Origin of the sequence: Roseicella frigidaeris (assembly GCF_003258945.1) — a bacterium.
Lineage (GTDB): Bacteria > Pseudomonadota > Alphaproteobacteria > Acetobacterales > Acetobacteraceae > Paracraurococcus > Paracraurococcus frigidaeris.
In genome coordinates, this window is record NZ_QLIX01000001.1 from 1 (window position 1) to 53,808 (window position 53,808).

At 72.2% G+C, this 53,808-nt stretch carries 56 protein-coding genes and 1 tRNA gene (1 of these 57 only partly in view); 26 read left to right on the top strand and 31 right to left on the bottom strand.

All coding sequences use genetic code 11. The features are described 5' to 3' along the window. Window positions 1-55: 55 nt before the first annotated feature. Window positions 56-799, top strand: coding sequence for a tripartite tricarboxylate transporter substrate binding protein (locus tag DOO78_RS00005; RefSeq protein WP_111467694.1), 744 nt, complete (start codon window positions 56-58; stop codon window positions 797-799). A 58-nt stretch (window positions 800-857) separates the two neighbouring features. Then, window positions 858-1,202 (top strand): Hpt domain-containing protein, encoded by a 345-nt coding sequence (locus DOO78_RS00010; RefSeq protein ID WP_165838642.1) that lies wholly within the window; start codon window positions 858-860, stop codon window positions 1,200-1,202. Between the two features lie 49 nt (window positions 1,203-1,251). Here DOO78_RS00010 and DOO78_RS00015 read toward each other — a convergent pair whose 3' ends face one another. Together DOO78_RS00015 and DOO78_RS00020 are read right to left on the bottom strand one after the other, a co-directional pair. Continuing rightward, window positions 1,252-2,256 carry a hypothetical protein gene (locus DOO78_RS00015; RefSeq protein WP_111467696.1) on the bottom strand — a complete coding sequence of 335 codons (1,005 nt, stop codon included), beginning with the start codon at window positions 2,254-2,256 and terminating at the stop codon, window positions 1,252-1,254. A gap of 115 nt (window positions 2,257-2,371) precedes the next feature. Continuing rightward, window positions 2,372-2,908 (bottom strand): adenine phosphoribosyltransferase, encoded by a 537-nt coding sequence (locus tag DOO78_RS00020; RefSeq protein ID WP_111467697.1) that lies wholly within the window; start codon window positions 2,906-2,908, stop codon window positions 2,372-2,374. Window positions 2,909-3,148: 240 nt separating this feature from the next. Between DOO78_RS00020 and DOO78_RS00025 the strand changes: the two genes are divergently transcribed. After that, window positions 3,149-3,340, top strand: coding sequence for a DUF2842 domain-containing protein (locus DOO78_RS00025; RefSeq protein ID WP_111467698.1), 192 nt, complete (start codon window positions 3,149-3,151; stop codon window positions 3,338-3,340). 118 nt (window positions 3,341-3,458) lie between these two features. Here the strand turns inward: DOO78_RS00025 and DOO78_RS00030 are convergent. Together DOO78_RS00030 and DOO78_RS00035 are read right to left on the bottom strand one after the other, a co-directional pair. Continuing rightward, window positions 3,459-3,535 (bottom strand) — tRNA-Pro (locus tag DOO78_RS00030). Between the two features lie 136 nt (window positions 3,536-3,671). Further along, window positions 3,672-4,259, bottom strand: coding sequence for an LOG family protein (locus DOO78_RS00035; RefSeq protein WP_111467699.1), 588 nt, complete (start codon window positions 4,257-4,259; stop codon window positions 3,672-3,674). 469 nt (window positions 4,260-4,728) lie between these two features. Between DOO78_RS00035 and DOO78_RS00040 the strand changes: the two genes are divergently transcribed. Next, on the top strand, window positions 4,729-5,199 hold the full coding sequence (locus DOO78_RS00040; protein ID WP_165838643.1) for a c-type cytochrome: 471 nt from the start codon (window positions 4,729-4,731) through the stop codon (window positions 5,197-5,199). Between the two features lie 29 nt (window positions 5,200-5,228). Here the strand turns inward: DOO78_RS00040 and DOO78_RS00045 are convergent, their stop codons facing one another. Beyond that, window positions 5,229-5,906, bottom strand: a complete 678-nt coding sequence (locus DOO78_RS00045) for a cytochrome b/b6 domain-containing protein (protein ID WP_111467701.1) — start codon at window positions 5,904-5,906, stop codon at window positions 5,229-5,231. Between the two features lie 313 nt (window positions 5,907-6,219). On the opposite strand from DOO78_RS00045, the gene DOO78_RS00050 reads away from it, so the two are divergent. Further along, window positions 6,220-7,164 (top strand): LysM peptidoglycan-binding domain-containing protein, encoded by a 945-nt coding sequence (locus DOO78_RS00050; protein ID WP_128079973.1) that lies wholly within the window; start codon window positions 6,220-6,222, stop codon window positions 7,162-7,164. Between the two features lie 69 nt (window positions 7,165-7,233). Here DOO78_RS00050 and DOO78_RS00055 read toward each other — a convergent pair whose 3' ends face one another. Next, window positions 7,234-7,650 carry a hypothetical protein gene (locus DOO78_RS00055; protein WP_128079974.1) on the bottom strand — a complete coding sequence of 139 codons (417 nt, stop codon included), beginning with the start codon at window positions 7,648-7,650 and terminating at the stop codon, window positions 7,234-7,236. A gap of 49 nt (window positions 7,651-7,699) precedes the next feature. On the opposite strand from DOO78_RS00055, the gene DOO78_RS00060 reads away from it, so the two are divergent. Next, on the top strand, window positions 7,700-8,389 hold the full coding sequence (locus tag DOO78_RS00060; RefSeq protein ID WP_111467704.1) for a phosphatidylserine decarboxylase: 690 nt from the start codon (window positions 7,700-7,702) through the stop codon (window positions 8,387-8,389). Further along, the gene (locus DOO78_RS00065; RefSeq protein ID WP_111467705.1) at window positions 8,386-9,318 is read left to right on the top strand and encodes a CDP-alcohol phosphatidyltransferase family protein; all 933 of its coding nucleotides are present in this window, start codon (window positions 8,386-8,388) and stop codon (window positions 9,316-9,318) included. Before DOO78_RS00060 ends, DOO78_RS00065 begins: the two co-directional genes overlap by 4 nt. 15 nt (window positions 9,319-9,333) lie before the next feature. On the opposite strand, the gene DOO78_RS00070 is transcribed toward DOO78_RS00065, so the two are convergent. After that, on the bottom strand, window positions 9,334-9,813 hold the full coding sequence (locus DOO78_RS00070) for a hypothetical protein (protein WP_111467706.1): 480 nt from the start codon (window positions 9,811-9,813) through the stop codon (window positions 9,334-9,336). 174 nt (window positions 9,814-9,987) lie between these two features. Here DOO78_RS00070 and DOO78_RS00075 point away from each other — a divergent pair, with 174 nt between their 5' ends. Genes DOO78_RS00075 through DOO78_RS00090 form a run of 4 tightly spaced genes read left to right on the top strand, consistent with a single transcriptional unit; the run spans window position 9,988 to window position 13,779 of the window. Then, the gene (locus tag DOO78_RS00075; RefSeq protein WP_111467707.1) at window positions 9,988-11,259 is read left to right on the top strand and encodes an LLM class flavin-dependent oxidoreductase; all 1,272 of its coding nucleotides are present in this window, start codon (window positions 9,988-9,990) and stop codon (window positions 11,257-11,259) included. A gap of 13 nt (window positions 11,260-11,272) precedes the next feature. Then, complete coding sequence (locus DOO78_RS00080) at window positions 11,273-12,055, top strand: alpha/beta fold hydrolase (RefSeq protein WP_111467708.1); 783 nt, start codon at window positions 11,273-11,275, stop codon at window positions 12,053-12,055. A gap of 4 nt (window positions 12,056-12,059) precedes the next feature. Beyond that, window positions 12,060-13,007 (top strand): alpha/beta hydrolase, encoded by a 948-nt coding sequence (locus tag DOO78_RS00085; RefSeq protein ID WP_111467709.1) that lies wholly within the window; start codon window positions 12,060-12,062, stop codon window positions 13,005-13,007. A gap of 4 nt (window positions 13,008-13,011) precedes the next feature. Then, window positions 13,012-13,779, top strand: a complete 768-nt coding sequence (locus DOO78_RS00090; RefSeq protein ID WP_111467710.1) for a glucose 1-dehydrogenase — start codon at window positions 13,012-13,014, stop codon at window positions 13,777-13,779. Window positions 13,780-13,818: 39 nt separating this feature from the next. Here the strand turns inward: DOO78_RS00090 and DOO78_RS00095 are convergent, their stop codons facing one another. The 10 genes from DOO78_RS00095 to DOO78_RS00140 form a co-directional block, all read right to left on the bottom strand. Beyond that, entirely contained in the window at window positions 13,819-15,024 is a 1,206-nt protein-coding gene (locus DOO78_RS00095; RefSeq protein ID WP_111467711.1) for an ABC transporter substrate-binding protein, read from the bottom strand. A gap of 19 nt (window positions 15,025-15,043) precedes the next feature. Further along, entirely contained in the window at window positions 15,044-16,246 is a 1,203-nt protein-coding gene (locus DOO78_RS00100; RefSeq protein WP_111467712.1) for an ABC transporter substrate-binding protein, read from the bottom strand. A 35-nt stretch (window positions 16,247-16,281) separates the two neighbouring features. After that, entirely contained in the window at window positions 16,282-17,490 is a 1,209-nt protein-coding gene (locus DOO78_RS00105) for an ABC transporter substrate-binding protein (protein WP_111467713.1), read from the bottom strand. Between the two features lie 21 nt (window positions 17,491-17,511). Then, window positions 17,512-18,528 (bottom strand): branched-chain amino acid ABC transporter permease, encoded by a 1,017-nt coding sequence (locus DOO78_RS00110; RefSeq protein ID WP_111467714.1) that lies wholly within the window; start codon window positions 18,526-18,528, stop codon window positions 17,512-17,514. Between the two features lie 7 nt (window positions 18,529-18,535). Beyond that, window positions 18,536-19,408, bottom strand: coding sequence for a branched-chain amino acid ABC transporter permease (locus DOO78_RS00115; protein ID WP_111467715.1), 873 nt, complete (start codon window positions 19,406-19,408; stop codon window positions 18,536-18,538). 26 nt (window positions 19,409-19,434) lie between these two features. Further along, window positions 19,435-20,145 (bottom strand): ABC transporter ATP-binding protein, encoded by a 711-nt coding sequence (locus DOO78_RS00120; protein WP_111467716.1) that lies wholly within the window; start codon window positions 20,143-20,145, stop codon window positions 19,435-19,437. Continuing rightward, the gene (locus DOO78_RS00125; protein WP_111467717.1) at window positions 20,129-20,911 is read right to left on the bottom strand and encodes an ABC transporter ATP-binding protein; all 783 of its coding nucleotides are present in this window, start codon (window positions 20,909-20,911) and stop codon (window positions 20,129-20,131) included. Before DOO78_RS00125 ends, DOO78_RS00120 begins: the two co-directional genes overlap by 17 nt. 341 nt (window positions 20,912-21,252) lie before the next feature. Next, the gene (locus tag DOO78_RS00130; protein WP_111467718.1) at window positions 21,253-22,491 is read right to left on the bottom strand and encodes a CaiB/BaiF CoA transferase family protein; all 1,239 of its coding nucleotides are present in this window, start codon (window positions 22,489-22,491) and stop codon (window positions 21,253-21,255) included. After that, window positions 22,488-23,240, bottom strand: coding sequence for a CoA-transferase (locus DOO78_RS00135; protein WP_111467719.1), 753 nt, complete (start codon window positions 23,238-23,240; stop codon window positions 22,488-22,490). Before DOO78_RS00135 ends, DOO78_RS00130 begins: the two co-directional genes overlap by 4 nt. Continuing rightward, complete coding sequence (locus tag DOO78_RS00140; protein ID WP_111467720.1) at window positions 23,237-24,076, bottom strand: CoA transferase subunit A; 840 nt, start codon at window positions 24,074-24,076, stop codon at window positions 23,237-23,239. Before DOO78_RS00140 ends, DOO78_RS00135 begins: the two co-directional genes overlap by 4 nt. 251 nt (window positions 24,077-24,327) lie before the next feature. On the opposite strand from DOO78_RS00140, the gene DOO78_RS00145 reads away from it, so the two are divergent. The 6 genes from DOO78_RS00145 (at window position 24,328) to DOO78_RS27270 (ending at window position 31,934) form a co-directional block, all read left to right on the top strand. Continuing rightward, entirely contained in the window at window positions 24,328-24,888 is a 561-nt protein-coding gene (locus DOO78_RS00145; protein WP_243634284.1) for a GNAT family N-acetyltransferase, read from the top strand. Between the two features lie 65 nt (window positions 24,889-24,953). Further along, window positions 24,954-26,900, top strand: coding sequence for an alpha/beta hydrolase domain-containing protein (locus tag DOO78_RS00150; protein ID WP_111467722.1), 1,947 nt, complete (start codon window positions 24,954-24,956; stop codon window positions 26,898-26,900). A gap of 123 nt (window positions 26,901-27,023) precedes the next feature. Beyond that, on the top strand, window positions 27,024-28,241 hold the full coding sequence (locus DOO78_RS00155; RefSeq protein ID WP_111467723.1) for an acyl-CoA dehydrogenase family protein: 1,218 nt from the start codon (window positions 27,024-27,026) through the stop codon (window positions 28,239-28,241). Between the two features lie 403 nt (window positions 28,242-28,644). Next, window positions 28,645-30,096: an MFS transporter gene (locus DOO78_RS00160; protein WP_111467724.1), complete on the top strand. Its 1,452-nt coding sequence runs from the start codon at window positions 28,645-28,647 to the stop codon at window positions 30,094-30,096. A 63-nt stretch (window positions 30,097-30,159) separates the two neighbouring features. After that, window positions 30,160-30,666: a flavin reductase gene (locus DOO78_RS00165; RefSeq protein WP_111467725.1), complete on the top strand. Its 507-nt coding sequence runs from the start codon at window positions 30,160-30,162 to the stop codon at window positions 30,664-30,666. Window positions 30,667-30,884: 218 nt separating this feature from the next. Next, window positions 30,885-31,934, top strand: a complete 1,050-nt coding sequence (locus tag DOO78_RS27270) for a calcium-binding protein (RefSeq protein WP_207802729.1) — start codon at window positions 30,885-30,887, stop codon at window positions 31,932-31,934. A gap of 334 nt (window positions 31,935-32,268) precedes the next feature. On the opposite strand, the gene DOO78_RS00175 is transcribed toward DOO78_RS27270, so the two are convergent. The 5 genes from DOO78_RS00175 to DOO78_RS00195 form a co-directional block, all read right to left on the bottom strand. Beyond that, entirely contained in the window at window positions 32,269-33,393 is a 1,125-nt protein-coding gene (locus tag DOO78_RS00175) for a branched-chain amino acid ABC transporter substrate-binding protein (protein WP_111467726.1), read from the bottom strand. Between the two features lie 73 nt (window positions 33,394-33,466). Next, window positions 33,467-34,216 (bottom strand): ABC transporter ATP-binding protein, encoded by a 750-nt coding sequence (locus DOO78_RS00180; protein ID WP_111467727.1) that lies wholly within the window; start codon window positions 34,214-34,216, stop codon window positions 33,467-33,469. Further along, a complete protein-coding gene (locus tag DOO78_RS00185; RefSeq protein ID WP_456308889.1) occupies window positions 34,213-35,055 on the bottom strand; it encodes an ABC transporter ATP-binding protein in 843 nt (280 codons plus the stop codon). Before DOO78_RS00185 ends, DOO78_RS00180 begins: the two co-directional genes overlap by 4 nt. Further along, a complete protein-coding gene (gene livM / locus DOO78_RS00190; RefSeq protein WP_111467728.1) occupies window positions 35,052-36,359 on the bottom strand; it encodes a high-affinity branched-chain amino acid ABC transporter permease LivM in 1,308 nt (435 codons plus the stop codon). The genes DOO78_RS00185 and livM overlap by 4 nt, the downstream gene beginning before the upstream one ends. Continuing rightward, window positions 36,356-37,270, bottom strand: a complete 915-nt coding sequence (locus DOO78_RS00195; protein ID WP_111467729.1) for an ABC transporter permease subunit — start codon at window positions 37,268-37,270, stop codon at window positions 36,356-36,358. Before DOO78_RS00195 ends, livM begins: the two co-directional genes overlap by 4 nt. A 131-nt stretch (window positions 37,271-37,401) precedes the next feature. Between DOO78_RS00195 and DOO78_RS00200 the strand changes: the two genes are divergently transcribed. Then, on the top strand, window positions 37,402-37,995 hold the full coding sequence (locus DOO78_RS00200) for a carboxymuconolactone decarboxylase family protein (protein ID WP_207802730.1): 594 nt from the start codon (window positions 37,402-37,404) through the stop codon (window positions 37,993-37,995). A 49-nt stretch (window positions 37,996-38,044) separates the two neighbouring features. Here the strand turns inward: DOO78_RS00200 and DOO78_RS00205 are convergent, their stop codons facing one another. From DOO78_RS00205 to DOO78_RS00215, 3 genes are read right to left on the bottom strand one after another with little or no spacing between them, the layout of a single operon-like run. Further along, window positions 38,045-39,337, bottom strand: coding sequence for a hypothetical protein (locus DOO78_RS00205; protein WP_111467730.1), 1,293 nt, complete (start codon window positions 39,335-39,337; stop codon window positions 38,045-38,047). Then, window positions 39,319-40,590, bottom strand: a complete 1,272-nt coding sequence (locus DOO78_RS00210) for a hypothetical protein (protein WP_111467731.1) — start codon at window positions 40,588-40,590, stop codon at window positions 39,319-39,321. The genes DOO78_RS00205 and DOO78_RS00210 overlap by 19 nt, the downstream gene beginning before the upstream one ends. Further along, complete coding sequence (locus tag DOO78_RS00215) at window positions 40,587-41,399, bottom strand: hypothetical protein (protein WP_111467732.1); 813 nt, start codon at window positions 41,397-41,399, stop codon at window positions 40,587-40,589. Before DOO78_RS00215 ends, DOO78_RS00210 begins: the two co-directional genes overlap by 4 nt. Window positions 41,400-41,840: 441 nt before the next feature. Here DOO78_RS00215 and DOO78_RS00220 point away from each other — a divergent pair, with 441 nt between their 5' ends. After that, a complete protein-coding gene (locus tag DOO78_RS00220) occupies window positions 41,841-42,542 on the top strand; it encodes a dienelactone hydrolase family protein (RefSeq protein ID WP_111467733.1) in 702 nt (233 codons plus the stop codon). Window positions 42,543-42,730: 188 nt separating this feature from the next. Continuing rightward, the gene (locus tag DOO78_RS00225; RefSeq protein WP_111467734.1) at window positions 42,731-43,672 is read left to right on the top strand and encodes a dihydrodipicolinate synthase family protein; all 942 of its coding nucleotides are present in this window, start codon (window positions 42,731-42,733) and stop codon (window positions 43,670-43,672) included. Between the two features lie 3 nt (window positions 43,673-43,675). On the opposite strand, the gene DOO78_RS00230 is transcribed toward DOO78_RS00225, so the two are convergent. Continuing rightward, window positions 43,676-44,173 (bottom strand): YdcF family protein, encoded by a 498-nt coding sequence (locus DOO78_RS00230; RefSeq protein ID WP_111467735.1) that lies wholly within the window; start codon window positions 44,171-44,173, stop codon window positions 43,676-43,678. Between the two features lie 4 nt (window positions 44,174-44,177). Beyond that, complete coding sequence (locus DOO78_RS00235; RefSeq protein ID WP_111467736.1) at window positions 44,178-45,437, bottom strand: class I SAM-dependent methyltransferase; 1,260 nt, start codon at window positions 45,435-45,437, stop codon at window positions 44,178-44,180. A 187-nt stretch (window positions 45,438-45,624) separates the two neighbouring features. Between DOO78_RS00235 and DOO78_RS00240 the strand changes: the two genes are divergently transcribed. Both DOO78_RS00240 and rlmN read left to right on the top strand, forming a co-directional pair. Continuing rightward, window positions 45,625-46,182: an invasion associated locus B family protein gene (locus DOO78_RS00240; RefSeq protein WP_243634285.1), complete on the top strand. Its 558-nt coding sequence runs from the start codon at window positions 45,625-45,627 to the stop codon at window positions 46,180-46,182. Then, window positions 46,179-47,375, top strand: a complete 1,197-nt coding sequence (gene rlmN / locus DOO78_RS00245; RefSeq protein ID WP_111468211.1) for a 23S rRNA (adenine(2503)-C(2))-methyltransferase RlmN — start codon at window positions 46,179-46,181, stop codon at window positions 47,373-47,375. The genes DOO78_RS00240 and rlmN overlap by 4 nt, the downstream gene beginning before the upstream one ends. Window positions 47,376-47,457: 82 nt before the next feature. On the opposite strand, the gene DOO78_RS00250 is transcribed toward rlmN, so the two are convergent. Together DOO78_RS00250 and DOO78_RS00255 are read right to left on the bottom strand one after the other, a co-directional pair. Continuing rightward, complete coding sequence (locus DOO78_RS00250; RefSeq protein WP_111467737.1) at window positions 47,458-48,456, bottom strand: Bug family tripartite tricarboxylate transporter substrate binding protein; 999 nt, start codon at window positions 48,454-48,456, stop codon at window positions 47,458-47,460. Further along, complete coding sequence (locus DOO78_RS00255; RefSeq protein ID WP_207802733.1) at window positions 48,453-48,941, bottom strand: MaoC family dehydratase; 489 nt, start codon at window positions 48,939-48,941, stop codon at window positions 48,453-48,455. Before DOO78_RS00255 ends, DOO78_RS00250 begins: the two co-directional genes overlap by 4 nt. Before the next feature lie 103 nt (window positions 48,942-49,044). Between DOO78_RS00255 and DOO78_RS00260 the strand changes: the two genes are divergently transcribed. Then, entirely contained in the window at window positions 49,045-50,205 is a 1,161-nt protein-coding gene (locus DOO78_RS00260; RefSeq protein ID WP_165838646.1) for an MFS transporter, read from the top strand. Between the two features lie 27 nt (window positions 50,206-50,232). Continuing rightward, a complete protein-coding gene (locus DOO78_RS00265; RefSeq protein WP_111467740.1) occupies window positions 50,233-50,676 on the top strand; it encodes a MaoC family dehydratase in 444 nt (147 codons plus the stop codon). Here DOO78_RS00265 and DOO78_RS00270 read toward each other — a convergent pair. Beyond that, complete coding sequence (locus tag DOO78_RS00270; protein WP_243634286.1) at window positions 50,673-51,275, bottom strand: TlpA family protein disulfide reductase; 603 nt, start codon at window positions 51,273-51,275, stop codon at window positions 50,673-50,675. The genes DOO78_RS00265 and DOO78_RS00270 overlap by 4 nt on opposite strands. 1 nt (window position 51,276) lies before the next feature. Here DOO78_RS00270 and argH point away from each other — a divergent pair, with 1 nt between their 5' ends. Further along, window positions 51,277-52,719 (top strand): argininosuccinate lyase, encoded by a 1,443-nt coding sequence (argH, locus tag DOO78_RS00275; RefSeq protein WP_279387761.1) that lies wholly within the window; start codon window positions 51,277-51,279, stop codon window positions 52,717-52,719. Further along, the gene (locus DOO78_RS00280; RefSeq protein WP_165838647.1) at window positions 52,716-52,892 is read left to right on the top strand and encodes a lipoprotein; all 177 of its coding nucleotides are present in this window, start codon (window positions 52,716-52,718) and stop codon (window positions 52,890-52,892) included. Before argH ends, DOO78_RS00280 begins: the two co-directional genes overlap by 4 nt. Window positions 52,893-52,943: 51 nt before the next feature. On the opposite strand, the gene DOO78_RS00285 is transcribed toward DOO78_RS00280, so the two are convergent. Continuing rightward, window positions 52,944-53,808 carry the 3' portion of a cytochrome P450 gene (locus tag DOO78_RS00285; RefSeq protein ID WP_111467744.1) on the bottom strand. The gene runs 323 nt beyond the window's last position, so the window shows 865 of its 1,188 coding nt (coding positions 324-1,188); the start codon falls outside the window, past its right edge; its stop codon occupies window positions 52,944-52,946.

The following is a 53,808-nucleotide window of genomic DNA, read 5'->3' on the forward strand; positions in this document are numbered from 1 at the left end:
CGCGCGGCGTTCCGTCGAATAGGCCAACTCATCACTCCGTCCCGCCCCTCTGAAAATGAGAGATCATCTCAAGGCGCCGGACAACTTCCCTGCCACAGGGGGTACCCTCGGCACCACCAATTTCCCGAGCCTGATCACCATCCCGATCGAGCGGCCGGCGCAGTTCAAGCTCGACGACTTCGCGCCGCTCGGCAACCTGGTGCGGGATCCGAGCGCCATCACGGTGCGCGCCGACAGCCCCTATGCCACCCTGGCCGCGCTGCTGGAGGCGGCGCGCGCCAGGCCGGACCAGCTCACCTATGCCTCGCCCGGCGTCGGCACCGACGACCATCTGCAACTCGTGCTGTTGCAGGCGGCGACCGGCATCCGCATGACGCATGTGCCCTTCCAGGGCGATCCGCAGCTCCGCACCGCCGTGCTGGGCGGGCAGGTGGACAGCATGGGGCTCAACCTCGGCGCCGTGCTGCAGGTGCCGGACAATCTGCGCGTGCTCTCGCAGGCCGGCGCCGCGCGCAGCCGTTTCCGCCAGGACGTGCCGACGCTGAAGGAACTCGGCATCCCGGTCGAGATGGCCTCCGAGCGCGGCGTCGTCGCGCCCGCCGGCACGCCGCCCGCCATCCTCGCCCGGTTGCGCGAGGCGACGGAGGACATCGCGCGCGACCCGGAATTCGTGAAGCAGCTCGAGGACCGCTTCACCGAGCCGGCCTGGGAGAAGGGCGAGAGCTGGTTCGCCCGGCTGCGGGGGCAGGAGGTGGAGTACCGCGCCCTGTGGCAGCGCACCCCCTGGGCGCAGCGCTGAAGGACGGGTGATGACGGCGTGATTGACCGCTGCGATGCGGGATGCCACGCATGCAGGTGTGAGCGCACTCGATCCCAGCATCGCCGAGCAACTGGCCCGCGACCTGCCGGCGGAGGATTTCCGGCGCATCCTGGAAACCTTCGAGGAGGATCTGGACCGCCTCGCCGGCGAGCTGGAGCAGGCGGCGGCGGCCGGCAATGACGAGGCCTATCGCCGCGCCGCCCACAACCTGTCCGGCGCCGCCGCGGCGGTCGGCGCGGTGATGCTGGAGCGCGCCGTCCGCGGCGCCCTCGATCCGCGCACCGGCCTGCCGCCGCAGCAATTGGTGCCGGCGATCCGCGCCGAGGCGGCGGCGGCGCTACGCGAGCTCACCGCGCTCGCTGCCCGGCATGGCGGCGCGTGATACCCGGCGCACGACGTTCCGACCTGCGGCCCGCAGGGCCGCGCGCCTATCAGTCCGGCCGCCAGCCCAGCCGTTTCAGCAGCCATTCCCGATAGGCGAGCGTGGCGCCCGGGGGTGGGCTGAGGGCCGCGACCAGCGGCGCCGCATCCGCCCCGGCCAGGGCCCGCAGCCCCGGCGCCAGCCCCTGCCGCGTCTCGTCCTCCAGCCAGCGCTGCACCGCGCTGCGCCAGGCGGCCACGAGATTGGCCGGGGTGAGGGCCGGCAGCACCAGCGCCGCCTGCAGCCGGGCGCAGGCGGAGGCGGCGATCAGCGCCGCGCGCAACGGCGGCGGCCCGTCCAGCGCATAGTCGTGCACCGAAGGCAGGGTGGGGAAGTGCGGGTCGCGCTGGCCGGCGGGTTCCAGGGTGAACCAGGGCTGGCCGCCGGTGGCGGCGAGGCGCGCCGGCAGGTCGGGGCCGGTCAGCAGCACCGCCTCCGCCAGCCCCTGGGCGAGTGCGGCCTCGGCCGGCAGCCCGCCGAGGCCGACCACCGGGCTCGCATGCAGGCCCAGCAGGTCGAGCCCCAGCAGCGCCGCCGCCCCGGCCATGTCGGGGGCGGCAAGGCCAAGGCGCGGCGCCGGCCCGGTCGCGGTGAAGGCGGCGCGGCCGACCACCAGGGCCGGGCCCTGCACGGCGCAGACCGGCAGGCAGCCGGTGGCGTCGTAGCGGGCCCGCGGATCGCCGACCATGCGGGCCAGCGCCGCCGCGCCCGGCAGCAGCAGCAGCATGCGGCCATCCGGCGCCGCCTCGGTGGCGAAGCGGTTGGCGGCGGTGACGCCGTCCGGGCCGCCGAGCACCATCTCGTTCATCCGGAGCGCCGCCGAGGCGCCGCGCGCCAGGGCCCCGCCGAGGGGATGCGCGATGCGCGCCAGCGCCCCGTCCTCCGGCCCCGGGATGAGCAGCGTCGCGGCCGCCGGCAGCATCGCCGCGGCCGGTCCGCCGATCGCGCCGGCCGCGAGCAGGCCGAGGCCCGATCGCAGCCAGTCGCGCCGGGAGAGGTCTGGGCGAGCAGGCATGGCGGTCTCTCCTTCCCCGGCATGGCGGCCCGTCCCCGGCATCCTGCCGGGGCGTCTCGCGGATTGCGGCATCGTCACCCGGGCAGGAGGGAAGCTCCCCCGGCCGAGATCCGCGTCAGGCGTCGTATTGCAGCAGCACCTCGCAGGGCACGTCCAGCTTCTGCCGGCCCTTGAGGAAGGCGAGCTCGATCAGCGCCGCGACGGCCGGCACCTCGGCGCCGGCCTGGCGCAGCAGGCCAATCCCGGCCGCCATCGTGCCGCCGGTGGCGAGCAGGTCGTCGAGCAGCACCACGCGCTGGCCGGGCTGCACCGCATCGGCCTGCATCTCGATCCGGTCGGTGCCGTATTCGAGGGCATAGTCCAGCCCGACGGTCGCGCCCGGCAGCTTGCGCGGCTTGCGCAGCATGACGAAGCCGAGGCCGAGCTCGAGGGCGAGCGGGGCGGCGACGAGGAAGCCGCGGCTCTCGATGCCGGCGAGCAGGTCCGGCTTGTAGGGGCGGATCAGCCGCGCGAGGCGGGCCATGGCGGCGCGCCAGGCGGGGCCGTGCCGCAGCAGGGTGGAGATGTCGTAGAAGAGGATGCCGGGCTTCGGGAAGTCCGGGATGCCGCGGATATGGTCGCGGAGGTCGAGGTCGTCCTGGGTGTCGGTCATGGCCGGTCCTGCGATCTGGAGCAGATCCCGCTCCGGTGGCCTCACCGGATCGGGGGACGATGCCCCGAAAACAATGGTCTGGAGCGCCTCCCGTGAACCGGTGTCCGCGGGAGGGGCGCCAGCGGTGGCGGTGCCCGGACCGGCGGGCGGCGCTGCGGGCGGCGGAGACTAAAAGCATCCGCCGCGGGCGCCGGCAACCGGCTGCTTGCCAGCCCGGCCCGCCCGCGGCATTGGCGGGGCATGTCGCGCATCGCCATCGCCGTCCCGCTCGGCCTGCTGGGCTTCCTGCTCTATGTCGGGCTGGCGGTGACGCTCGCCGATGCGCTGGCTGGGACGCATTGGGCCCTGCAGGCGCTGTACTTCCTCCTCGCCGGCACGCTCTGGGCGCTGCCGGCGCGCTGGCTGATGTTCTGGGCGGCGGGCCAGAGATAGCCCGCGCGGCACCCGGCAGCTCGTCTCGGCCCTCGGACACGAAAGCCCCTAGGCACGAAAGCCCCGGGCACGAAAAACCCCGCCAGCGGCGCTGGCGGGGTTTCCGGTGTACCCGACTTGGTCGGAGCGAGAGGATTCGAACCTCCGGCCCCTGCGTCCCGAACACAGTGCTCTACCAGGCTGAGCTACGCTCCGTCGGTCGGGTGCCCCGCGGCGGCGGCGGCCTCGCGGGTGCGGCGATATAGACCCGGCGACGATGCGGGGCAATGGGGGTCGTGGCCGTCTTGTCGGATAGCGGCATTCTCCCGTCCCGGGACGCCGGCGCGGCGCGTCAGAGCCTCGCCGCGGGGGCCGCCGTCTCCGGCAGCGGCGCCGTCCGCAGCAGGTCGAGCGCCGCCGGCACGTCCGGCGCCACGGCATAGAGGCTGCGGTTGCTGGGATCGACGAAGCCCTGCGCGATGAGGCTCTCGACCAGGGCCAGGAAGGGCTGCGCCCAGCCATTGATGTCGAGGATGATCACCGGCTTGTCGTGCAAGCCGAGCTGCCGCCAGGTGATGATCTCGACCGTCTCGTCCAGCGTGCCGAGCCCGCCCGAGAGGGTGATGAAGGCGTCCGCCAGCTCGAACATCCGCGTCTTGCGGGTGTGCATGCTGCTGGTGACCTCGAACTGGGTCAGGTTGGCGCAGGGCCGCTCGACGCGGGTGAGGAATTCCGGGATCACGCCGTGCACCTGTCCGCCGGCCCGCAGCGTGCCCTGCGCGACCGCGCCCATCAGCCCGACGCCGCCGCCGCCATAGACCAGGGTCATGCCTGCGGCGGCGAGGCCGGCGCCGAGCTGGCTTGCGGCCTCGAGATGCGCGGGATTGGTGCCGGCACGGGTGCCGCAGAAGACGGCGACGGAACGGATATGCTGGGGCATGAGGCTCTCCGAAGGAGGGGGCATCCTGGCATGGATCGGGCCGGCCCGCAGGCGCTGGGGCGGAATCGCCCCGGGGCGGAGGTGACGGGGCGGAGGCGGCGAGGCGCGTGCATCACGCGATCGGGCACCGGCGCCGGACACGCGCCCTGACAGCAGGCGAACGAATCACGCATCGAATGAAGGACTGGACCATGGGCCGTGAACGCCGGGAAACAGGAGGCTGCGCTGTCCCGCTGCCGAAATCCTGCGCATCCCGGCAGCGGGGTGCCGGCCCTTTTCCATGGCCGGCCGGTGTGCCGCCTGCGTTGGGCAACCCCAGGCCGGCGGCGGGCCGGACACCCGGACAGTAGGAGCAAAGATCGCACCAGAGAATGAGCGGCCGCCGGCCGCGAGGCCGGACATGGCGAAAGCTTCGCTTGCCAGGCCAGGCGAATCCCCGAACATGGCCGTATCGAACCGGGGGGTCAGGATGATTCGCAGGACGACGATGCTGGCGGCGCTGGGCCTGCTGGCCCTCGCCGGGGTGGCCCTCGCCGAGGTGGCCTTCGCCCAGGGGGCCGCGACCGGCACGGCCGAGGTGATCGCGCAGCGCCGCGCCGGCCTCAAGCGCATGGGCCAGCACATGGAGGCGATGAAGCCGGTGGTCGAGGCCGGCGGCGAGGTGAAGTCGCTCGAGCCGCGGATCGACGATATGATCACCTGGTTCCGCGGCCTGCCGGCGCTCTTCCCGCCCGGCTCCGATGCCGGCGACACCAAGGCGCTGCCGGCCATCTGGCAGGATTTCGGGCGGTTCGAGTCCCTCGACCAGGCCCTGCTCGGGCAGCTCGCCCAGATGAAGCAGGCGGCGGCGGCGGACGACAAGACGGGCTTCGCCACGCTCTACAAATCGCTTGGGCCGCAATATTGCGGCACCTGCCATCGGCCCTTCCGCGCCCGCTGACGGCGGCGGGCCAGCCCGCCGCGGGCACCTCAGCCCAGCCGCGTGACGCCGTAGACGGCCAGCGCGGCCAGGGCGAGCAGGGTGGCGGCCAGCCAGGGGGAGCCGAAGCGGGGCGATTCGACGCCCGCCGGCAGCCATTTCCAGCCCCGCAGCATCGGCCGCAGCAGGTCGTGGCGCTTGACCAGCCGATAGGCGAGCACGGCCAGGACGTGCAGCCCGGCAGCCAGCAGGATCAGGTCGAAATTCGCGGCGTGCAGCCCGGTCAGCCAGGCGCAGGTCTCGGGCGAGACCAGGTCGGCGAGCGGGCCGCGGGCGCCGTAGCTGAACTCCGGCTCCTCGGCCGAGAACAGGCCGGTCAGCGGCTGCACCAGCAGCAGGGCGAGCAGGACCAGCACCATCCAGCCGCCCGCGGCGTTGTGGCCGATCGCGCGGTCCGGCTCCGGCCGCGGGAAATGCGCGAGATGCCGGAGCGCCGCCAGCGGCGAGCGCAGGAAATGCCGGAAGCGTGCCGTCTCCGAGCCGAGGAAGCCCCAGGCGATGCGGAACAGCACCAGCGTCAGCACGGTGCAGCCGGAGAGCGTGTGGATCTCGATCCAACCCATCTCAGCGCTCAGCCAGGAGAGGCCGAGGAGCAGGACGATCGCCCAGTGCACCAGGCGGACCCAGCCATCCCAGACCTTGACCTGGACCAGCGCCTGGTCGTCCATCGCCCCTGTTCCCATCGCGTCCGGCCCCATCGCCTCCGGTGGCGCAGCATAGCGGCACCGGCGGCGACCCTGCAGGGGGCGGCCGCGCTTCACTTGGCGGGCGCGCCGGTTGCGGTACCATGGTGCAGCGCGGCCCTGCCGTGGCCGTGCAATCGTCGCCGCGGGCGACGCGGGAGAGATGACGGAGGCGATGCGGCTCGGGCGGGTCGGCCTCGCCGGCCTGGCCGTGACTGCAACGGCCGGCATGGCCTGGCTGCTAATGGTGGAGGGTGTGCCACGCACTGGACCGGCCGAGGGCCGGATTCCCCAGCCCGTGCCGGTGACGTTCCTGACGGATGCCGCGACGGCGGAGAAAGCCCCTCCCGCAAAGGTTGAGGCGCCGCCGGCCCCGGCCGCCGTCGCGCCACGCTTCCATGTGGCGCGCATCGGCGCCCGCGGCATGCTCGTCACCGCCGGCAGCGCCGCGGCCGGGGCCGAGGTGCGGCTGCTGGATGGCGAGCGCGAGCTGGGCCAGGCCCGCGCCGATGCCCGCGGCGAGTGGGTGATCCTGCCGGGCGATCCGCTGCCGCCGGGGCCGAAGGAGCTCTCCCTCCTGGCCCGCAGCCCGGGCGGCGATCCGGTGCGCTCGCAGGACACGCTGCTGCTGCTGGTGCCGGAGCCGCGCCTGGCCGCCGCGCCGGCCGCGCGGCCCGTCAGCACCCTCGCGCCCGGGCCGGCGCCGGATACCAGCGGCGCCATGGCCATGCTGCTGCCGCCCGCCGCCGCGGCCGGGACCGCGCCGCGCCCCCTGCAGATGCCCGCCGAGGCGGCGCCCGGCCGGCAGCGGCTCGGCCTCGACGTGGTGGATTACGACGAGGCCGGGGCGATGCGCTTCTCCGGCACCGCCCCGCCCGGCGCCCGGCTGCGGGTCTATGTCGGGCCCGAGCATGCCGGCGACGCGGAGGCCGACCCGGCCGGCCGCTGGGCGCTGATCCCGGCCAGCCAGCCCGCCCATGGCCGGCACATGCTGCGGGTCGATCAGCTCGCCGGCGCCGGCACGGTGGCGGCGCGGATCGAGCTGCCCTTCCAGCGCGACCTGCTGGCGGAGACGGTGCCGGCCGATGGCAGGCTGGTGGTGCAGCCAGGCGCCAATCTGTGGCGGATCGCCCGCCGGACCTATGGGCAGGGCCTGCGCTACACGGTGATCTACGCCGCCAACCGCGAGCAGATCCGCGACCCGAACCGGATCTATCCCGGCCAGGTGTTCAGCCTGCCCTGAGGGCCGCGGCCCGGCTGGTCCTGCCTTGCGGGCCCCGCAGCCGCTCCGGCGCCGGCGTCCGGGGCATCGTCACCCGTCCTCGCGCTTCCGGGCAAACGGGGTCTGCTCCAGCCGGTCGAGGCAGGGATCGAGCGCCAGGGCGAAGCGCACCATGGCGGCGATGACCCCGGTCGCCGTCGGGACCGCCGCGGTCTCCTGCTCCACCTGGATGCGGTGATCGGGCAGCAGCCGCAGCCGCCAGCCCGCCGGCAGCAGGCCGGGCAGCGCCGCGACCGCCTGGAAGGCGAGGTCCCGGTCGGCGCCGCGCTCGGCCGTCGAGGGGACGCGGCCGGCGATGGCGGCCAGCCGCAACCCGTCCGCCCGCAGCGCGGCCTCGCAGCGGCGGCCCCGCCAGCGGAAGCGGAGCGCCGGCGGCGGCCCGGCCTCGCGGGGCCGGAAGGCGCCGTCGCGGGCGACGGCGAAGGGACCGAGGGGGAAGGTCTCCATGACGCCGACAGCTTGCCGCGCCAGGGTGAAGACACCATAAACCGCCTCCATGGCGATCGGACGCAGTCTGCGGCTGGTGCTGGCCCCGCCGCATCCGGCCGGCCGGCCCTTCATCTATGGTGGCCTCGCGGTCGCGGTGCTGGGCGGCTGGCTGCTCGGCGGCTGGCTGTTCTGGCTTGGCCTCCTCTTCACCCTCTTCTGCCTCTACTTCTTCCGCGACCCGCACCGGGTGCCGCCGGAGCGGGAACGGCTGGTGCTGGCGCCGGCCGATGGGCATGTCGTCAGCGTCGGGCCAGCGGTGCCGCCGGAGGAGCTTGGCCTCGGCCCGGCGGCGCGCTGGCGGGTGGCGATCTTCCTCTCGGTGCTCGACGTGCATGTGAACCGGGTGCCGGCGGAGGGGGTGGTGACGCGCATCGCCTACCGGCACGGCAAGTACCTCAACGCCTCGCTCGACAAGGCGAGCGTCGATAACGAGCGCAACGCCATCGCGCTCCGCCTGCCGGATGGCCGCGACATGGCGGTGGTGCAGATCGCCGGGCTGATCGCGCGGCGCATCCTCTGCAGCCTGCGCGAGGGCGATAGGGTGCAGGCCGGCGACCGTTTCGGCATCATCCGCTTCGGCAGCCGCACCGATCTCTACCTGCCCGAGGGCGTTCGCCCCCTGGTGGCGGAGGGCCAGACCATGATCGGTGGCGAGACGGTGATCGCGGACCTGACGCCGGAGCGGACGGCGCCATGAGCGGGACCGGCCCCGCTGCGGGCCGGCCCCCGGCGGGTCGTTCCCCCGGGTTGCGCGGCCGGCTGCGGCGGCTGCGGCCGCGGCCGCGGCCGCGTTACAAGGGGCCCTCCTTCAACCAATTGGTGCCGAACATCCTGACCATGCTCGGCCTCTGCGCCGGGCTTTCCGCCATCCGGGTGGCGCTGGACGCGCAATGGGAGAAGGCGGCGGCGCTGATCGTCGTCGCCGGTGCGATCGACGGGCTGGACGGGCGGCTGGCGCGGATGCTGAAGGGCACCAGCCGCTTCGGCGCGGAATTCGACAGCCTCTCCGATTTCCTCTGCTTCGGCGTGGCGCCGGCCCTCGTCCTCTACATGTGGACGCTGCACGAGGCGCGCGGCATCGGCTTCGCGCCCTGCCTGCTCTTCGCCGTCTGCTCGGCGCTGCGGCTGGCGCGCTTCAATGCCGCGCTGGTCGATCCGCCGGCCGCCGGGCCGCTGGCCGCGCCGGCGCCGAAGCCGACCTATGCGCAGAATTTCTTCACCGGCGTGCCGGCGCCGGCGGGGGCGGGGCTCGCGCTCTTTCCGATCTTCGCCACCCTGACCTTCAGCGGCTGGGACATGCCGGTGCTGGCCGGCATCACCCGGCATCCGCTGCTCTCCGGCGTGCTGCTGGTGGTGGTCGGCGGGTTGATGGTCTCGACCCTGCCGGCCTGGAGCTTCAAGAATTTCCGGATTCGCGCGGATTACGTGCTGCCGCTGCTGCTCGGCGTCGGCGCCTATGTGGCGGTGCTGCTGACCGAGCCCTGGGCGGCGTTGGCGGCGGCCGGGCTGCTCTATGTGGCGATGCTGTTCTTCTCCGCCCGCAGCTACCGCCGGCTGAAGCGCGAGGCGGAGGCGATGCTGGAGCCGGTGGTGGTCGGCGGCCAGGAGGAACAGGCGGGCGGCTGAGGCCGCAAGGCGGGCCTACCCGGCCGGCTTCCAGAGCCGGGCGATGAAGCCGCGCGCATCCAGCGCCTCCACCGGCTCGCCCGGCACCGCCTGCGTGCCCTCGCAGCGCCAGCGATAGATGGTGTCATGGCCGGTGGCATAGGCCGGGATGACATCCGCGCCGGGGCTCTGCCGGCAGAACTGGCTGGCCCCCGGCAGGCTGCGGGCGCGGTTCGCCTTGCCGCAGGGCAGGTTGGCGCCGAGGGTGCAGAGCAGCACCTTGCCCTCCAGGCAGCGATACAGCGTCAGCCGCTCCACCACCTCGGCCGGCGCGGTGATGCCGAAGAGCCGCTGCGCCGCCGGCACCAGCGAGGCCGGGATGGGGCGCGTCGTGTCATCGGTGCCGATGCGGGCGCAGGCCTGCGCCGGCGTCTCGGCCCAGGCGGTGGCGGCGGACAGGCAGGGCAGGGCGGCGAGGAGGAGCCCGAGGCCCGCATGGCGATAACTGGTCCGCATGTCTCTCCTCCCTGATGGACCCTCGACAGAAGCGCCCGCCGCCATGGCGGTTGCCGGGGCGGCGCGACGCCGGGTCATGCCGACCCTTCCCCTGCATTCCGGTAGCAGGCTAGGCTTTCCGCAGAAGGCGCGCCCCCCGGAAGGGCGAGCAGCGCCCGCCCGCGGAGGTCGTCCATGAAACTCATGTGGTTCCATCTGATGCCCTATACCGAGCTGCCGGAGGATTTCCGGCAGAAGCACCCCTCGGTCTGGGTGGACATCCACAGCTCGCTCTTCGACCCGAAGCGCGCCCACCACATGTACAACGACTTCATGGACGAGCTGGAATACGCCGCCGATTGCGGCTTCGACGCCATCTGCGTCAACGAGCACCACTCGAACGGCTACGGGCTGATGCCGAGCCCGAACCTCATCGCCTCCGCCCTGGCCCGCCGCACCACCCAGGTGCCGATCTGCGTCATGGGCAACTCCCTCGCCCTCTACAACCCGCCGACCCGGGTGGCCGAGGAGTTCGCCATGCTCGACGTGATCTCGGGCGGCCGCCTGATCGCGGGCTTTCCCGTCGGCACGCCGATGGACACCTGCTTCGCCTATGGCCAGAACCCGTCCATGCTGCGCGAGCGGTATCTGGAGGCGCACGACCTGGTGCTGCGCGCCTGGACCGAGAAGGACACCTTCGCCTTCAACGGCCGCTACAACCAGCAGCGCTACGTCAACATCTGGCCCCGCCCGGTGCAGCAGCCGCATCCGCCGATCTGGATCCCCGGCGGCGGCAGCGTCGAGACCTGGCAGTGGTGCGCCCAGATGGACTATGTCTACTGCTACCTGTCCTACTACGGATACAAGGCGGGCAAGGCGACCATGGACGGCTTCTGGGCCGAGATGGAGCGCCTCGGCAAGGACCGGAACCCCTACCGGGCCGGCTTCGCCCAGGTGGTGGCGGTGGCGGAATCCCGCCAGCAGGCGCTAGACCTCTACACCGGGCCGGCCGAGTATTTCTTCAACCGCTGCCTGCACATCGACCCGCGCTTCGCCGCGCCCGCCGGCTACAGCACGGAGGCGACGCAGCGCGCCGGCCTTGAGAGCCAGGTGCGCAAGGCGGCCAATGCGCAGAGCCTGATCCAGGGCGACAAGACCAACCGCGGCATGACGATGCAAGACTTCGTCGATCGCGGCTATGTCGTCATTGGCAGCCCGGACGAGGTGCTGGAGCAGCTCAACGCCCTCGCCGACGACCTGCATGTCGGCCATCTCATGCTGCTCATGCAGTTCGGCAACATGGACAAGGCGCTGACCCAGTACAACACGCGCATCTTCGCCGAGCAGGTGATGCCGCGGCTGCGCCCGCGCTTCGCCGAATGGGAGGATCGCTGGTGGCCGAAGCCGATGGCGGCGGCGGAGCAGGCGGCGCTGCCCGCCTTCTCGCCGAAGTTGGCGGCCGAGTGAGGGGACCGGAGGCATGAGCGGACCCGAGGTCTCGACCGTCGACATCAACGGCTTCCCCACCCGCATCTGGCGCAAGGGGAGCGGCGCGCCGCTCGGCTTCCTCGCCGGCTTCGGCGGGCTGCCGCGCTGGGTGCCCTTCCTCGACCGGCTCGCCGAGCGGCGGACGGTGATCGTGCCCTCGCTGCCCGGCTTCCCCGGCGGCGATCGTGGTCACACGGTGCTGGATACGCATCTCGATTGGGTGCTGGCGGTGCGGCAGGCGATCCAGGCGGCCGGGCTGCACGGCGCCGACCTGGCCGGCAGCTCGGTCGGCGCCTCCATGGCCGCCGAGATGGCGGCGCTCTGGCCGGAGAGCGTGCGTCGCCTCGCCCTCATCGCGCCCTTCGGCCTCTACGACGAGGCGGAGCCGCCGACCGATCCCTGGGCGCAGCGCGGCGATGCGGTGCCCGGCCTGCTATGCGCCGATCCCGCGGCCTGGACGGCGCTGAAGGCGATGCCGGAGGGCGCCAACAGCATCGAATGGCCGATCGAGCAGACCCGCGCCAACGAGGCGGCGGCGCGCATCTTCTGGCCGCTCGGCAACACCCGCCTGGAGAAGCGCCTGCCCCTGGTGACGGCGCCGACCCTGCTGCTCTGGGGCAGCGAGGACCGGGTGATGCCGCGCAGCTATGCCGCGCGCATCGCCGCGCGGCTCGGCGGGCCGAACGAGACGGTGCTGATCGAGGGCGCGGGGCATCTCGCGGAACTCGACAGACCGGATAAGGTGGCGGACGCCATTCTCTCCTGGGTGGGATGACCCGATGCCGCTCGATCCTGGTGCCGTCACCGTTCTCAACCTCATCAAGGAGCTCGGCCGGCCGCCGATCCAGGAGCTGACGCCGGCCGAGGCGCGCGAGGCGACCGCCAAGTCGCGCGCCGTCCTGGCGCCCGAGCCGGAGGAGGTCGCCGAGATCGAGGATCTCACCTGCCCCGGCCCGCGCGGCGAGATCCGGCTGCGGCGCTACCGCGGCGCCGGCACCCTCGCGGGCGAGGCCTTGCCCTGCCTGCTCTACCTGCATGGCGGCGGCTGGGTGATCGGCGATCTCGACAGCCACGACCAGCCCTGCCGGCTGCTGGCCAATGCGGCGCGCTGCTGCGTCATCGCGGTGGATTACCGCATGGCGCCGGAGCATGTGTATCCGGCGGCGGTGGAGGATTGCGCCGCGGCGCTCGGCTTCGTCGTGGAGAATGCCGGGACGCTGCGCATCGATCCGTCGCGCATCGCGGTCGGCGGGGACAGCGCCGGCGGCAACCTCGCCGCGGTGCTCGCCATCATGGCGCGCGACGGCAGCCTGCCGCCGATCGGCTTCCAGATGCTGCTCTACCCGGCGACGGACATGGCGGGCGAGCGCCCGGCTTATCAGCGCTTCACCGAGGGGCTGATCCTCACCGACAAGACCATGCGCTGGTTCATCAATTACTACACGCCCGACCCGGCGCGGCGGGTGGAGTGGCAGGCGAGCCCGCTGCGGGTGCCGAGCCTGAAGGGCGTGGCCACCGCCTATGTCATGACCGCGGGCTACGACCCGCTGGTGGACGAGGGCATCGAATACGCGAAGCGGCTGGAGGCGGATGGCGTGCGGGTGATGCATGTCCACATGGCCGACCAGATCCACGCCTTCCTCACCATGGGCAAGTTCATCCCGGCGGCCGATCTGGCGCTGCGCCAGGCGGCGCTGGCGCTGGCGCATCACTGGGCCGGGGGCTGAGCCGATGGCGGGATTGCTCGAAGGCAAGTCGGCGCTGGTGACCGGCGCCGCCTCCGGCATCGGCCGCGCCGCGGCGCTGGCCTTCGCCCGCGAGGGCGCCTGGGTGGCGGCGGCGGACCGCAACCTCGAGGCGGCGAAGGGCACCGTCGCGGCGATCGAGAAGGCCGGCGGCCAGGCCGTCGCCATCGCCTGCGACGTCACCGAGGATGCGCAGGTGGCGGCGATGGTCGCCGCGGCGGTGGAGGCCTTCGGCAGCCTCGACTGCGCCTTCAACAATGCCGGGGTCGCGCCCTATCAGCTCAACTCGGCCGGCGTGCTGGCGGGCGACCTGGAGGAGGCCTCCTGGCTCGGCCTCATCGATGTCAACCTGCACGGCGTCTGGCGCTGCCTGCGGCACGAGGTGGCGCAGATGCGCCTCCAGGGCGGCGGCGCCATCGTCAACACCGCCTCCATCCTCGGCCTCATCGGCTCCGGTGGCGCGGCGGCCTATGTGGCGAGCAAGCATGCGGTGGTCGGGCTGACCAAGGCGGCCGCGGTGGACCATGCGCCGGAGAATATCCGGGTGAATGCCGTCTGCCCCGGCTATATCGAGACGCCGATGACCGAGGAGACGGTGCGCCGCCGCGGCGAGCAGCTCATGGCGCGGGTGCCGATGGCGCGCATGGGCACGCCGCAGGAGATCGCCGAGGCGGTGGTCTGGATGTGCTCCGACCGCGCCGGCTTCGTCACCGGCGCCTGCTGGCAGGTGGACGGCGGCTACACGGCGCGCTGAGGATATCGGGCGCGGGGCAAGGGCCCCGCGCCGCCGCTCTCAAACATTCGCGCCTTCGATCAACCCGCCGAAGCGTTCCCAGGTGCTGCCGGTCCAGCGGGCGAGCTGCATCTGCCGGATCGGGTGGAAATTGGTCGGCGAGGTGTTCACCGTGATGCCGGGGATCACGGTCGGCGGCTGGAAGCCGTGCATGTTCGCCACCTGCTGCATGATGTTGGCGCGGCTGAAGTCGCCCTTGCACTGCTCCAGCATGAAGACGAGGTTGCGGGCGATGCCGTAGGCGAAGGTGTAGTTGCCGTCCTTGAGGTCGCCATCCGGGATGTATTTCGCCATGAAGCCGCGCCATTCGTTCATGCCGGCATCATTGGCCCAGGCCGGATCGGTCTGGTCCTTCAGATAGGAGGAGGTGATGATGCCGATGCCGCGCTCCGGCCCCGCCGGCTCCATCACCGAGCCGACCGAGATCGAGACATTGGTCAGGTAGTGCAGCGGCTTCCAGCCGATATCCGAGACCTTCTTGATGGTCTGGGCGGCGAATTTCGGCGTCGCGGCGGTCATCAGCACCTCGGCGCCGGCGCTTTGCAGGGAGACGATCTGGCTGTCGATGGTCGGGTCCGTCACCTCGTAGCTGGCGGTGCGCACGGCGCTGTCGAATTTGGCGCCGAACACATCCTTCATGCCGTTCAGGTAGTCCTTGCCGAAATCGTCGTTCTGGTAGAGCAGGGCCACCTTGGCGCCCGGCTTCTGCTCCAGCATGTGCTTGGCGTAGATCTGCGCCTCGGTCCGGTAGCTGGGCTGCCAGCCGATGGTCCAGGGATATTCCTGCGGGTTGCCCCACTTGTCGGCGCCGGTCGAGAGGAAGATGTGCGGCACCTTGCGCTGGTTCACGTAGCGGTGGATGGCGCTGTTGGTCGGCGTGCCGAGGGTGTTGAACAGGAAAGCGACCTTGTCCTGCTCCACCAGCCGCCGCACCTGCTCCACCGTCTTCGGCGGGCTGTAATTGTCGTCGTAGGTGATGAAGTTGATCTTCCGCCCGGCGATGCCGCCCTGGTCGTTGACCATCCTGAAGAAATGCTGGTGCGAGCGGCCGATGACGCCATAGGCGGAAGCCGGGCCGCTATAGGGCATGGTGTTGCCGATGCGCAGCTCGGTGGCGGTGACGCCGGGCAGGTCCTCCGCCCGGGCGAGGCGTGGCGCGGCGAGGCCGGCGATCCCGGCGGCGAGGATATGGCGACGCGTCGGCATGCTCGTCTCCTTGCTGTGGTCAGACCTCGGCGCCCTCGATCAGCCCGCCGAAGCGGACCCAGGAGGCGCCGTCCCAGCGCTGCAGCTGCATCTTCTGGATCGGGCGGTAATCCTGCGGCCCGGTGTTCAGGGTGATGCCGGGCAGCAGCACGGGAAGCGCCACCTCATGCAGGCCGGCCGCCTGGCGCATGACGGTCTCGCGCGAGAAATCGCCGTCGCACTGGGCAAGGAGCTGCTGCAGCGTGCGGCCGAGCGCATAGCCATAGACCGTGTTGGCGTCGTGCAGGTCGCCGTCGGGCATCCACTGCTTCATGAAGGCGCGGTACTCGTTCATGCCCGGATCGTCGCGCCAAGCGGCGTCGCCCTGCTCCTTCAGATAGCCGGAGGTGATGATGCCGACGCCCTTCTCCATGCCCGCCGGCTGCATCACCGCGCCGACCGAGAGCGAGACATTGGTCAGGTAGCGCTGCGCCTGCCAGCCGATGTCGTGCACCTTGCGGATCGCCTGCGCCGCCGCCTTGGGGCCGAGGGCGATCATCAGCACATCGGCGCCGGTGGATTGCAGGGACAGGATCTGGCTGTCCGGCGTCGGGTCGGTGATCTCGAAGGAGGCGGTCTTCACCGTGGCATCGAAGCGCTCGGCGCCGATGACGTCGCGCATGCCGGCGATGTAGTCCTTCCCGAAATCGTCGTTCTGGAAGACGATGGCGAGGCGGAATTCCTTGCGCTGCGCCAGCAGGTGCTTGGCGTAGATCTGCGCCTCGGTCCGGTAGCTGGGCTGCCAGCCCATGGTCCAGGGCGTGTCCTGCCAATTGCCCCATTTGTCGGCGCCGGTGGCGAGGAACAGATGCGGCACCTTGCGCTGGTTGCAATAGCGTAGGATGGCGTTGTTGGTCGGCGTGCCGAGCGGGTTGAAGAGGAAGGCGACCTTGTCCTGCTCGATCAGCCGCCGCGTCTGCTCCACCGTCTTCGGCGGGCTGAAGCCGTCGTCATAGGTGATGAAGTTGATCTTCCGCCCGGCGACGCCGCCCTGCTCGTTCAGCATGCGGATGAAGGCCTGCTCGGTGCGGCCGATCACCCCATAGGCGCTGTTCGGGCCGCTATAGGGCATGGTGTTGCCGATGCGCAGCTCGGTGGCGGTGACGCCGGGCAGATCGGCCGCCCGCGCCACCGCCGGCGCCGCCAGGGCCGCAATGAGGATCTCTCGCCTGCGAAGAAGCATCCCGTTCTCTCCCTGGGGGCGTGGCTGGCCTGGCGCTAGACCTCGGCGCCCTCGATCACCTTGCCGAAGCGCACCCAGCCCTTGCCGTCCCAGCGCTGCAGCTGCATCTGCCGGATCGGCCGGTAATTCTCCGCGCTGGTGCTGACCGTGATGCCAGGCAGCAGGGTCGGCAGCGGCATCGGCGCCAGGCTGGTCGCCTGCTTCATGACATTGGCGCGCGAGAGGTCGTTGCCGCATTGCCGCAGCACCTGGAACAGCGTCAGGCCGACGCTGTAGGCATAGGTGTAGTTGTTGTCGCCCAGCTCGCCGTCCGGGATGTAGCGCTGCATGAACTCGCGCCATTCCCGCATGCCCGGATCATCCGCCCAGGAGGGATCGCTCTGGTCCTTGCGGTAGTCGGAGGTGATGAGGCCGACCGCCTTCTCCCGCCCCGCCGGCTCGATGACCACCGAGCCGGAGACCGAGACGTTGCTCATGAACATCATCGGCTTCCAGTTCAGGTCGAAGACCCGCCGGATGGCCTGCGCCGCGAAGCGCGGGATGATGCCGCAGACCAGCGCGTCGCAGCCCGCCGCCTGCAGGGAGACGATCTGGCTGTCGATGGTCGCATCCGTCGCCTCGTGCGAGGCGGTCTTGACCATCGAATCGAAGCGTGGGCCGAGCACGTCCCGCACGCCGGCGACGTAGTCCTTGCCGAAGTCGTCGTTCTGGTGGAGCAGGCCGATCCGCGCCTCCGGCTTCTGCTCCAGGATGTGCTTGGCGTAGATCTGCGCCTCGATCCGGTAGCTGGGCTGCCAGCCGATGGTCCAGGGATACTGCTTCGGCTCGGCCCATTTGTCGGCGCCCGTCGCCAGGAACAGGTGCGGCACCTTGCGCTGGTTCACGTAGCGATGGATGGCGCTGTTGGTCGGCGTGCCGAGGTTGTTGAACAGGAAGGCGACCTTGTCCTGCTCCACCAGCCGCCGCGTCTGCTCCAACGTCTTCGGCGGGCTGTAGGCATCGTCATAGACGAGGAAGGTGATCTTCCGCCCGCCGATGCCGCCCTGGTCGTTCAGTTGCTTGACCATGGCGGTCAGGCATTTCGCGATGAGGGAATAGGCCGAGGCGGGGCCGGAGAGGGCATAGGTGGTGCCGATGCGCAGCTCGGTCGCGGTGACGCCCGGGCTCTCCTCGGCCCGGGCCAGCCGGGGCGTGGCGAGGAGCAGGACGGAACCGGCGAGGAGGCGGCGGCGGGGAAGGCTCATCAGGATGGTCGGTCCCTTGGGTCAGGGGCGGATGCGCAGGCGCTGGCCGATGCGGCGCAGCAGCCCGGCGAATCCGTCCGGCAGCAGGAAGAGGAAGAGGATGAGGATGACGCCGTAGATCACCCCCGGCGCCGCCTTGCTGATCGCCTCGGCGATGTTCGGGACGAAGAGCACGAAGAGGCCGCCGAAGAGCGAGCCCAGGATGGAGGCGACGCCGCCCACCACCATGCCGACGAAGAGGGTGATGGAGACGAAGATGCTGAAGCTGTCGGGCGCCACGAACTCGATCGCCACCGCCGAGAGCGAGCCGGCGATGCCGGTGATCATGGCGCTGACCGCGAAGGCGCGGGTCTTCAGCGAGGCGATGTCCATGCCCATCGCCTCGGCCGCCGTCGGGTTGTCCCGCGTGGCGATGAGGGCCCGGCCGATGCGGCTGCGGATGAGGTTCCAGGCCAGCAGGAAGCAGGCCCCGGCGACGATCAGCGTCACCACATACATCCACTGGTCGGGCGAGAGCGGCAGGCCGGCCGGCGGGTCGGGCTTGACCAGGAACAGGCCTTGTACGCCGCCCGTCCAGTCCTCGATCGACTTGTGCTTGAGGATCTGCGGCACCGCGACGGCGAGGGAGAAGGTGGTCAGCGCCAGGTAGTGGCCGGCAAGCCGCAGCGCCGGGAAGCCGATGCCGTAGCCGATGACGCCGCAGACCACGGCCGAGACCGGCAGCGTCGCCCAGAAGGACCAGTCGAAATGCGACATCAGGATCGCCGTGGCATAGGCGCCGACCGCGAAGAAGGCGCCATGGCCGAGGCTGATCTGGCCGTTGTAGCCGCAGACGATGTTCAGCCCGAGCACCGCCAGCGCCATGATCACCGCCATGGTGAGCTGGAAGAGGTGGAAGCTCTCCAGCAGGACGAGCGGCGCGAGGGCGACGGCGATGCCCACGAGCAGGTAGAGGCCCCGCCGCCAGGCGGGGGTCGCGGCCGGGACGGCGATGGGGCCGATGGCAGCCTCGGGATGGAGGCCCTTGCTCGCGCTCATGCTCACCTCACACCCGGCTCAGGACGACGCGGCCGAACAGGCCGGACGGACGCACGACCAGCACGCCGATGATGATCGCCAGCGCGACGGTCAGCTTCAGCTCGGTGCCGACGACATAGGCGCCGGCCAGGTTCTCCAGCACGCCGACCGAGAAGCCGCCGAGCACCGCGCCCGCCGGGTTGTCGATGCCGCCCATCAGGGCGCCGGCGAAGGCGTAGAGCAGGATGCCGAGCATCATCGTCGGATCGAGGAAGACGACGGGCGCCACCATCATGCCGGCGACCGCGCCGATCGCCGCCGCCAGCCCCCAGCCGAGCGCCAGCATCCAGCCGACCCGGATGCCGACCAGCCGCGCCGAGCGCGGGTTGTAGGCGGCGGCGCGCATGGCGAGGCCGAGCCGGGTGAAGCGGAAGAAGGCCCAGACCAGCACCAGCACGGTGAGCGTCACCAGGGTGCTGCCCAGCTCGTGCGCCGAGACCAGGCCACCGAAGAGCGGCTTGTCGCTGGCGAAGGGGCTGGGGAAGACCTTGGTGGTGTAGCCGAAGATCCAGCCCGTGGCGTTGCCGATGATGAGCAGCAACCCGATGAAGACGCCGACCATGGTCAGCACCGGCGCGTTCGCCACCGGCCGGATCAGGATCCGCTCGACCACCACGCCGATCGCGAAGGAGACGACGATGGTGCCGAAGAAGGCGACCCAATAGGGCATGCCGGCCTGGATCATGCTCCAGGCGATGAAGGTCGACAGCGTCGCCATCTCGCCCTGGGCGAAATTCACGTGATGCGTCGCCTGGTAGATCATGACGATGGCGAGCGCCACGGAGGCGTAGATGCCACCCGTGGCGATGCCGGCGACGATCTGGTGCGCGAGGCCGTCCATTCCCGAACTCCGTGGCAGCCGAGGGGCTAGTAGCCGAGATAGGACCGGCGGATCGCCTCATCCTCGCGGATTTCGGCGGCGATGCCGGACATGACGATGGAGCCGGTCTCGAGCAGATAGGCGAGATCGGCGAGCTCGAGCGCGAGGTTGGCATTCTGCTCGACCAGCAGGATGCCGACGCCGGATTCGGCGCGGATGCGGCGCATGATGCCGAAGATCTCCTGCACGATGAGCGGCGCGAGGCCGAAGCTCGGCTCGTCCAGCAGCAGCAGCTTCGGCCGCAGCAGCAGGGCGCGGGCGATGGCGAGCATCTGCTGCTCGCCGCCCGACAGCGTGCCGGCCTGCTGCCGCCAGCGCTGCTTGAGGCGCGGGAACCAGCCGCAGAGCCGGTCGAAATCCGCCTGGATCTCGCGGTCGCGCCGCGTATAGGCGCCGAGGCGGAAATTCTCCTCGACCGTCAGCTCCATGAAGGTGCCGCGGCCATCCGGCACATGCGCGATGCCGCGGCGGACGATGTCCTCGGTCGCCCTTCCCTGCAGCGTCTGGCCGAGGAAGTCGATCGCGCCCTCGGTGCGGACCATGCCGCAGATGGCGCGCAGCGTCGTCGTCTTGCCCGCGCCATTGGCGCCGAGCAGCGCCGTCACGCCGCCCTCGTTCACCCGGAAGTCGAGGCCGTGCAGCACATGCGTCGGGCCGTAGCCGGCCTTCAGGCCCTTGACCTCAAGCAGCGCGGGCATGGTCGTCCCCGCCGCCGAGATAGGCCCGGATCACCTCCGGATCGCTGCGCACCTGCTCGGGCGTGCCGTCGGCGATCTTCTTGCCGAAATCGAGCGCCACCACCTTGTCCGAGACGCGCATGACGAGGCTCATATGATGCTCGACCAGCAGGATCGCGAGGTTGAAATTGCGCCGTATCTCGCCGAGCAGCGCGGCCAGATCGTCCACCTCGCCATGGTTCAGGCCGCCCGCCGGCTCGTCGAGCAATAGCAGCTTCGGCCGGCTGATGAGGGCGCGGGCCATCTCGACGCGCTTCTGCCAGCCGAAGGGCAGGGCGGCGACCGGGGCATCGGCGACGCGGTTGAGGTCGAGCAGCGCCAGCAGCTCGCTCGCCCGGGCCTGGGCCTCCGCCGCCTCGCGCCGCACCTGCGGCAGGGCGAGGGCGCTGGCGATGAAGCCGCTGCGGCCCGAGGCATGCGCCCCGGCCAGCACGTTCTCCCGCACCGTCATGCTGCGGAACAGCGCCAGGTTCTGGAAGGTGCGGCCGATGCCGTAACCGGTCATGCGGTGGCGCGGCTCGCCGGTGATGTCCTGGCCGGCGAATCGGATGCGGCCGGAATTGGGCCGGTAGATGCCGCTGATGCAATTGAAGGTGGTGGTCTTGCCGGCGCCGTTCGGGCCGATCAGGCCGCAGATCTGGCGGTCCTCGACCGCGAAGGAGACACCCGCCACGGCGGTCACGCCACCGAAGCGGATGACGATGTCCTCGACCTCGAGCAGAGCCATGCGCGGCCGCTCAGCCTCGGCATCCGCGCCGGGGCGCGGGATCGGGCCTGGGTTCGGACCGCATCCGCGATCCGCTGCTGCGCTGCATGCAACCTCCCTGTGCCGCGTCCCGGGCTCGTTGGCGGGCCTCCGGCGGCTAAGTCATTCCTGGACGGCGGGCATTAGACCGGCAGGCCGCGCCGGACGCAAGCCGGCAAACCCGGCCGCCACATGGCGCAATCCCCGCTTACCGCCCGGCAACGGGGCGGCGCGACGGCGCCGTGGCCCCCCGCCCGCCGCGACGGCCGGAAGGCGCAGGGGCGAGCGCGAGCCGCGGCGTCGCGCCCTGCGCCTCCGGGGCCTCAGCGCCGCCGCTGTTCCACCAGCACCCCGCTCGCCCGCAGCGCCTTCAACTCCTCGGCGGAGAAGCCGCGGGCCGCCAGCACCGTATCGGTATGCTCGGCGAAGCGCGGCGGCTCGGCGCGGGTGCCGCCCGGGGTGCGGGACAGCTTGATCGGCGTGCCGAGGCCCCGGTACTCGCCGAGCTCCGTCACCATGGCGCGGTGCGCCGTGTGCTCGGCCGCCATCGCCTCGTCCACATGCAGCACCGGCCCGGCCGGCAGGCCGGCGGCCAGCATGCGCCGGGTCAGGTCGTGCCCGTCCTCCTCGGCGAAGCGCTTCTCGAGGATCTCGGTCAGCGCGTCGCGGTTGGTGACGCGCGCGCCGTTGGTGGCGAAGCGCGGGTCCTGCGCCACCTCGGGGAAGCCGAGGAACTCGCAGAATTTCCGGAAGGCCGGGTCGTTGCCGGCGGCGACGAAGATCTCGCAGGTCCGGGTCTTGAACTTCGAGTAGGGGGCGAGGTTCGGGTGCGGGTTGCCGGTCGGCTTCGGCCGCTTGCCGTTCAGGAAGTAATTGGCGGCATGCGGGTGCAGCAGCGCCATGCCGCAGTCGTGCAGCGTCATGTCGACATACTGGCCGAGGCCGCTCTTCTCCCGCTCCTGCAGCGCCATCAGGATGCCGATGGCGCTGAACAGGCCGGTGGCGATGTCGACGATCGGGTTGCCGAGGCGGGTCGGGCCGCTGGTCTCGGTGCCGTTGATCGACATCAGCCCGGTCATCGCCTGCAGCACGGCGTCATAGCCCGGGAAGCCGCCGAGCGGGCCGGTGCCGCCGAAGCCCGAGACCCGGCAATGCACCAGGCGCGGGAAGCGCGCCTTCAGCACCTGCTCGTAGCCGAGGCCCCATTTCTCCATGCTGCCCGGCTTGAAATTCTCGATCAGCACATCGGCGCCCTCGAGCAGGCGCAGCAGCACCTCCCGCCCCGCCGGCTTGGAGAGGTCGAGCCCGACCGAGCGCTTGTTGCGGTTGACGCCGAGGAAGTAGCTGGCATCGCCGGCGGAATCGAAGGGCGGGCCCCAGTCCCGCACCTCGTCGCCCTGCGGCGGCTCGAGCTTGATGACATCGGCGCCGTGGTCGGACAGCACCATGGTGCAGTAGGGGCCGCCGAGCACGCGGGTGAGGTCGATCACCCGCAGGCCGGCCAGCGCCCCGGCGGAACGCGCGAGGCCCTTGCCTTCGCTGGTGGGCGGAGCGTCGGTCATGCGGCAGCCTTCCTGTCGAACACGCGGGCACAGAACTCCGGATAGGTTTCGAGCATCTCGTCGCAGACCGGGCCGCGCAGCAGCGCCAGCTCGGCGGGCGTCGGGTCGGGCGTCTGCGGCACCGTCTCCGGGACGTCGAAATCGAAGCCGGTGGCGGCGCGGATGCCCTCCACCGTCTCGCCCGGATGCAGGCTCTGCAGCGAGAAGCGGGCGCGGTCGGGGTGGAAGCGGAAGACGCAGCGGCCGGTGACCAGCGCCTGGGCATGGCCGCGGCGGAAGACGCCCGGCTCGTTCACCCCGGCGGCCGAGATGTTGTCCACCCGCTCCACCAGCACCCGCGGCGAATGCTCCTCGCGGAACAGGATGGTGCGGTGCGCCATCGCATACATGAAGGCGGAGCCGAAGCTGCCCGGGAAGCGCACGCCGCGGCCCGGCCATTCGCCGGTGCCGACCAGGTTGAGGTTGGCCTGGCCGTCGATTTGCCCGCCGCCGAGGAAGAAGAGGTCGATGCGGCCCTGGCCGGTGAGGTCGAAGAGCTCGCGCGTGCCCTCGGTGAAGGGGTTGCCGCTCCGCTTGTGCAGCAGGGAGAGGCGCACCGGATGCCCCTGCTTGTGCACCAGCCAGCAGGCCGCGGCCGGGATGGGCGAGGCGGCGCCGACCGCGATGTGGCGGGCGGGCGGCGCATCGGGGGCGAGGATCAGCCGCGCCAGGGCGGCGGCCAGGCGTTCCTCCAGGCGGATGTCGCTCATTCCGCGGCCACCGCCTGCGGCGCCGCGCCGGTCATCACCTCGCGCGCGAGCCATTCGGTGAAGCCCGCCTCGGTGCGGGCCATGCGGGCGTAATCGGCGACATAGGCGGCGTCGAAGCCGTACTCGTCGAGCAGCGCGACCGGATGCGCGCCGCGCTCGGCGATGGCGATATCGGTGACATAGGTGGCGTTGATGGTGCCGGGGGCGAGGCGCTCATCCTCCAGGAAATTGCCCGGCACCACGCGTTCCACCGTCACCAGGGCGCGCTTGCTGGCATGCGCGATGGTGGCGCATTCCCGCCGCCGGCCGAGCCAGACATTGCCGAGGGAATCCGCCATGACGGCATGGAAGATCGCCACATCCGGCTGCAGCGCCGGCAGCAGGACGATCGGGTCCTCGCCCGCGGCGGCATAGGGGTTGGGCACCACCTTCCAGTCCGGCCGGTGGGCCAGGATGTCGCTGCCGATCAGGCCGCGCAGCGGCATGAAGGGCACACCCTTCTCGGCCGCCTGCAGCATGGTGTGGACGGCCGGGCAGGTGCAGTCCCGCACCACCAGGCTGCCGGCCCGCACCGCCGCCGAGAAGCGTGGCGCGAAGCCGGCCTCGCCGAGGGAGACGGCGCTGGTCTCGATCTCGGCGACGCAGCCGGCGCCGATCAGCATGTCGGCGGCGAAGCCCGCGACCGGCACGCCGAGCAGCCTGAGCCCGCGCGCCCCGCGCCGCACCAGCGCCTTGGCCAGCGCCACGGAGGGCAGGGAGTTGTCGGGCGGCAGGGCCAGCAGCGCGCCATCCGGCACGCTCGCGGCCATCGCCTCCAGGCTGATCGGGTTGGTCATCGGCTCTCCTCCTTGGCGCCCAGCCTGATGTCCCGCAGGCGCGGTCCTGCCGACCCCGCCCCGGGCCACCCGCCATCCGTCGCGGTGGCCGCTGGTCCGCTGCCTTCGCGGGAAAACCCGCGCGCATCGCCGGCAGGACACTAGAGCAGATCGGCGCCTTCGGAAACGCGCCGGCCGCCGGACCCTTGCGGCGGCTGCGGCCGGGCGGCATGGCTCGCGCCATGGCCCCGACCCCGTCCGCGCCCCTCCCGTTGACCGGCCCGCGCCTCCGGCTCCGCCCCTGGCGGGAGGCGGACCGGGCGCCGCTCGCCGCCATCAACACCGACCCGGTGGCGATGCGGCATTTCGCGGCGCCGATGACCCGGGCCGAGAGCGATGCCTGGATGGACCGGCTGCAGCGGCATATCGAGGCGCATGGCTGGGGCTTCTGGTGCGTCGAGCGGCGGGACGCGCCGGGCTGCATCGGGGCGGTCGGGCTGATGCACCTCGCCTTCGCCCCGCCCTGGGCGCCGGCCGATGCCGCGCCCACCGTCGAGATCGGCTGGCGGATCGCCCCCGGCCTGCAGCGCCAGGGCCTGGCCGAGGAGGCGGCCCGGCTGGCGCTCGCCGCCGGCTTCGGCCCGATCGGCCTCGCCGAGCTGGTCGCCTTCACCCGGCCGGCGAACCAGCCCTCCTGGCGGCTGATGCAGAAGCTCGGCATGACGCGCGGCCCGGATTTCGCGCATCCGCGCCTGCCCGAGGGCCATCCCGCCCGGCCGCACATCCTCTACCGCCTGACGCGGGCGGATTGGCAGGCGCAGCGGCAGGCTTGAGGGCGGCGGCAGCATTCCCCGCCGCCGGAAGGGCGCCTACCCTCCCGCGCCGGAGGAAACCGCCCATGCGCCGAGCCCTGCTGCGCCTTGCCGCCGCCTGCCTGCTGACCGTCGCGGCGATGGCCGCCGGCCGGGCGGAGGTGACGCGCCTCGATCCCGAGGGGCCGCCCGCCCCGGCCTTCGGCGGCCGGACGTTCGGCGAGGCCGGCCAGTACGAGCGGCTGGCCTTCAAGGCCACCATCGCGCTCGATCCCGCCAACCCGCGCAATGCCGGCATCGTCGACCTCGCCATCGCGCCGCGCGACGCCGCGGGGCGGGTGGAGGCGGTGGCGGATCTGGTGCTGCTGCGCCCGACCGGCCAGGGCAACGGCGCCCTGCTGGTCGAGGTGCCGAATCGCGGCCGCGAGCTGCTCGGCCAGCTCCTGGACGACACCGCCGCGGCAAACCTGCTCGCCGAGGGCCGGGAGGCCGGCAACGGCTACCTGCTGCGGGAGGGCTATACCCTCGCCTGGATCGGCTGGCAGGCCGATCTCGCGCCGGGGGAGGGGCTGCGCCTGGCCGCGCCGGCGCTGCCGGGGGTGACCGGCCTCTCGCGCGAGGAATTCCTCTTCGACCACCTCCGCAGCCCGGTGACGGCGCCACTCACCTATCCGCTGGCGACGGAGGCGGGGGCGCGGCTCACCGTACGGGCCCGCGCCGAGGATCCGCGGCAGACCCCGCCCGATCTCGGCTTCCGCGTCACCGGGCCGCGGCAGATCGAGATCACCCGCCCCGCCGGCTTCGATGCCGGCGCGCTCTACGAGCTGATCTACACGGCGAAGGAGCCGGTGGTGCAAGGCATGGCCTTCGCCGCCCTGCGCGACATCGCCGCCTTCCTGCGGCATGCGCCGGGGCCGCAGAACCCGCTGGCCTCGGCGGGCGTCGCGCCGGAGCGCGCCATCCTCAGCGGCATCTCGCAATCCGGGCGCTTCGTGCGGGACTACCTCTATCAGGGCTTCAACGAGGACGAGCAAGGCCGCCAGGTCTATGGCGCCATGCTGGCGCATATCCCCGGCACCCGCCGGACCTTCACCAATGCCCGCTTCGCCCAGCCCGGCCGCAACCCGACGCCGCATGGCGACCGGCTCTATCCGGCCGACCAGTTCCCCTTCGCCTATGCGACCAGCGAGGACCATCTGACCGGCCGCCGCGACGGGCTGCTCGAGCGGTGCCGCGCCAGCGACACCTGCCCGCGCCTCATGCAGACCGACAGCGAATACGAGTTCTGGGGCGCCCGGGCCTCGCTGCTGGTCACCGACACGCGCGGCGACCCGCTGCCCCTGCCGCCCGAAGTGCGGGCCTATATGCTGGCCGGCCATCCGCATTTCGCCGCGGCGCAGGCCGTCGCCTCGCGGATCGACCGCTGCGCCCTGCCAGTGAACCCGCTGCAGGCCGGGGCGCCGATGCGGGCCCTGCTGCTGGCGCTGGATGCCTGGCTGCGCGAGGGGAAGGAGCCGCCCGCCAGCCGCTACCCCGACCGCGCCGCCGGCACGCTGCAGCCCGCCGAGGGGCTGTACCCCGCCATTCCCGGCCTGCCCTATCGCGGCGAGCACGGGCCGGCGCAGCTGGTCGATGCCGAGGCGATGCCGCCGGCGGTCAAGGGCGAGTATGCCGTGCTGCTGCCCCGCGTCGATGCCGACGGCAATGCCGCGGCCGGGCTGCGCAGCCCGGTCCTCGCCGTGCCGAAGGCGACCTATACCGGCTGGAACCCGCGGGCCGAGGGCTTCGCCCCCGGCGCCCTCTGCTACAACACCGGCGCCGTGCTGCCCTTCGCCGCGACCCGCGCGGACCGCCTGGCGGCGGGCGACCCGCGTCCCTCGCTGGAGGAGCGCTACCCGGACCAGGGCGCCTATGTCGCCGCGGTGCGCCGGGCGGCGGCGCATCTGGTGGCGGAGCGGCTGCTGCTGCCGGCCGATGCCGCGGCCATGGCCGCCGCGGCGGCGGAGGACAGCCTGGCCCGGCTGCATCGCTGAGGGAGGCGCAGGCGGCGGACGGTCGGCCGTCTTGCACGGGCGCGACGATCCGCCCCATGCTGGCCGCAACCGCCGACGCGGCCGCCATCACCGGCGCACGGCAGCAACAGGGGAGGTGCCATCATGGCCTTAGCCGCAGCCGGCACCCTGCCGCCGGAGCACCGGGCGGCGGTGCCGGAGCCCGCCCCCGTGGCCGAGGCCCGTGCCCTCATCCCGATGCTGACGGCCGCCGGGCCCGCCATCGATCGGGCCAAGGCGCTGCCGCCCGAGGTGCTGGACGCCCTGCAATCCCGCGATTTCCTGCGTCTGCTGCTGCCGCGCGCGGTCGGCGGCCGCGACCTGCCCCTGCCCGATTTCGCCGAGATCTGCGAGGCGCTGGCCATCGGCGATGCCAGCACCGCCTGGTGCGTATGCCAGGGCAATGTCTCGGCGATGAGCGCCGCGGCCTATCTGGCGCCGGAGGTGGTGCAGGCGCTGTTCGGCGAGCGGCGGAGCGCCCTCGCCTGGGGCGCCCGGCACGGCCAGGCACGGGCCGTCGTCGTCGAGGGCGGCTACCGGGTGACCGGCGCCTGGGATTTCGCCAGTGGCAACCGCCATGCGACGCTGCTCGGCGCGCATCTGCCCGTGGTCTTCCCCGATGGCCGCCCGCGCCTCTCGCCGGAGGGACGGCCGGAGGATGTGACGGTGCTCTTTCCCCGCGCGGCGGCCCGGGTGGCGTCGGAATGGAACGCGATCGGCCTGCTCGGCACCGGCAGTGATTCCTACGAGGTCCAGGACCTCTTCATTCCCGAGGCGCATGCCTGCGCCCGCGACCGCTTCGAGGCGCGGCGGGACCATCGGCCGGTGACCGCCATCACTTCGCATCTCTGCTACGCCACCGGCTTCTCGGCCACCGCCCTCGGCACCGCGCGTAGCCTGCTCGATCGCACCATCGCCCTCGCCCGCGGCAAGACCGCGCGCGCCGGGGCGCAGCCCATGGCCGAGAACCACAGCGTGCAATCGGAGGTGGCGCAGCTCGAGGCCAGCCTGCGCGGCGCCCGGATGTACCTGCTCGGCACGGTGCGGGAGGTCTGGGCCGAGGCGGTGGCGCAGGGCGAGCTCGCCATGGCCAGCCGCATCGCGCTGCGGTTGGCCACCACCACGGTGATGCGGCAGGCGACCGATGTCTCCATCGCCTGCTACCGCGCCGCCGGGACCACGGCGGTGCTGGAGGCGAACCCCTTCGAGCGGCGCTTCCGCGACGCCATGAGCATCTCGCAGCACCTGCAGGCGACGCCCTGGCATCTGGAGACGGTGGGCCGCTGGCTGCTCGGCAGCCCGGAGCGCCCGGCTTTCGTCTGAGACCAACGGCATGGATATTCCATTCATGCCGAGCGCCCGGATGGGCGCCGCCGGTCGCGCCGCAAGGCGCGCCTGCCAGCGCGACGCGGCGAAGCCAAGCACACCGGAGGGTTGCGCCCGCCGGCGTTCGAGGGGGCCGTTGATGGGTCACCAGCAACGGCCGTTGGGATGAGGCCTGGTGCGCGACGTGCCGACCTGCGGCCCGCAGGGCCGGATGCCCGACTGGGCGTCGCGCCGAGGGACGCGGAGGTGAACCCTTCGCGCGCTTGGTATGACGCCCCTTCACCGGCGCCTCGCGGCACCCCTGGCCTGCCTCCGGCCTCCCCGCGCCCGCCGGCGGGAACCGCAGGCCTGTCGCAACCGCTTCACCCGGCGGGACCTGCCCTGCCCAAGGAGACCGCCCATGCGTGACACGCCGGGCCCCGCAGGGGGCGAGCGCTTCGAGACGGATGTTCCCGCCCGGCTCGACCGCCTGCCCTGGAGCGGCTTCCACTGGCGGGTCGTCATCGCGCTCGGCATCACCTGGGTGCTGGACGGGTTGGAGGTGACGCTGGTCGGCAGCCTGGCCGGCGCCATCCACCAGAGCCCGTCGCTGGCGCTGACCGAGAGCCAGATCGGCCTCACCGCCTCGGCCTATCTGATCGGCGCGGTGATCGGCGCGCTCGGCTTCGGCTGGCTGGCTGACCGGATCGGCCGGCGGCGGCTCTTCTTCGTCACGCTGGTGGTCTACATGCTGGCCAGCATCGCCACCGGCTTCGCCTGGAATTTCTGGAGCTTCGCGCTGTTCCGGGCGCTGACCGGGGCCGGCATCGGCGGCGAGTACGCGGCGGTGAACTCGGCCATCCAGGAGCTGATCCCGGCGCGCTACCGCGGCACCACCGATCTCTGCGTCAACGGCACCTTCTGGGGCGGGGCGGCGATCGGCGCCGTGGTGGCGCTGGTGGTGCTCGATCCCGCCCTCGTCGATCCCGAGATCGGCTGGCGCGCCGCCTTCGTGGTCGGCGGCGCGCTCTCCCTGGTCGTGCTGCTGCTCCGCCGCCACCTGCCGGAGAGCCCGCGTTGGCTGATGCTGCACGGGCAGCCGGAGGAGGCGAGCCGGATCGTCTGCGGCATCGAGCGGGAGGTGGTCGAGACCAAGGGCTGGCTGCCGCCGCCGACCTATGGCGCGGTGGTGCTGCACCGGCGCGGCGCCGCCTCCATCGCCGAGGTCTGGCGGGCGATGTTCGACAGCCATCGCGACCGGGCGGTGCTCGGCCTGGTGCTCATGTCCTGCCAGGCCTTCTGCTACAACGCCGTCTTCTTCACCTACGCGCTGGTGCTGACCCGCTTCTACGGCATCCCGCCGCATGAGATCGGCTGGTTCATGCTGCCCTTCGCCCTCGGCAACCTGATGGGGCCGCTGCTGCTCGGGCGGTTCTTCGACACGATCGGGCGGCGGCCGATGATCACCGGCACCTATGCGCTGGCGGGCATCCTGATGGCGGCGACGGGCGGCGCCTTCGCCGCGGGCTGGCTCTCGGCCTGGGAGCAGACCCTGGCCTGGACGGTGATCTTCTTCTTCGCCTCCGCCGCCGCCTCGGCCGCCTATCTGACGGTCGGCGAGAGCTTCCCGCTCGAGATGCGGGCGATGGCGATCGCCCTCTTCTACGCCATCGGCACCGCGGCGGGCGGCGTCGTCGGCCCGGCGCTGTTCGGCTGGCTGATCGAGGGGGGGCAGCGCCTCGACATCTTCTGGGGCTACCTGATCGCCGCGACGCTGATGCTGATCGCGGCCGCCACCGAATGGCGGCTCGGCTTCGCCGCCGAGGGGAAGCCGCTGGAGCAGGTCTCGACCCCGCTCTCGGCCGGGCGGTGAGGGGCCGGGTTCCCATTCCGGCGGCCCGTGCTTAACTCGCCCGGAACAGCAAGGCCGAGCGCGATGACCGTCACCCGCCAGGAATTCCGCGATGCCATGGCCCGGCTGGGCGCCGCGGTGAACATCATCACCACCGGCGGGCCCGCCGGCCGCGGCGGCTTCACCGCCAGCGCCGTCTGCAGCGTGACGGACGAGCCGCCGACGCTGCTGGTCTGCATGAATCGCGGCGCGACGGCGGCGCCGGCGATGAAGGCGAACGGCACGGTCTGCGTGAACGTGGTGGCCGCCGGGCAGAAGGAGGCCGCGATGGTCTTCGCCGGTGTGACCAAATGCACGATGGAGCAGCGCTTCGAGGCGGGGAGCTGGACAAGGCTGGCCACCGGCGCGCCGGTGCTGGAGGGCGCGGTCGCCTCCTTCGATTGCCGCATCGCCGAGATCGTCGAGAAGGGCACGCACCTCGTGGTCTTCGCCGAGGTGCAGGCGATCCTGATCGGCAGCCGGCACGACCACGGGCTGATCTATTTCGGTCGTGACTACCATCCCGTGGGCGCAATGGCGGCTGGCCCCTGACCGGTAGGGCAGGCCGGGAGGACAGGATCGGCCCCTGCCGAGGCGTCTATTATTCCGAACAAAGCATTATTTCGATGACGTTGGTCTAGGCCATTCCGGTATTCGGGCACCGAAATTCAACTCCTGAGGCAAATCACACGTGGAATTTATATATTTTTTAGCTATTACGGCTGTGGCGGCCGCAACGGTGCCGTATGGATTCGAAGAGACAATTCTCCATGAAACTGATCAATTTCCAGGCGCCCTCCTCCGGCGGCGCGCTCGATGCCTCAGCGACCACCGGCAATGCCGTCATGCGGGGCGATATCGGCGACGATACCCTGATCGGCAGCGCTCAGGATGACCGGCTCGCCGGCAGCAGCGGCCACAACCTGCTGGTTGGCGGCGCTGGGGCCGACCACTTCTTCACCACCACCTATTTCGACGAGTCGGACACCATCGTCGGCGGCGATGGCGACGACAGCATCTACATCGCCACCACCTCCACCGATTTCGCCCGCGCCGACATCCACAACGCGCTGGCCGACCTGACCACCTTCATGAAGACGAAGGCGGGCGACCCGAGCGCGCATTTCGTGAACGCGGTGCTGAACCTCGACATGAGCGGGGTGGAGCACGCCTTCCTCCGCCTCGATGGCGTCGTGCAGCCGCTCGACGTGTCGCCCCTCGATGCCGGCACGCCGACGCCCACGACCAGCGCGGTGACGGTGACGGCGACCGCGGCCATCTACAACCATGATGGCGATGTCTCCGGCGAGGGCGCCGGGGCCCCGGTCAGCATCGATCTCGGCACCGGCACGGGGCGGGTGGTGACGGTGACCAATGTCGGCGGCGGTGTCGCCTTCGGGCCGGACAAGGTCTACAATGACGCCGACGGCTTCGACTTCCCGCTCGGCACCTCGCTCGACCCGACCGCCGGCCTCTCCGGCCTGACGGTGCCGAAGAGCGGCATGCTCGTCGGCGTCTTCCTCGACGGGAATGAGCAGGCGGCCGGCCATGCCATCCCGGCGACGCTCGACTTCGCCACGCTCGGCACGGATTTCACCACGCTCGCCCCGGGCGTCGACCAGGTCTTCTACATCGGCGACGGGCTGACCGGCACGCGTGACGGCACGGTGCAGCAGTTCCACGTGCCCGACGGAGCGACCACGCTGCTGCTCGGCATCGCCGACGGCACGGCCTTCCACGGCCATCCGGAGGCATATGCCGACAACAGCGGCGCCTTCACGGCGCAGGTCACCGTGCAGGACAATGTCTGGCACGTCTGAGTTCTGGCACGTCTGAGTAGCGGAGGCGCGCCCGGGCGCGAGGGCCTGGGCGCGTCGCGGCCACGGCCGGATGGTCCGGCGGCCCGGCCCCCCGTCGAGGCAGGATGGGGGATGGAATTGCGAAGGGCCCCGGCGGTCGCCCGCCGAGGCCCTTCCATTGGTCAGAGGCGTTGCCGCCCCGGCTGGCTCAGGACGCCATCCCCGCAGTGGCAGGGACGATGATCCAGGCCGCGACCGCGGCACCCGCCTTCGAACAATGAGACATCTGGATCACCTCCTTTCGGTTGTTGACGACTGCGATGAGAATGGCGCTGCGCCCGGCCGGCTGCAAGTCCTACATCTCGGAATAGGTGCCATTCTTCCAGACGTAGAAGACGTAGTCCGGAACGGTCACGTCGCCCTTCTTGTCGAAGCTGATCTCGCCGAGCACGGTCTGGAAGGGCCCCTGGGCCTTCATCGCCTCGGCGATCTTCTTCGGATCCAGGCTCTTCACCTTCTCCGCCGCCTGCGCCCAGATCTGGATCGCGGCATAGGTGTAGAGGACGTAGCCCTCCGGATCGATGCCCTTCGCCTTGAAGCGCTGCACCACCTCGGCGGCGCTGGCGCGCTTCCGCGGATCGCTGCTGAAGGTCATCATGGCGCCTTCGCCGGCGGCGCCGGTGATCTGCCAGAACTCGTTGGTCACCAGCGCGTCGCCGCCGATCAGGGTGACGTTCATCCCCTGCTCCTTGGCCTGGCGCAGGATCAGCCCGGCCTCGGTGTGGTAGCCGCCGATATAGATCACCTCGGCGCCGGCCCCTTTCAGGCGGGAGACCAGGGCGTTGTAGTCGCGCTCGCCGGGCGTGTAGGCGGCGTAGAGCGTCTCGGTCGTGCCGGCTGCGTTCAGCGCCTTCTTGGTCTCGTCGGCGAGGCCTTTGCCATAGGCGGAATTGTCGTGGAGGATCGCGACCTTCTTCCCCTTGAAATGCTCGGCGATGTACTTGCCGGCCACCTGGCCCTGCTGGTCGTCGCGGCCGCAGGTGCGGAAGGTGTTCCAGCCGCCGTCATCGGTGAAGCGCGGATTGGTCGAGGCGGGGCTGATCTGCAGCACCCCCTCCTCGGCATAGACCTTGGAGGCCGGGATCGAGCTGCCGGAGCAGAAATGCCCGGCGACGAAGCGCACGCCGCGGCTGGCGAGCTGGTTGGCGACCGAGACGGCCTGGCGCGGGTCGCAGGCATCGTCGCCGACCTCGAGCACGAGCTGGCGGCCGAGGACGCCGCCCTTGGCATTGATGTCGGCCACCGCCTGCTCGGCGCCGGCGCGCATCTGGCCACCGAAGGCGGCGTATTGCCCGGTCATCGGTCCGGCGGTGGCGATGCGGATCGGGCCGGAATTGCCCTGCGCCCTGCCGGCCCCGGGAAGCGCAACCGCGGCGGCGGCGGCCAGCGCCACCCCCAGCATCAGCCTTCTGCTCAGCATCCCTGTTCTCCTGACGACTCGTCCGGCATGGCGGCCGGCCGTTGCGGACTGTAAGCGACGGGGCGGGGCCCTGTCAGCCGTGGCCGCCGCCGAGATAGGCGTCGCGGATCTCCGGCCGGGCCAGCAGGGCGCGGCCGGAGCCTTCCATGGTGATCCGGCCGTTGACCAGCACATAGGCCCGGTGCGCCAGGCGCAGCGCCAGGTTGGCGTTCTGCTCGACCAGCAGCACGGTCAGCCCGGTCTCGGCGTTGAGCTGGCGGATGGCGTCGAAGATCTGCCTGACCACCAGCGGCGCCAGGCCGAGCGAGGGCTCGTCCAGCAGCAGCAGCCGCGGCTTCGACATCAGCGCCCGGCCGATCGCCAGCATCTGCTGCTCGCCGCCCGAGAGGGTGCCGCCGCGCTGCCAGAGCCGCTCCTGCAGCCGCGGGAAGAGGCGGCAGGCCTGCGCCATCTGCGGCGCCGGGTCCTCCTTGCTGAGCGCCTCGGCGCCCATCAGCAGGTTCTCCCGCACCGTCATGCGCGGGAAGATGCGCCGCCCCTCCGGCGACTGGGCGACGCCGCGGCGCATGATGGCGTGCGTCGGCTGGCCGGTGATGTCCTCGCCGCCGAGGCGGATGCGCCCGGCGCGCGGCCGGGGCTGGCCGCAGATGGTCATCAGCAGCGTCGACTTGCCGGCGCCGTTGGCGCCGATCAGCGTCACGATCTCGCCCGGCTGCACCTGCAGCGAGACGGTGTTGAGCGCCTGCACCGCGCCATAGCCGGCGGAGACGCCCTCGACCTCGAGCAGCGGCGGCGCGGTGGCGGCGGCCGGGGCGGCGCTCATGCCGGCACCTCGGTCGGCGGCGCGTCCTCGTCCTCCTCGCCCTCGCCGAGATAGGCGGCGATGACGCGCGGATCGGCCCGCACCACGGCCGGCGCATCCTCGGCGATCAGCTTGCCATGGTCGAGCACCACAACCCGGTCGCTGATCCGCATCACCACGCCCATGTCGTGCTCGATCAGCAGCAGCGAGGTGCCCTGGCCGCGGATATCGAGCAGCAGGCGCGCCAGCTCGTCGGATTCGCGCGGATTGAGCCCGGCGGCGGGTTCGTCGAGGCAGAGCAGCAGCGGCTCGGTGCACATGGCGCGGGCGATCTCGAGCCGCCGCTGCGCGCCATAGGGCAGGGCGCCGGCCGGGTCGTCGGCGCGCTCCAGCAGCCGCGTCGCGGCGAGCCATTGCCGGGCGAGGTCGATCGCCGCCCGCTCGGCCTGCGGATAGCGGGAGAGGCCGAGCACCGCGCCGATGCCGAGGCCGGTCGCCGCCATCAGCTTGTTGTGCTGCGCGACGAGCAGGTTCTCGAGCGCGGTCATGCCGGGGAAGAGGCGGATGTTCTGGAAGGTGCGGGCGACGCCGGCGCGGGCGATGCGGTAGCCGGGCAGGCGGTGCAGCGCGATGGCCGGGCCGCTCGCCGGATGCAGGCGGATGCTGCCGCTGCTCGGGCGGTAGAAGCCGGTGATGCAGTTGAACAGCGTGGTCTTGCCGGCGCCGTTCGGGCCGATGACGGCGGTGATCTCGCCGCGGCGGGCGGCAAAGGAGACGTCGGAGACGGCGGTCAGCCCGCCGAAGCGCATGCTGAGCGCCTCGACTTCCAGGATCGGCGCGAGGCCGGCGGCCGCGCTCAACCCCGGCCTTCCCCGACCAGGTCGCCGCCGATGGCGCGCTTCTGCCCGAGCGCGATGGAGGGCGTGCGGGTGCCGACCAGGCCGCGCGGCCGCAGCACCATGATCACCACCATGGCGCCGCCGAAGACCAGCATCCGCCACTCGTCGAGGCCGCGGAACACCTCGAAGCCGCCGATCATGACGAGCGCCGCGATGGCGACGCCGATCTGGCTGCCGAGGCCGCCGAGCACGACGATGGCGAGGATGATCGCGCTCTCGATGAAGGTGAAGCTCTCGGGGCTGATGAAGGCCTGGCGGGTGGCGAAGAAGGCGCCGGCGAAGCCGCCGAACATGGCCCCCAGCGCGAAGGCGGTCAGCTTGGTGACGGTGATGTTGATGCCGAGCGCCCGGCAGGCGATCTCGTCCTCGCGCAGCGCCTCCCAGGCGCGGCCGAGCGGCTGGCGGCGCAGCCGCAGCGTCACCCAGTTGGTCAGCAGGGCGAGGCCGAGGATGAGGTAGTAGAGGAAGATCACCCGGTGGCTGGGCGAGGGCTCGAGGCCGAAGAAGCCGGCGAAGCTGCCCTCGCCGCCGCCAGCGCTGAAGGGCAAGCCGAAGAAGCTGGGGCGCGGGATGCCGCTGATGCCGTTCGGCCCGCCGGTCAGCTCGGTCCAGTTCAGCAGCACCACGCGGATGATCTCGCCGAAGGCGAGCGTGACGATCGCCAGGTAGTCGCCGCGCAGCCGCAGCACCGGGAAGCCGAGCAGCATGCCCCAGAAGGCGGCGAGGATGCCGGCGAGCGGCAGGCAGATCCAGAAGGAGAGGCCGAAGCTGGTGGAGAGCAGCCCGTAGGAATAGGCGCCGATGGCGTAGAAGGCGACATAGCCGAGGTCGAGCAGCCCGGCGAGGCCGACCACGATGTTCAGCCCCCAGCCGAGCATCACATAGGTCAGTACCAGGATGCCGATATCCAGCTCGTAGCGGCCGATCGTGGGCAGGAAGGGCAGGGTCAGCGCCAGGGCCAGCAGCAGCGGCGCGACCAGGCGGCCGCTCTGCTGCAGCCGCAGGGTCCAGGGGCCGGGCGCGGTGCTGGGCCGCAGCGCCCGCCGGCCGAGCCAGGTGGTGAGCAGCAGCCGGCCGAGGAAGACGAGGCCGCAGAGCAGCGCCACCACCGCCCAGCGCTGGCGCAGCACGAGGCCGCCGGTCGGGCCGATATCGGTGCGCAGCCCGACCAGCATGGCGAAGAGGCCGAAGGCGACCGCGGCGGCGATGGCGGCGTCGCGCAGCGCGAAGGCGAGGCCCGCCTTCGGGGCGGCGACTCCGCTCATACCTTCTCCACCTCCTGCCGGCCGAGCAGGCCGGTGGGGAGGAAGATCAGCGTGACGGCGAGGATCGAAAAGGCGGCGACATCCTTGTACTGCACGCTGAAATAGGCCGACCAGAAGGTCTCGATCAGGCCGATCAGCAGCCCGCCCAGCACCGCCCCGGGCAGCGAGCCGATGCCGCCCAGCACGGCGGCGGTGAAGGCCTTCACCCCGGCCAGGAAGCCGATGTAGAAATCGATCACCCCGTAGCGCAGCAGGTACATGGTGCCGGCGACGGCGGCCAACGCGGCGCCGATGACGAAGGTGAGGCTGATCGTCCGGTCGGTGTCGATGCCGAGTAGCGAGGCCATCTTGCGGTCCTGCTCGCAGGCCCGCATAGCGCGGCCGAGCGGGGTGCGGGTGACCAGGATGGTGAAGGCGGCCAGCACCGCCAGGGTCAGGGCGATGATCAGCATCTGGATGTAGGAGAATTGCACCACGAAGGGCCCGTCGCGCATCACCTCGACGCCGCCCGGGATCAGCGCCTCCAGCGGCTTCGGCCGCGCCCCCTGGCTGACCTGGATGTAGTTCTGCAGCACGATGGAGAGGCCGATCGCCGAGATCAGCGGCGCCAGGCGGAAGCTGCCCCGCAGCGGCCGGTAGGCCACCCGCTCCATCGTCCAGCCATAGAGGGCGGTGACCGCCATGGAGACGAGCAGGACGGCGAGGATCGCCGCCGGCCCGGCCATCAGCCCGCCCATCTGCAGCAGCAGGACGGTGATGAGGGCGACGAAGGACCCGATCATGAAGATGTCGCCATGGGCGAAATTGATCATGCCGATGATGCCGTAGACCATGGTGTAGCCCACCGCGATCAGGCCATAGATCATGCCCAGGCTGATCCCGTTGATCAGCTGCTGCAGCGCATAGGCCAATGGTGTCTCCTGGCCGTGAAGGATCCCTGTGGCGGCAACGCTAGAGCCATTCGTCGCGGGGCGGAAGCGTTCCTTGGCGGAAACCGCGGCCGGGGCGAGAATGCCGCGGCAAACCCCCGGGAGGATCATCCATGCCCAGCGATACCGGCCTGCCGGCCGATGACGGCCAGCGCGGCCGCCTGCCGCCCATCCCCGAATCGGTGATGACGCCGGAGCAGAAGCGTGTCGCCGAGAGCATCACCGCCGGGCCGCGCGGCGGGCTCCGCGGCCCCTTTCCCGCCATGCTGCGCAGCCCGGAGGTGGCCGAGCGCTTCCAGAAGCTCGGCGAGTACCTCCGCTTCAACTCCTCCATCCCGTCGGCGCTGAACGAGCTCGCCATCCTGGTGACGGCGCGGGAATGGACGGCGCAGTACGAGTGGTACGCCCACCATCTCCTCGCCATGAAGGCCGGCCTGCCCGCCGCGATCGCCGAGGCGGTGGCCGAGGGCCGCATGCCGGACGGCATGGACCCCGACCAGGCGATGGTCTGGCGCTTCTGCACCGAGCTGCACCGGACGCGGACGGTCTCGGATGCCAGCTATGCCGCGGTGAAGGAGCGCTTCGGCGAGCGCGGCGTGATCGATCTCATCGCCGTCAGCGGCTATTACGTCGCCGTTGCGATGACGCTCAACGTCGCCGAGGTGCCGCTGCCGCCCGGCGTGCCGGTGCCGCTGCGGCCGCTCTGACGGCCCCGGCCCTGCGGCCCGTCGCCGCGGGGCCCGGCCAGGCGGGGGCTCAGCGCGCCGCCCGGTTGGGCCGCGGATAGTTCTCCACCATCTTTTCGGCCATGGCGTGATAAGCGTCGAGCGCTGCGCCGGCGCCGGCGGCGTCCCCCGCCTCGGCCAGCACCGCCACCCGCTCGAGGCCGCCGCGCAGGGCCTCGAAATCCAGCGGTAGCTGCTTGTGGCGGTCCGGCCGTCCGGCCAGGCGCGGCGCGTCGCCCTCGGGGAAGGCGCGCTGCACCCGGCGCAGCTCGGCGTTCACGGTGTCGACGACGAAGCGAGTCAGCCCCGCCTCGCCGCGCGAGAGCGTCTGGTCGAGCAGCCCGACATAGGCGGCCAGCTCGCCCATCTCGAGCCGGAAGCTCGCCGGCTGCACCGCATCCTCGGCGGCGCCCGCCGCGGCGAGGAAGGCGAGGATGTCCGCCCGCTGCGCGGGATCGAGGTCCGGCCCATGCCCCTCCACCGCCGCGCCGAGATCGGGCCAGCGCCCGTCATGGCCATAGGGGGCGCTGTCCGTCACGTCGAGCAGCGTCGGCGTGCGCAGCCGGTCGCCGGTGCCGACGTCATGCGCCCGGCCATCGGTGAAGGCGGTGCCGGGGACGTGGCACTCGGCGCAGGCGGCGGCGAAGGCGGCCTCGCCGCGGCGTTCGGCCTCCGAGGCGCCGGGGGCCAGCTTGCCCTCGATGGTGAGGCGGCCGCCAGGGATGAACTCGAACTCGTTCATGTAGGCGGTCAGCGCATCGAGGATCACCGGCGGCGGCTCGGGCCCCGCGAATTCGTCGACGATGACGTGCCGGGCGAATTCGCGTAGCGAGGCGATACGTCCGTCCCGCCCGTAGGGGCCGAGATAGCGGATGCCGCGCAGGCTCGGGATGTCGACATGGTTCTCGACGCCGTCATCGGCGGTCGGGTTGAACAGGCTGGCCGTGGGGTCGAGGCCGCCCGGCCGGGCGGAATGGCCAGGCAGCAGGAAATCCGGGTTGTTGTGGCCGTTGACGTGGCAGGAATTGCAGGAGAGGCCCGCGCCGCGCGCCACCGGGCCGAAGAGCAGCGGCGAGGAGAAGGCGGTGTTGCCGAGGGCGACGAGGAAGCTCTGCCGCCCGCCCGCCAGCTCGCTGCGCAGGCGTTGCGCCGGGAAGCGGTCGGGCGAGGGATCGATGCGCGACCCCTCCGGCAACGCCGCGGCGCCGAGCAGCAGCGCCGCTCCCGCCAGCAGCAGGCGGCGCCCGGGACGAGCGCGCGGCGCCCTCGCCGCCGGCTGCCCGGCCGCAGCGCCGCGGGCCGCCCTCAGAAGCTCCAGGCCCATCCCAGCAGACCCCCGAAGTCGTTCGCCGCGATCCCGGCCTCGCGCAGCCGCCGCCAGCCGAGCGTGACCGAGGCGCTGCGCAGGATCGGCAGCGGCGCGACGAAGTAGAGATCGTAGGTCACGCTCGCCGTATGCTGCTCGCGCGTCTCGTGCACGCCCTCGGTCCGGTCCTCCAGCCAGTTCGCCAGATAGGCATAGGAGAGGGTCCAGGGCGCGCGGCGCAGGTCGAAGCCGGCGGTGAGATAGTCCGAGCTGCGACCCTGGAAGCCGCCCGCCTGGTCGAAATGCACGTATTCGGCGAAGGGGGCGGCGGTCACCCGCTGCGGCAGGGGGATGGTCCAGAAGCCACCGAGCGCCCAGGACTGCTCGGTCGCGGGGCGCCCCGACTCCTGCGCATCCTGGCCGGGCCGCCGCGCGGCGTAGGAGGCGGTGTAGCCGGCGAGGCCGCGCGGCATCGGGATGCCGTAGCCGGCCAGGGAGACGACCGTGCCGCCGGCGAAATCCGTGTTGTCCGGCGTGCCGGTGCCGCGCCCGTTGCGCCAGCGCCAGTCGGTGCGCGTCACCAGCTCGCCGGTCTCGGGATCGACGCTGGAGCGCGGCTGCGCCCAGCGCGGGCTGAAGGCGCCCCAGGAGAGGGCGCTGCGATCCGCCTCGAAGACCTCCACCTGCAGGTTGTGGGCGCCGATGCTGCGCGTCAGGCCGAGGGCATCCGAGACCCAGAGCCGCGCGCCGACGCCGATCTTCTCCTTCACCTCGTATTCGCGGCCGAAATCCGTGCCGTAGAGGCCCGGGCCGCGGTCCCAGGCGCTGCCGAAACGGGGATGGATCTTGCCGCCGAAGATGTCGACGAGGCCCTGGCTCCAGGTGAGGTAGAGCTCATCGGTCCAGAGCACCTGGTCACGGAAGACGCTGCCGCGGCCATCGGGCACCTGGTCGGTCTGCTCCAGCCGCAGCACGCCGTTCACCGCGAAGCCGTAGGGCAGCAGCAGATAGGCCGCGAGCAGGGATTCGGTGTAGAGGTTGCCGTTGCCCTGCTGGTCGCGGCGCTTGCCGTTGACGTCGAGCTCGAGCGTGGTCTGCACCTCGCCGCCGAAGATCACGTCGTCGCCGCCGCCGCGGGTCAGCGCGCCGGTCCGGTCGGCGACGCCGGGGCCGACATTACGCATCTGCGCCGCCGCCGGCAGGGCGAGGAGCAGCCCGAGCGCCGCCAGCCACCCCGGCAGCGCCCGCATCCGGAAAGCCGGCAGGCTCATGCGACGGCCCGCGCCGCGATGGCCTGGATCCGGTCGGAGCGCGAGCGGACCGTGCTGACGCTGGCCGGCAGGCGGCTTGGCGGCAGCAGGTTTGGATAGGCGAGCTGGTGCAGATCCTCGAGCACGGTCGCCGCCTCGGACCAATCCGCCGCGGCATGGCTCCCCTTGAGCTGCTCGCCGGCCGTCTGCTGGGCGTAGAAGAGGAAGCCCATGCTGTCGTGGTATTCGACGACGTTGATGATGCGGCCGCGCTCGATGCTCTCGCCGTAATCCGAGGCGACGTCGTAGACCATTATCGCGACATGGCTCAGCATGAAGCGTGGGCTGGTCAGGCGGTGCGGATCGATGGCGCGCTTGGCGTTGGCGAGCTTCGGCGCGAGCGATTCCCAGGCCTGGCCGAAGCGGCCATCGGTGCCGACATTGCCGCCCTCGGCCCAGGCTTCCATGACCTCCAACTCGCGCTCGAAGCCGGGGGCGCGGCGCAGGGCGAGGCGTGGCTCCAGCCAGGTGTAGAGCTCGCGGATGGGATGCCCGAAATGCGGCACCGCCAGCCGCGCCTCCCCGGCATCCAGCAGCTTGCGGCCGACGATCAGATGCCCTTCGAGCAAGCCGAGCTTCTCGAGGTAGTCGGCATCCGCCGCCTCCGGCGTCGAGGCGTCGCGCTGCGGCACCTCGGCGACGCGGCGAAGGCCGCCGCGGCAGATCGGCGTGCCGGGCGGGAGGGGCGGCGTGGCGGGAGCGGCCACGGCACGCAGCGCGGCGCTGGCGGCAAGGCCGGCCGGCATGGCCAGGAGCAGGCGTCGGTTCATGGGGCACCGTCGAGTGAAACTCACTCGCATTTGCCTACTGCCCGGGTGCGACAGCGACAACGCGGGGCGAGGGATCATGTTGCGAGTTGGCAACCCTGCCGCAGCTTGGCCGGTAATGCTCGGCCCAGGCTGGATTTTCCTGCCGGAAGGACGATCCCGGCCGGCCCGCGCCGCGGCGGCCACGGGGCGTCCGGGCAACGACCACGGCCCGCCCGGCCACGTGGCAAGCGCTTCCGGGACAAGCCTTTCATCGCGACGGGGCCGTTGCAGGAAACGGCGTATCGGTTCATCGGATGGCGTGGATTTCATCACTGCGTCAGGATGATCGCGGCGCCCGCGCCGGGCGTGGCGCCGCCTGGCCGATGATCCGGGTGGGGGGCGTGGCAAGCCGGGGCATGGATGGTTAGATGCCCGAGGCAAGCCAGGGACAAGGAGGGGACCATGTCAGAGATCGAGATCGCCGCCACCGACGGCAGCGGCAGCTTCGGCGCCTATGTCGCCACCCCGAAGACGACGCCGGCCGGCGTCGTGGTGATGATCCAGGAGATCTTCGGCGTGAACGCCACCATGCGCCAGCTCAGCGACTGGGTGGCGGAGATGGGCTTCATCGCCATCAGCCCCGACCTCTTCTGGCGGCAGGAGAAGGGCGTGCAGCTCGACCCCGATGCCGGCCAGGCGCAGTGGGATCGGGCCTTCAAGCTCATGCAGGGCATGGACCAGGACAAGGCGATCGAGGACCTCAAGGCAACGATCGTGCATGCCCGGACCATGCCCGGCAGCAACGGCAAGGTGGCGACCATGGGCTTCTGCCTCGGCGGCCGGCTCGCCTACATGGCGGCGGCGCGCACCGATGCGGATGCCAATATCAGCTATTACGGCGTCGGCATCGATGGGCTGCTCGGCGAGGCCGGCAGCATCAAGGCGCCGCTGATCCTGCACATCGCCGAGAAGGACAAGTTCGTCCCGCCCGAGGCGCAGGCCAAGATCCTCGACGGGCTGAAGGGCCGGGAGCAGGTCGCGGCCTATGTCTATCCCGGCGTCGACCACGCCTTCGCCCGCATGGGCGGCCATGCCTGGGATGCGCGGGCGGCGACCATCGCCAATGGCCGCTCGGCCGAGCTGCTGGCCCGGGTGCTGGGCTAGACCATTCCCCACGACGCCGCTGTGGGGGTTTCATCCGCCCCCCGGTCCGGGGGTGCATAGGAGCCTGCCGCGGCAAGGCCGCGGCAGGATGACGGGCAGCGGCAGGGCTCGCCGGACGCGCGCGCCCCGCCCACTGCCATGCCATGATGGCCGGAGGGCCCCGCCTCCCTGCCGCCGAGGAGAAGACCATGCCGCTCGATGAATCCGCCCAGGGCGTCTATGTGATCGCGCCGACGCCCTTCCACCCCGATGGCCGGATCGACGAGGCCAGCACCGACCGGATGACCGAGTTCTTCCTCGAGGCCGGCTGCGACGGCATGACCATCCTCGGCGTCATGGGCGAGGCGCCGAAGCTCGACGGTGCCGAGGCGCTGGAGATCAGCCGCCGCATCATCCGCCGCGCCGGCAAGGCAGGCATCATCGTCGGCGTCTCCGCCCCCGGCTTCGCCGCCATGCGCGCCCTGGCCCATGGGGTGATGGAGGCGGGCGCCGCCGGGGTGATGATCGCGCCGCCGAGCACGCTGCGCACCGACGACCAGATCGTCGCCTACTACACCCAGGCGGTGCAGGCGATCGGCGCCGACATCCCCTTCGTGTTGCAGGACTACCCGCTGCTGTTCCAGGTGCAGATGACGCCGGGCGTCATCCGCCGTATCGTCCAGGCGCTGCCCTCCTGCGTCATGCTGAAGCACGAGGACTGGCCGGGGCTCGAGAAGATCAGCGCGCTGCGCGGCTTCCAGGCCGAGGGCTCGATGCGGCCGATCAGCATCCTCTGCGGCAATGGCGGCCTGTTCCTTGATTTCGAATGCGAGCGCGGCGCCGACGGGGCGATGACCGGCTATGCCTTTCCCGACATGCTGGTCGAGCTGGTGCGGCTGGCCCGGGCCGGCGAGCGGGACCGGGCGCATGACCTGTTCGACGCGCATCTGCCGCTGATCCGCTACGAGCAGCAATTCGGCGTCGGCCTCGCCGTGCGCAAGCATGTGTTGATGCGCCGGGGCGTCATCGCCTCCGACGCGCAGCGGGCGCCGGGTGGGCGGCTCGGCCAGACGGCGGTGGCGGAGGTGGAATACCTGCTGGCCCGGCTCGCGCGGCACGATGCGCGGGCGCGGCTGCCGGCGCTCGGCTGAGCCTCAACGCCCCCGGGCGCGGTGCCAGAGCAGCAGCGCCGCGTCGTAGGGGATGGCCGGGATTTCCCGCAGCCGCCAGTACCAGCGCCGCGCCAGGCTGACATCGCCCGAGGCGCCGATCGGCACCGGCCGTGCCGCCAGCCCGGCGAGGCGCAGCAGCAGCAGGCAGCGCGCCAGATGATAGCGGCTGGTCGCGGCATAGACCCGGCCGCGATGGCCGCGCGCCCGCAGCAGGTCGCGGCAGGCCCGCACCGAGGAGAGGGTGTCGGTCGCGGTCGGCTCCTCCAGGATCGCCCCGGGCGCGACGCCGAACTCGCCCAGCAGCCGCGCCATGACGCGGCTCTCCGCATCGCCATGGCGGCCGCGGGCCCCGGTCGGCAGGTAGAGCGCATCCGGCCGCCGGGCGCCGAAGCGATGCGCCGCCTCCACCCGCCGGCGCAGCGCCGGGCTCGGGCTGCCATCCGGCCGCACCGCGGCGCCGAAGATGATGATCGGCGTCACGCCCTTACGCCCCTGGCGGAGCTTGGGGTGCGGCCAGCAGCAGCCGGTTCATCGACTCCATCGCCTGGCGCAGCGCCGGCAGCTCGCGCCAGAATTGCTCGCGGGAGACGCCGTTGGCGGCCAGCGCATCGGCGATGGCGCCGAGGCTGGTGCGTCCGTCCACCCGCTGCAGGATGGCCGGGGCGAGCCGCGGCAGCGGCAGGTTCACCCGCAGCCCGTCGAAGGTGACCGGCAGGGTGCCGTCCTTCGGCAAGCCCTTGGCCAGCGTCGGCCCGTCCATCTCGCGCAGCACCGGCACCGCCGCCGGGTCCTCCCAGGGCGGCGTCGGGGCGGGCGCCCCGGCCCGCCGGCAATAGACGATGTGGATGCCCATATTGCCGGTGATCGCCTCGGCCAGCGCCGCCCGCCGCACCGGATCGAGCCCGGCGGTGCGGGCGCGCAGCTTCGGGTCGGGCAGATAGGCATCCGGGTCGTAGCGCACCGGCTCCACCCAGCAGGCGATCTCGAGCCCGGCGGCGCGGACCAGGGCATCGAGGGCGGGCACGGTGAAGGCGACATCGCGCGGATTGAGCAGCAGGTCGTAGAGCCCGGCATCGCCGCCCGAGAGATGGTCGGTCAGCCAGGGGTTGCGGCGCAGCCAGGCGGTCTCCGGCACCTGCCGCCAGAGCCGCCGGGCCGCATCCAGCCGGGCCGCGGGCGGCTCCTCCGGCGGGGCCAGCAGCCGCAGCGCCTCCTGCAGCATGTAGACCCCGGTGCGGCCATGCGGGGCATAGACCATGAGGCCGATGCCACCCCCCGGCGCCAGCACCGAGACCAGGGCCCGCAGCCCCTCCAGCGGGTCGGGCAGGTGGTGCAGCACGCCGCAGCAATCGATGTAGTCGAAGGGCCCGAGGCCGGAGCCGGGCAGGTCGAGCAGCGAGCCCGCCTCGAAGCGGATGGTGTCCAGCCCGCGCGCCGCCGCCCGCGCCTCGGCCACCCGCCGGGCGGCAGCGCTGCGGTCGAGCCAGGTGACGCTGCCGGGCCGCCCCGCCCAGGCCATCTGCTGCGCCAGCATGAGGGTGCCGTCGCCGCTGCCGCCGCCGGCGAAGAGCGCCCGCAGCGGTTCGCTCGCCGGCCGCCGGCTGCCGAAGATCCAATGGTCGATCTCGCGCAGATGGCTGGGGCTGCCGACGATCAGCCGCTTCGCCTCCTCCCGCGGGTCGCGGGCGGGATAGGGATAGGCCTCGTACTGGGCGGCGAGCTGGTGGTCGGTGGCATCGGTCATGGCCGCGCTGCATAGCACCGATGGGCCGGCCGCGTGACCGCCCGGGCGAGGCCGGCCGCAAGGCGCTGGCGGGCCCGGATTCCTCGCACCCGCCGCTGGCGCCGGTGGTTGGGCCCGGTCTCGGGCGCGGCGGCGATGGCCGACGGTATGGTTGCTGGCGGCGGTCGGGGCTCGTATCTAGCGGGCCATGCCCATGCCTCGCCGCCTTGCCCCGCGCGCCACCCTCCTGCCCGGTCGCCTGCGCCCCTTGGCGCTCCTCGCCGCGCTGCTGACCCCCCTGGTGCCCGGTGCCGCCCTGGCCCAGCCCAAGCCGCAGAAGATCGGCGAGTTCCAGGCCTGGACGGCGGCCAGCTTCGCCGAGGGCGGGCACAAGACCTGCTATGCCTTCACCAAGCCCGAGGGCGAGCGCAAGGGCGCGCTGCTGACGGTGACGCACCGGCACAATGCCCGCGACACCGTGACGGTCTCGGCCGGCCCCGGCTTCCCCCGCAATGGCGAGGCGAGCCTGAATGTCGGCGGCACCGACCTGCCCTTCTACACCGCCGGCGCCGTCGCCGCGGCGCGGGAGGGCGCAGCGGCGGTGCGGGCCTTCCGCGGCGGCAAGGAGGCGGTGCTGAAGGCGCCGGCGGCCAGCGGCAAGGGCACGGTCAGCGAGACCTTCCCGCTCGCCGGCTTCAGCGCCGCCTATGACGCGATCTCGAAGGAATGCCCGGCCGGCGGCGCGCCCGGCGGAGGCAGGCGATGAACGCCATCGCCCCGGCCATGGCGGAGCTGAGCGCCGCCGAGCGGGACCGCATCCTGGCCAAGACCGCGCTCTTCAACCCGCCGCCGATCACCACGGCGGATGGGCGGCGGGAGCTGGTCGGCCTCTCGCGCGAGGAGCTGGTGGCCGAGCTGGCGGCGCTGGGCGAGAAGCCCTTCCGCGCCAAGCAGCTCTGGCACTGGATCTACCACCAGGGCGAGACCGATTTCGCCAAGATGAGCAGCATCGCCGGGCCGCTGCGGCAGCGCCTGGCGGAGCGTTTCGTCGTCTCCCGCCCCGAGCCGGCGACGGTGCAGACCAGCCGCGATGAGACGCGGAAATTCCTGTTCCGCTTCCGCGACGGGCAGCAGGTGGAGACGGTCTACATCCCCGACGCGGCGGAGGATCGCGGCGCCGTCTGCATCAGCACGCAGGTCGGCTGCACCCTGTCCTGCCGCTTCTGCCACACCGGCACCCAGAAGCTGGTGCGCAACCTCGGCGCCGCCGAGATCGTCGGGCAATTCATGGCGGCGCGCGACAGCTACGGCGAGTGGCCGAGCCCGAAGGACGACAAGCCGCGGCTGCTCTCGACCATCGTCGTGATGGGCATGGGCGAGCCGCTCTACAATTACGAGAACACCGCCAAGGCGCTGCGCATCATCATGGATGGCGAGGGCATCGGCCTCTCGCGCCGGCGCATCACGCTGAGCACCAGCGGCGTGGTGCCGATGATGGACCGCTGCGGCGAGGAGCTCGGCGTCAACCTCGCCGTCTCCCTGCATGCGGTGACGGACGAGCTGCGCAACGAGATCGTGCCGCTGAACCGCAAATACCCGATCGCCGAGCTGCTGGCCGCCTGCCGCCGCTATCCCGGCGCCAGCAACGCCCGGCGCATCACCTTCGAATACGTCATGCTGCGCGGGGTGAACGACAGCGAGGCCGAGGCGCGGGAGCTGGTGCGGCTGCTGAAGGGCCTGCCGGCCAAGGTGAACCTCATTCCCTTCAACCCCTGGCCGGGCAGCCCCTACCAGACCTCGACCTATGAGCAGACGGCGCGCTTCGCCGCCATCCTGAACGAGGCCGGCTATTCCAGCCCGATCCGCCGGCCGCGCGGACGGGACATCCTGGCGGCCTGCGGGCAGCTGAAGACGGAGAGCGAGCGGCAGGGCAGGGGACGGGCGCAGCCGGCCGCCTGACCGGCGCCGAGCGGCCCCTCCGGACCATGGTTCGATCGCGCGCTCCGCGCCTTGCGGTGCGTCCGCCGCAAGCGATCGCGCCCTACTCCGCCGTCGCCCCGCTCTCCTTCACCACCCGCGTCCAGAACTCCACCTCACGTCCGAGATACCGGGCGAAATCCGCCGCGCTGCCGCCGGTCGGCCGCGCGCCCTGCTGCATCAGCCGCGCCCGCACCTCGGGATCGTCGAGCGTCGCCGCGACGGCCGCGTTCAGCCGCGCCACCGCCTCCGGCGGCGTCCGCGCCGGCGCCATGATCCCCTGCCAGGCGCCGAGATCGAAGCCCGCCGGCGTCAGCCCGCTCTCGGACATCGTCGGCACGTCGGGCAGCAGCGGCGTGCGCTGGGCCGAGCTCACCGCGATCGCCCGCACCCGCCCGTCCTGGATCAGCGGCAGGGCGGTGACGACGGTGTCGCAGGTGAACTGCACATTGCCCGCCGCCGTGTCGGTCAGCGCCGCGGCGGTGCCGCGATAGGGCACGTGCACCGCCTCGGCGCCGATATGGCGGAGCAGCAGATAGCTGACGAGATGCGAGATGTTGCCGACGCCGCCCGAGGAATAGCTGAGCCTGCCGCCCTCCGCCTTCACCCAGGCGATGAAGCCGGCCGGGTCGCGCGGCGGCATGGCCGGGTTCACCACCAGCGCCAGGGGCGAGGCGGCGGTCAGCGCAACCGGGGTCAGGTCCTGCAGCACGTCGTAGGCGAGCTTGCGGTAGAGCGCCCGGCTGATGGCGATGGAGGAGGTGTTGTAGAGCAGGGTCGTGCCATCCGGGTCGGCCTTGCTCACCGCCTCGGCGGCGATGTTGCCATTCGCCCCGCCGCGATTCTCGACCACGATCGGCTGGCCGAGCGCACGGCCCATCCGCTCGGCCAGGATGCGGGCGACGACATCGGTCGGCCCGCCCGGCGGGAAGGCGACGACGAGGCGGATCGGCCGCGCCGGCGCGGCCGGGCCCGCGCCCCCCTGCGCCTGCGCGCCGCGGCCGAGACCGAGCCCGGCACCCAGGGTTCCGGCGCCGAGGGCGAGAAGCGGCCGCCGCCTCATGCCGCCGGCTCCGACCGCCCGGCCAGCAGCCGCGTCACCGTGTAGTCCATCACCACCTCGTCCCGCTGGTTGCGCACCGTGATCGCGCTGACCACCACGCCGCGGTTGCCGGAGGCGGTCGGGCGGACCGAGGCCACCACCACCTCGGCGCCGATCGTATCCCCCACCCGCACCGGGGCGCGGGCCTGGATGTGGGTCTCGAGCAGGGCGAGGCCCGTGCCATGCGCCATGCCGGCCAGCACCATGCCCTCGATCAGCGCATGGGTCAGCGCCGCCGGCACCGGCCGCGGCCCGAGCGCGCCGGCGAGCGTCGCATCGACGAAGAGCGGCTCCTGCATGCCGGTCAGGGTGACGAAGCCGATTAGGTCGGCCTCGGTCACGGTGCGGCGGAAGCTGCGGAAGCGCTGCCCCGGCCGCAGATCCTGCCAGTGGAAGCCCTGGCCCAGCAGGGGCGGCGCCTCGGTCATGCGGGTCCCGTCGATCACTGGGCCGGCAGGCTTCCCGGCGGGGCGGGGGCTGTCAACCCGGCCGGCCGCCAGGCCCACCCAGCTTGACGCCGCCCGCCGCCCCGTCCCCTATCGCCCGGGCATGCCGCCCGCCATTCCCATCGCCCTCTTCGCCCTCGCCGGCTTCACCACCGGCGCCGGGATGCGGATGCTGGATCCGCTGCTGCCCTCCATCGCCGCGGCCTTCGGGGTCGGCATCGCCGAGGCCGCCTGGCTGATCGCCGGCTTCGTCCTGCCCTATGGGCTGGTGCAACTCGTCGCCGGGCCGCTCGGCGACCGGCTGGGCAAGGTGCGCATCGCCTGCTTCGCCGTGCTGCTCTTCGGCCTCGGGCTGATCGCCAGCACCTTCGCCACCCGGCTCGGCGGGCTGGTGGCGCTGCGCGCCTGGTGCGGGCTCTTCGCCGGCGCGGTCATCCCGCTGCTCATGGCGCATATCGCCGACAGCGTGCCCTATGCCGAGCGGCAGGTGACGATCAGCCGCTTCCTCACCGGCATGGTGATGGCGCAGCTCCTCGCCGGCTCCGGCGCCGGGCTGCTGGCCGAGCAGGCCGGCTGGCGGGCGCCCTTCCTGGTGCTCGGGGTGCTGGCGCTCGGCATCGGCGGGCTGCTCGCCCTCCGGCTCGGCCCGGCGCTGTGGCGGCGGCCGGCGGCGGCGGCGGGCGGGCGCGGCATGGCCGCCTATCTCGACCTGCTGCGCACCGCCTCCGGCCGCTGGCTGATGGCGATCGCCTTCCTCGACGGGGCGCTGCTCTTCGGCGGCGCCTTCCCCTTCACCGGCGCCTTCCTGATCGAGGAGCTGGGCCGCAGCCCGGGCGAGGCGGGGCCGATCGTCGCCGGCTTCGGCCTCGGCGCCTTCGCCTATACCCGCATGGCGCGGCCGCTGCTGCGCCGCTTCGGCGAGCGCGGGCTGCTCACCCTTGGCGGCGGCGCCCTGGCGGTGCTGCTGACCGGCCTCGCCCTCGCTCCCGCCTGGCCGGTGGTGGCGCTGATCCAGGTGGCGATGGGCCTCGCCTTCTACATGTTCCATGGCGTGCTGCAGACCCTGGCGACCGAGGCGCTGCCGGAGGCGCGCGGCACCGCGGTCGGCGCCTTCGCCCTCGCCCTCTTCCTCGGCCAGAGCGCCGGCTCGCTCGGCTTCGGGCTCGGCCTGACCGTCATCGGCTACCGCGGCGCCTTCCTCGCCGCGGCGATCGCCGTCTGTGCCCTGGCGCTTTGGGCCAGACGCGGCGCCAGGGTAGCGTGAACCGGGTCAGGGCGCGGAGGCATCGCCATGGAGCCAATGTATCTCGAGGAGTTCGCCGCCGGGCAGGTCTTCCGCTCCGGCGGCTACGAGGTCACCGAGGCGGAGATCCTCGACTATGCCCGGCGCTGGGACCCGCAGCCCTTCCACCTCGATGACGCGGCGGCGCGCGGCACGCTGTTCGGCGGCCTCGCCGCCAGCGGCTGGCACACCGCCGGCGTCACCATGCGCCTCATTGTCGAGAGCTTTCCCCCGGCCGGGGGCGTGATCGGCGGTCGGATGGAGATGCTGGAATGGCCGCGGCCGGTGCGGCCGGGCGACGTGCTCCGCGTCGAGAGCGAGGTGCTGGAGGTGCGGCCGAGCCGCAGCAAGCCGGGGCAGGGGATGCTGCGCGTCCGCTGCACCACGCTGAACCAGCGCGACGAGCCGGTGCAGGTCATCGTCCCCAACCTCGTCGTGCCGCGCCGGCCTTAGGTCTTCGACTGGTCCGCCGGCGCCGCGGCCGGGCCGACCAGGCGGCGGATCTCGGCCAGCATCGCCGGCTGGTCCCAGGCCGCCGCCCCCTCCAGCCGCGCCCTCTCCCGCCCCTGCCGGTCCACCACCACCGTGGTCGGCAGCCCGCGCACCCCGAGCGCCCGCTGCGCCGCGCCCTTCGGGTCGAGCCAGAGGCCGAGCCGGCCGATGCCCTTGTCGCGGAAGAAGGGCTCGACCGCCGCCTTGCCGCCGCGGTCGGAGGACAGGGCGAGCACCCGGATGCCCTCGCCCGCCAGCACCGCCTGGGCGCGATCGAGCGCCGGCATCTCCTCGACGCAGGGGCCGCACCAGGTGGCCCAGCAATTGATCAGCAGCCCCTGGCCGGCGAAGGCGGCGACGCCGTGCTCCGCCCCGGCGGCATCGGTGAAGCCGAACTCGGGCAGCGGCTTCGGCCCGTCCTCGACCAGCTTGCCCATCGCGCCGGCGGCGCGGGCTTTGCGCGCCGGGGACGCGGCGGCTAGGGTCCCGCCCGAAACCAGGCCCAGCATCGCCTGCAGCAACGCCCGGCGGGGCGCCCAGAGACCGGAAAGCGCAGCCATCGTGTCAGATCCTTCCCCTGGTCCCTCGACCGCGTCCTCGACCGGCACCCCCCCGAGCAGCACCCGGGGCAACGCCCAATGGGGCGGCCGCTTCGCCGCGGGGCCCTCGGCCATCATGCAGGCGATCAATGCCTCGATCGGCTTCGACCGCAAGCTGTGGCGGCAGGATATCGCCGGCAGCCTCGCCCATGCCGCCATGCTGGCGCATGTGGGGATCATCTCCGCCGCCGACGAGGCGGCGATCCGCGAGGGGCTCGGCGCCATCGCGCGGCGCATCGAGGCCGGGGAATTTCCCTGGGACGAGGCGCTCGAGGACATCCACATGAACATCGAGGCCCGGCTGACCGAGGCGATCGGCGAGGCGGGCAAGCGGCTGCACACCGGGCGCAGCCGCAACGACCAGGTGGCGCTCGATGTCCGGCTCTGGGTGCGGGACGCGATCGACGGCCTCGCCGGCCAGGTCGAGGATGTGATGCGCGCCCTGGTCGCCCGCGCCGAGGCGCATGCCGATACCGTGATGCCCGGCTTCACCCATCTGCAGCCGGCCCAGCCCGTCACCTTCGGGCACCATCTGCTGGCCTATGTCGAGATGCTCTCGCGCGACCTCTCGCGCCTGCGGGACGCCCGGGCGCGGCTGAACGAGAGCCCGCTCGGCGCCGCGGCGCTGGCCGGCACCGGCTTCCCGATCGACCGGCACATGACGGCCGCGGCCCTCGGCTTCGACGGCCCGACGCGCAACAGCCTCGACAGCGTCGCCTCCCGCGACTTCGCCGCCGAATTCCTCTTCTGCTGCGCCATGTGCGCCACCCATCTCTCGCGCTTCGCCGAGGAGATGGTGATCTGGACCAACCCCTATTTCGGCTTCGTCCGCCTCTCCGACGCCTTCACCACCGGCTCCTCCATCATGCCGCAGAAGCGCAACCCGGATGCGGCGGAGCTGGTGCGCGGCAAGACCGGGCGCATGGTCGGCGCGCTGGTCGGGATGCTGACCGTGCTGAAGGGGCTGGCGCTGACCTATTTCAAGGACATGCAGGAGGACAAGGAGGGGATCTTCGACGCCGCGGAGAACCTCACCCTCTGCCTCGCCGCCGTCGCCGGCATGGTGCGCGACATGCAGCCGGACGCGGCGCGGCTGGCGCAAGCGGCGGGCGCCGGCTTCTCCACCGCCACCGACCTCGCCGACTGGCTGGTGCGCACGTTGAGGATGCCCTTCCGCGACGCGCATCACGTCACCGGCCGGCTGGTCGCCCGGGCCGAGGCCAAGGGCTGCGACCTCGCCGGGCTGACGCTGGCCGAGATGCAGGCCGAGGAGCCGCGCATCACCGAGGCGGTCTTCGGCGTGCTGACGGTCGCCGCCTCGGTCGCCTCGCGCACCTCCTATGGCGGCACGGCGCCGGAGAATGTGCGCCGCATGGCGGCGGAGTGGCGGGAGCGGCTGGCGTGACGCGCCGCCTCCTCGCCCTGCTGGCCGCCGCGGCGCTGGCCGGCTGCGGCCGGGCCGGGCCGCCGCGCCCGCCCGGGCCGAAGGACCAGATCATCTACCCCCGCGCCTATCCGCAATACGCGCCCCAGCCGGCGCCGCAGGGCCCCCCGGCGCCGGCCGCGCCGGCCCGCTGATACCGGGCGCAACCCTCGGGCAGCCCGATCAGGCCGCCGGGTGCAGCCGCATCAGCCCGCCGGGTGCAGCCGCACCGGCAGGCTCGCCAGGCCGCGCAGCGTGTTGTTGTGCCGCCGGCGCGGCGGCCCCGTGATCTCGATGCGCGCCACCCGCCGGGCCAGCGCCGCCAGCACGCATTCGCCCTCGAGCCTGGCCAGCGCCATGCCGACGCAGGCATGGATGCCGTTGCCGAAGCCGACATGGCCGGCGGTGCGGCGGGTGATGTCGTAGTCGTCGGGCCGGTCCCATTTGCGCGGGTCGCGGTTGGCGGCGCCGAGGAACATCAGCACCTTCTCCCCCTCCGGCAGCGTCTCGCCGCCGAGCGCGACGGCGCGGGTCGTCGTGCGGAAGAAGGTCTGCACCGGGCTTTCGTGGCGCACCGCCTCCTCGAAGGCGCCGCGCGCCAGGCCGGGCTGCGCCCGCAGCCGGTCATACTGCTCCGGATGGCGCGCCAGGCAGAAGACGGCGGCGCCGATGCCGCTCACCGTGGTGTCGACCCCCGCGGTCAGGACGGAGCGCACCACCTGCGCCGCCTCCTCCGCCGTCAGCTCGTCGCAGTCGACGGCCTCATGGATGCCGGCGCCGAAGCCCCCCGGCGCCAGGCTCTCGCGCCGGGACTGCGCGAAGACCCAGGGCGTCGCCTCGCGCGCCGCCTCGATGGCCTGCGCCAGATAGGCATTGGCCGGGCCGAAGCTGTTGAAGACGAGGTTGCCCCAGGGCAGGAGATGGCGGCGGTTCTCGCCCGGCATGCCCATCGCGTCCGGAAAGACGGCGAGGGGATAGGCCTCGGCGAGTTCGGGGATGGCGTCGATCTCGCGCCGCGCGACCAGCCTGTCCACCAGCGCCTCGGCTGCCGCCGTGAAGGGCGCGCGCAGC

Bases quoted from the DNA above. Each gene is read 5' to 3' on its own strand.
- DOO78_RS00215 (WP_111467732.1), bottom strand. From the start codon at position 41,399: ATGAACCGACGCCTGCTCCTGGCCATGCCGGCCGGCCTTGCCGCCAGC.
- DOO78_RS00135 (WP_111467719.1), bottom strand. From the start codon at position 23,240: ATGAGCGACATCCGCCTGGAGGAACGCCTGGCCGCCGCCCTGGCGCGG.
- DOO78_RS00105 (WP_111467713.1), bottom strand. From the start codon at position 17,490: ATGAGCCTTCCCCGCCGCCGCCTCCTCGCCGGTTCCGTCCTGCTCCTC.
- DOO78_RS00250 (WP_111467737.1), bottom strand. From the start codon at position 48,456: ATGAGGCGGCGGCCGCTTCTCGCCCTCGGCGCCGGAACCCTGGGTGCC.
- DOO78_RS00175 (WP_111467726.1), bottom strand. From the start codon at position 33,393: ATGCTGAGCAGAAGGCTGATGCTGGGGGTGGCGCTGGCCGCCGCCGCC.
- DOO78_RS00005 (WP_111467694.1), top strand. From the start codon at position 56: ATGAGAGATCATCTCAAGGCGCCGGACAACTTCCCTGCCACAGGGGGT.
- DOO78_RS00045 (WP_111467701.1), bottom strand. From the start codon at position 5,906: ATGGACGACCAGGCGCTGGTCCAGGTCAAGGTCTGGGATGGCTGGGTC.
- DOO78_RS00205 (WP_111467730.1), bottom strand. From the start codon at position 39,337: ATGGGCCTGGAGCTTCTGAGGGCGGCCCGCGGCGCTGCGGCCGGGCAG.
- DOO78_RS00235 (WP_111467736.1), bottom strand. From the start codon at position 45,437: ATGACCGATGCCACCGACCACCAGCTCGCCGCCCAGTACGAGGCCTAT.
- DOO78_RS00040 (WP_165838643.1), top strand. From the start codon at position 4,729: ATGATTCGCAGGACGACGATGCTGGCGGCGCTGGGCCTGCTGGCCCTC.
- DOO78_RS00015 (WP_111467696.1), bottom strand. From the start codon at position 2,256: ATGCCTGCTCGCCCAGACCTCTCCCGGCGCGACTGGCTGCGATCGGGC.
- DOO78_RS00085 (WP_111467709.1), top strand. From the start codon at position 12,060: ATGCCGCTCGATCCTGGTGCCGTCACCGTTCTCAACCTCATCAAGGAG.
- DOO78_RS00165 (WP_111467725.1), top strand. From the start codon at position 30,160: ATGACCGTCACCCGCCAGGAATTCCGCGATGCCATGGCCCGGCTGGGC.
- DOO78_RS00210 (WP_111467731.1), bottom strand. From the start codon at position 40,590: ATGAGCCTGCCGGCTTTCCGGATGCGGGCGCTGCCGGGGTGGCTGGCG.
- DOO78_RS00060 (WP_111467704.1), top strand. From the start codon at position 7,700: ATGGCGATCGGACGCAGTCTGCGGCTGGTGCTGGCCCCGCCGCATCCG.
- DOO78_RS00225 (WP_111467734.1), top strand. From the start codon at position 42,731: ATGCCGCTCGATGAATCCGCCCAGGGCGTCTATGTGATCGCGCCGACG.
- DOO78_RS00095 (WP_111467711.1), bottom strand. From the start codon at position 15,024: ATGCCGACGCGTCGCCATATCCTCGCCGCCGGGATCGCCGGCCTCGCC.
- DOO78_RS00025 (WP_111467698.1), top strand. From the start codon at position 3,149: ATGTCGCGCATCGCCATCGCCGTCCCGCTCGGCCTGCTGGGCTTCCTG.
- DOO78_RS00260 (WP_165838646.1), top strand. From the start codon at position 49,045: ATGCCGCCCGCCATTCCCATCGCCCTCTTCGCCCTCGCCGGCTTCACC.
- DOO78_RS00055 (WP_128079974.1), bottom strand. From the start codon at position 7,650: ATGGAGACCTTCCCCCTCGGTCCCTTCGCCGTCGCCCGCGACGGCGCC.
- livM (WP_111467728.1), bottom strand. From the start codon at position 36,359: ATGAGCGGAGTCGCCGCCCCGAAGGCGGGCCTCGCCTTCGCGCTGCGC.
- DOO78_RS00200 (WP_207802730.1), top strand. From the start codon at position 37,402: ATGCCCAGCGATACCGGCCTGCCGGCCGATGACGGCCAGCGCGGCCGC.
- DOO78_RS00110 (WP_111467714.1), bottom strand. From the start codon at position 18,528: ATGAGCGCGAGCAAGGGCCTCCATCCCGAGGCTGCCATCGGCCCCATC.
- DOO78_RS00220 (WP_111467733.1), top strand. From the start codon at position 41,841: ATGTCAGAGATCGAGATCGCCGCCACCGACGGCAGCGGCAGCTTCGGC.
- DOO78_RS00020 (WP_111467697.1), bottom strand. From the start codon at position 2,908: ATGACCGACACCCAGGACGACCTCGACCTCCGCGACCATATCCGCGGC.
- DOO78_RS00120 (WP_111467716.1), bottom strand. From the start codon at position 20,145: ATGCCCGCGCTGCTTGAGGTCAAGGGCCTGAAGGCCGGCTACGGCCCG.
- DOO78_RS00100 (WP_111467712.1), bottom strand. From the start codon at position 16,246: ATGCTTCTTCGCAGGCGAGAGATCCTCATTGCGGCCCTGGCGGCGCCG.
- DOO78_RS00080 (WP_111467708.1), top strand. From the start codon at position 11,273: ATGAGCGGACCCGAGGTCTCGACCGTCGACATCAACGGCTTCCCCACC.
- DOO78_RS00270 (WP_243634286.1), bottom strand. From the start codon at position 51,275: ATGGCTGCGCTTTCCGGTCTCTGGGCGCCCCGCCGGGCGTTGCTGCAG.
- DOO78_RS00240 (WP_243634285.1), top strand. From the start codon at position 45,625: ATGCCCATGCCTCGCCGCCTTGCCCCGCGCGCCACCCTCCTGCCCGGT.
- DOO78_RS00035 (WP_111467699.1), bottom strand. From the start codon at position 4,259: ATGCCCCAGCATATCCGTTCCGTCGCCGTCTTCTGCGGCACCCGTGCC.
- DOO78_RS00065 (WP_111467705.1), top strand. From the start codon at position 8,386: ATGAGCGGGACCGGCCCCGCTGCGGGCCGGCCCCCGGCGGGTCGTTCC.
- DOO78_RS00180 (WP_111467727.1), bottom strand. From the start codon at position 34,216: ATGAGCGCCGCCCCGGCCGCCGCCACCGCGCCGCCGCTGCTCGAGGTC.
- DOO78_RS00075 (WP_111467707.1), top strand. From the start codon at position 9,988: ATGAAACTCATGTGGTTCCATCTGATGCCCTATACCGAGCTGCCGGAG.
- DOO78_RS00130 (WP_111467718.1), bottom strand. From the start codon at position 22,491: ATGACCGACGCTCCGCCCACCAGCGAAGGCAAGGGCCTCGCGCGTTCC.
- rlmN (WP_111468211.1), top strand. From the start codon at position 46,179: ATGAACGCCATCGCCCCGGCCATGGCGGAGCTGAGCGCCGCCGAGCGG.
- DOO78_RS00090 (WP_111467710.1), top strand. From the start codon at position 13,012: ATGGCGGGATTGCTCGAAGGCAAGTCGGCGCTGGTGACCGGCGCCGCC.
- DOO78_RS00155 (WP_111467723.1), top strand. From the start codon at position 27,024: ATGGCCTTAGCCGCAGCCGGCACCCTGCCGCCGGAGCACCGGGCGGCG.
- DOO78_RS27270 (WP_207802729.1), top strand. From the start codon at position 30,885: ATGAAACTGATCAATTTCCAGGCGCCCTCCTCCGGCGGCGCGCTCGAT.
- DOO78_RS00265 (WP_111467740.1), top strand. From the start codon at position 50,233: ATGGAGCCAATGTATCTCGAGGAGTTCGCCGCCGGGCAGGTCTTCCGC.
- DOO78_RS00115 (WP_111467715.1), bottom strand. From the start codon at position 19,408: ATGGACGGCCTCGCGCACCAGATCGTCGCCGGCATCGCCACGGGTGGC.
- DOO78_RS00125 (WP_111467717.1), bottom strand. From the start codon at position 20,911: ATGGCTCTGCTCGAGGTCGAGGACATCGTCATCCGCTTCGGTGGCGTG.
- DOO78_RS00140 (WP_111467720.1), bottom strand. From the start codon at position 24,076: ATGACCAACCCGATCAGCCTGGAGGCGATGGCCGCGAGCGTGCCGGAT.
- DOO78_RS00160 (WP_111467724.1), top strand. From the start codon at position 28,645: ATGCGTGACACGCCGGGCCCCGCAGGGGGCGAGCGCTTCGAGACGGAT.
- DOO78_RS00070 (WP_111467706.1), bottom strand. From the start codon at position 9,813: ATGCGGACCAGTTATCGCCATGCGGGCCTCGGGCTCCTCCTCGCCGCC.
- DOO78_RS00150 (WP_111467722.1), top strand. From the start codon at position 24,954: ATGCGCCGAGCCCTGCTGCGCCTTGCCGCCGCCTGCCTGCTGACCGTC.